We start from the raw sequence: 57,380 nt of genomic DNA, 5'->3' as shown, positions 1-57,380 counted from the left end.
ACCGGCTTACTTGCTTCTATTCCCGGGCGCGCTGTTCCTGGCCGTCTTTATGGTGGTCCCGATCGCTACGATCATCCTATCTACCTTTGCGAACGATGGAAGCGTCAGCCTGGCGGGGTATACCTCGTTCTTCACCGATTCCTACACGCTCGGCATTCTCGGCACGACGCTGAAGATCAGCCTGATCTCGACGCTGATCTGCATTCTGCTCGGCTATCCGACCGCTTACTATATCTCCCGGACGAGCGTAAGCCGCCGCGGCATCTACCTGGCCCTCGCCATCTTCCCGCTGCTGACCAGCGCGATCGTGCGCTCGTTCAGCTGGATGGTGACGCTCGGCAAGACGGGACTGATCAATACGCTGCTTCTGCAGCTGCATGTCATTGACAAGCCGCTGCAGATTCTCTACACCGAAACCTCGATTATCATCGGGATGGTCCACCTGTTCCTGCCGCTGATGATCATCTCCTTAATCGGCGTCATGGAGAATATCGACGGGGACTTGATGCAGGCCGCCGCGAGCCTCGGAGCGTCCCGGTTCAAGGCGTTCGTGAAGGTCGTTCTGCCGCTCAGCATCCCGGGGCTCCTCGTGGGCAGCACGCTTGTGCTGGTAGGCAGTCTGACCGCTTACGCCACGCCGCAGCTGCTCGGGGGCAAAAAGAGAGTGCTCGCCACGCTGCTGTTTCAAAACACGATGACGCTGAACGACTGGAAGGCGGCATCCATTATCGCGACCATCATGATTGCCATCACGTTCCTCTTGATCGGCGTCATGAATGCACTCGCCAAAAAGCTGAACCCGAACGGCTGACAGGAGGGCAGACGATGAAGGAAAAACATACGTTGCTTGGTTGGATTACGTTTTTGGTCTTTCTATTTTTGCTGGGCCCGCTGGTCATTATTATCGGTGCCTCCTTCGGGCCGGATAACTACCTGACCTTTCCGCCCAATGGCTTTTCGCTCAAGTGGTACGAGAATGTCTTCCATGTCGAGATGTTCTGGACCTCGTTCAAGATCAGTATGCTCGTCGCCCTGCTCGGCATCGTGCTGTCGTTCCTGCTCGGGATTCCCGCTGCATATGCGCTTAGCAGGTATCAGTTTAAGGGCAAAGGCTTCTTCACTTCCTTTTTTATCTCGCCGATCATCATTCCCGGCATCGTGTTCGGGTATGGGCTGCTCAAATATCTCGTCATTACGTACCACATCCCGATCTTCCCGGGCGTTCTGATCGGGCACGTCGTGATTATGATTCCGTATGTGATCCGGGTCATCTCCTCAAGCCTGATGAACTTCGACTACTCGGTCGAAGAGGCGGCGATGAGCCTCGGCGCCAGCCGGCTGAAGACGTTCTTCGTTGTCGTGCTGCCGAACATTCGGTCCGGTATTATCGCGGGCATTCTGCTCGCCTTTCTGGAATCCTTCAACAATGTCGACGTGTCCGTCTTCATGACCGGCCCCGGCGTCAGCACGCTGCCGATCAGCATGCTGAATTACGTAGAGTACTATTTTGACCCGACGATTGCGGCCATCTCGGTCCTGTTCATGCTCATGACCGCGGTGCTCATCGCGGCGATCGAACGGACGCTGGGACTGCGGTTTTTCACGAAATAACAAGCGGGAGGCTGGAAGCATGGCACTGATCGAACTGAAAAATATTACGGTCGCGTACGACCAAAAGCACAATATTCTGGAGAATTTCAACCTGTCGGTGGAGGAAGGGGAATTCGTCTCCCTGCTCGGGCCGAGCGGCTGCGGCAAGACGACGACGCTTCGGCTGATCGCAGGCTTCAACGAGGCGAAGGATGGGCAGTTCCTGTTCAAGGGACAGGACTACACCAAAGTACCGGTGCATAAACGGGCATTCGGCTTTGTCTTCCAGAGCCATGCGTTGTTCCCGCATCTGAGCGTGTACGACAACGTCGCCTTCGGCCTCAAGCTGAGGAAGACCGACGCCAAGCAAATCCGTACGAAGGTGATGGACATTCTGGAAGCGGTCAATCTGAAGGGCTTTGAGAACCGGTACCCCTCCCAGCTGTCCGGCGGACAGAGGCAGCGGGTGGCGATTGCGCGCAGCCTAGTCATCCAGCCGGATCTGCTGCTCTTCGACGAGCCGCTCAGCAGCCTGGACGCCAATTTGCGGGTACAGATGCGGATGGAGATCCGCAGAATCCAGCAGGAGCTCAAGGTAACGACCGTCTATGTCTCGCATGATCAGGAGGAATGCTTCTCGATCTCCGACAAGGTGGCCATTATGAACAAGGGCGTCATCGAGCAGCTGGATACGCCGCCGCTCATCTACAAGAAGCCCAAAACCGAGTTCGTCGCCCGCTTCGTCGGGTTCGAGAATATTCTGCCGATGACTGGCTCCGGGGAAGGAGCCGCCCCGCTCAAGGCCAAGGACGGCACCCCGTTCGTCGTGGAGGGAGCCGCCGGGATGAAGGGGACGGTCAAATGTGCCATTCGCCCGGACGACATCCGGATCGCGAAGGACGGTGAGGAACGCGGAGCGGACAATTCGACTGCAGGCCGGATTCAGGTCACGACCTATCTCGGACGCGGCTATCAGTATGTCGTCGAGACGGCGATCGGCGAGTTCCTGGTCAACAGCCACGGCGAAGCTCCGTTCGGGCATGGGGAGACGGTCCGCCTGGACTTCCCACCGGACAAGCTGGTTCCCGTGGACTAACGAGACTATGGCAGGAGGGACGGAACCATGAGGTGCAATGGCAGCTCGGAGGAGCGTCTGCCGGCGATCAAGCTGGTGGCGCTCGGCGGCACGATAGCCGGCAAGGGGGCCGACCCGACGCGGCCCACGCAGTACGAGCCGGGCGTCCTGGGCGTTGACAGCCTGATCGCGGCCGTGCCGGAGATCGGCAAGCTCGCGCGCGTCAGCGGCGTTCAGCTGGCGAACATGCCCAGCTATGCAATGACCGAGGCGGACTGGCTGCGGCTCGCCTCCGTCGTGAACGGCCTGCTGAGCGACAGCGACTGTGACGGCGTGGTCGTGGCTCAAGGGACCGATACCCTTGAGGAGACCGCTTATTTTCTCCATCTGACCGTCAAAAGCGAGAAGCCGGTCGTGCTCGTAGGCGCCATGCGCCCGGCCACGGCGATGAGCGCGGACGGCCCGCTGAACCTGTACAACGCAGTGGCGCTTGCGGCGAGCCGGGCGGCATACGGACAGGGGGTTCTCCTTGTCATGAACGACCGAATCGGGTCCGCGCGGGACACGGTCAAAACCAATACGACGGCGGTCGATGCGTTCCGCGCGCCGGAGCTGGGATGCCTAGGCTATATGACGGACGGTCAGCCGTTCCTCTATTATGCCAGCACAAGGCTTCACACGAGCCGGACGGAATTCGACACGGCGGGGCTGACCGCTCTGCCGCGGGTGGAGATTCTGTATGGCTACGGCGGGAGCGGCAGGGATCTGGCGGACGCGGCCGTGCAGGCCGGCGCCCGGGGAATTGTCCATGCCGGCATGGGGAACGGGGGGATGGCACCCGCCATGCGGGAGGGACTGGCCGACGCCCGGCGGCAGGGGGTGGCTGTCGTCAGCGCCTCGCATGCCGGTAGCGGTCTGGTGACGGCCAAGGAGGCCGACCTCCGGGACGGCTTCGCCGCCTCGGGCAATCTGCCGCCCCGCAAAGCCCGTATTCTGTTGATGCTGGCACTTACCGTCACGAATCGGCCGGAAGAGATTCAAAGGATGTTCGACCTATACTGAGACAGAGTAGGAAGTGGTGGCAAGGATGGAAGCGACAATTACTTTGGAATGGGTCGAGGCGAATCTGGAGGCCCATCTGATTCAAATGTACAAGCATCTGCACCAGCATCCCGAGCTGAGCACGCAGGAAGTGGAGACGCAGGCCTTCATCCTGCGGGAGCTGGACCGGCTGAACATTCCCCGCAAGATCATGGCGACGACAGGCGTATGCGCCGAGATTCGGGGAGGCCGTCCCGGCAAGACCGTGCTGCTGCGCGCCGATATCGACGCGCTGCCCATCGGGGAGCAGACGGGGCTGCCCTACGCCTCCCGGAAAGAAGGCGTCATGCATGCCTGCGGCCATGACGCCCACACGGTCGTCGGCCTTGGCGTAGCGGCCGCGCTTCAGGAACGGGCGGCGGACCTGGCCGGCACGGTCAAGATCATGTTCCAGCCGTCCGAGGAGGTGCATCCGGGCGGGGCGACGAGAATGATCCAGGAAGGGATTCTCGAGAATCCCCGTGTGGACGCGGCGATAGGCATTCATACGAATCCGTATTTGCCCGCCGGCAAGCTCGGCCTGAAGGATGGCTATATTCTGGCTAATTCCGACCGGATTTACATTTCGCTCATCGGAAAAGGGGGCCATGCCTCCGCACCGGACCAGGGGATCGACGCGATCGCGATGGCGGGTCAATTCCTGACCGGGCTGCAGGCCATCGTCAGCCGTCAGCTGTCCCCCTTCGACAATGCCGTTATTACGATCGGAACCATCTCCGGGGGGTATACGGCCAACGCCATCGCCGACCGGGTCGATCTGGCGGGAACCGTCCGGACGCTGACGGCCGAGACGCGGGACCGGGTGCAGGCCAAGCTCGAGTCGCTGCTGCAGGCGGTAGCCGGTTACTGGGGCGGCACCTTCACCCATCGTTACGAGAGAGGGTATCCGGCAACGTGGAACGACAAGGCCATGACGGACACCGTGAGAGCGGCAGCCGCCGCCTGCTTCGGCGAGGACAGCATAATCGAGCTCGAGCACGGCTACATGAGCGGAGACGATTTTGCCTATCTCGCCCAAGCGGTGCCCTCCGTCTTCATCGAATGGGGAACGGGGACGGAAGGAGAAGAGAGCTTCGCCTGGCATCATCCGAAGTTCCGCGTTAACCTGGAGTCCTTGAAATACGGGGTCGCCGTCACGGCCCAAAGCATTGTAGGCTTCCTAGAGGACGGAGTCCGGGAAGGCTAGCGTCCAAACAAAAAAGGAGGAGTACAGATGTCGAAATGGGTTTCCACAACTACCTGGTTAGCCGGCATCCAGTGGCTCTTCTTTCTCTTCGCCAACACAGTGGTCGTTCCGGTTTCCATGGGAACGGCCTTTCATTTGCCTCCGGAAGAGGTGGCGGCGGCTCTCCAGCGGTCGTTTGTCCTCGTAGGGGCGGCCTGCATGCTGCAGGCGGCCGCCGGTCACCGCTATGCGTTAATGGAAGGGCCGTCGGGGATCTGGTGGGGCGTTATCCTCAGCCTCTGTGCTTCGGCGCCGTCGATGGGCATCAGTCTGGCCGAGGTGGGAGGCGGGCTCGCCGCCGGGATTCTGCTGGCCGGCTTGACTACGATCATCCTGGGTGTCTGCGGGTTCGGAGGTCTGCTGAAGAGAGTATTCACGCCGGTGGTCATGAGCGTCTATTTGTTCCTCCTGTCGATTGAGCTTGTCCTGATTTTCTTTCAGGGGATGACTGGCCTGTCGACAGAAGGGCGTCTGGACTTGCCCGTCACTCTGCTGTCCCTGTTCATCGTCGGCTTGGTCATTTGTATCCAGGTAAGGGGGCGGGGAAGACTCAGCAATTTTTCCATCCTGATCGGAATGGTTGCCGGCTGGATGCTGTACCGCCTGTTCTTCCCGGCGGCTCCTCACGTGCAAAGCGCAAGAGCGCCTCTGCTGTCCTTGTTTCCTTGGGGCGCTCCTCATCTGGAATGGGGGATTCTTCTCACCGCTTTTCTCGCGGGCCTGCTCAATATGACCAATACGATTACCGCGCTGGGCTCGGCAGAGAAGCTGTATGGCACGGTGACGACGGACGGGCAGTACAGGCGGTCCTTCGTCTGGACTGGGCTCGCCGGCATCGTCTCGGGGCTTCTGGGCCTGGTTCCGTCCGGGCCCTATACCTCCTCCATCGGATTTTTGCAAAGCACGCGGATTCTGGAGAGATCCGCCCTGATCGCCGGCGGCGGCCTCTTCGTCCTCATGGGACTCGTGCCCGCGCTCGGGGCTTTTTTCTCCACGCTTCCGGTCAGCGTCGGCAATGCGGTGCTGTTCGTCGCTTACCTGCAGCTGTTCGGGACGGCGCTGCGCACGGTGCAGGGGGTCGGCTTCCACTCTAGAACGATCTACCGGGTGGCGGTTCCTCTGCTGACGGGCATCTGTATCCTGTTCCTGCCGCCCGAAGGAGTCGCTTCGCTGCCCGCCTTCATCCGCCCGCTCGCGGGCAACGGCTTATTGATGGGCATGCTGCTGGCCGTCATTGTTGAGCATGGCGTCAAGTGGTCCCGTTACGAGCAGCCGGACCTAACAACAGGAGGGAATCGATGATGAAAACGGATTTGGGTATCCGGAATGTGAACATATTCAACGCTTACATGAAGCAGTTTATCCCGGGCAACGCGGTCGTCGCGGACGGCCGCTTCTACTATATCGGGCAGAGGGACGTGGAAGAATTCGAGCCGCAGGAGGTCGTCGAGGGGAACGGACGCTATATGATCCCCGGACTGATCGACATTCACCTGCATATCGAGAGCACGATGGTGACGCCGGAGACGTTCTCGTACGGCCTGATCAAAAACGGAGTCACCACCGTGGTATCCGAGCCCCACGAGATGGCGAACGTATTCGGCCTCCGCGGCGTCCAGGAGATGATTCGGGCCAGCCGGGACTGTACGGCCGACATCTATTACGCCGTCCCGAGCTCCGTGCCGGCGAGCGGTCTGGAAACGGCGGGAGGGGAGATTGACATCCCCGAGATTGAGGCTCTGCTGCAGGAAGAAAAGGTAATTTGCCTGGGCGAGATTATGAACTACCTCGAGGTGATCCGGGAGCCGGATTCCAAGACGAACCGCATCCTGGCCTATATCCGCCAAGCCCGCCCCGACTTCGTGCTGGAAGGCCATTTTCCCCGGCTGCTCGATCTCGATCTGTGCAAATTCGTCTACGCGGGAGTCGACTCCGATCATACCCAGCAGACGGTGCAGGGGATGGAGGAGCGGATCCGGGCGGGCATGTTCGTCGAGCTTCAGGAGAAGTCCATGACGCCGGAGATTATGGAGTATGTCAGCCGGCGTGACGTAAGCGAGCATTATTGCCTGGTCACCGACGACGTGATGGCCGACTCGCTTGCGGCCAGAGGACATCTGAACCATCTCGTGAAGAAAGCGATGGACATGGGGCTGTCTCCGGAGAAGGCCATCTATGCCGCTTCGTTCACGCCGGCCCGCCGCATGGGGTTGCGGGATCGGGGAAGCATCGCCCCGGGGAAGACGGCTGACTTCCTGCTGGTCTCCGACCTGCGGCAGTTCCGGATCGACGAGGTGTATAAGCGCGGACGCAAGGTTTACGATCGCGGGTGTGAGGTCGCCCAAGCCGAGCAGCCGAGACGGTTTCCCGAGGAGTTCTACCGGAGCGTCAAGCTGGACCCTCTGGAGAACAGGGACTTTGCCGTCCGTGCGCCCATCGGGCAAGGGGAATGCGCCTGCCGCATTCTGACGGTGGCGGACGGGACCACCTTTACGAAGGAGGAACGGGGCACCCTCGAGGTGGAGCACGGCCTGCTGCAATGGGAAGAGAGCCCCTATGCGCTGCTCGCTACGTTCGAGCGGTACGGCAGGAACGGCGGCCGCGCCTACGGGCTGGTGGGAGGCGACACGATCAAGCGGGGGGCCATCGCCACGACCTATTCGCACGACAACCATAACCTGCTCGTCATCGGACACAACGCGGACGATATGAGGATGGCGGCAAACGAGGTTATCCGTCAGCAGGGCGGATACTGCGTCGTGGAGAACGGGAAGGTACTGGCGAATGTGAGCCTGCCCGTCGGCGGCATTCTCTCCGAGGAGCCGCTGGAGCGCCTGGCCGAGGACGTCCGCAAGCTGAGAGAGGCCATGCTCGCCCTCGGGTACCGGCACTACAACCCGATCATGTCGCTCAGCACCCATTCGCTGCCGGTCAGCCCAGCTCTGAAGCTGACCGACCGAGGCCTCATCGATGTCAACCGGGGCACCGTCGTTCCATTGTTCCTGGACTGACCCGGCCGTCTCTGACAGCTGCCGGCTTGCTCCAATCAAAAAAAGCACTGACCGGAGGGTCAGTGCTTTTTTGATCGGAAACGGAAGGGCCGAGACAAGCCGGACACCCGCCGCTCGTGCTTACAGGAACACGATCATCGAGAGGACGAACATGAAGAGCACGCCCGCGATCATAGGCACGGAGGTCCGCTTGATGAGAGCGATCGGATCGGCCTTGATCGTTCCGGCGACAATGAGCGTGACGGCCGCTACCGGCGATACGGCGCGGAAGAGGTTGCCCGAGAGGCCCAGCGGGACCGAGATCGCGATCGGGCTGATGCCCGCGGCGTCCGCCAGCGGCACGATGAGCGGCACCATGGCGAAGATGAGAGCGGTGCCGCTGCCGCTCAGGATGACGATGAGCGCGGTCAGGGCGACCAGGATCAGCGGGAGGAGGAAGTCCAGCCCGTTGCCCTGCACCTGCTGCATGGACGTCTGAAGCTGGTCTACCAAGCCGATTGACTTGAGTCCGGTGACGAAGACGGAGGCGGCGACCAGCAGCGCGACGATCGGAATGGCGCCGCCCATTCCTTTGAAGAAGGCTTCCGTGTTCTCGAGGACGCTCTTGTGGCCCTTGTGCCGGATCAATTCGCAGACAATGGCGAGAATCAGGGAGACGAGCGTCGCCACCTCCACGCTGATCTCGATCGTCCGCCCTGTCGCCAGCTGGACGGCGTAAGCGCCGAGGAGCAGGAGAATCGGGAAGACGGGGAGGATAGCATAGACGGTCTTGAACAGCGGGCCGCCCGCCACTTCCTTGAGGTCATGCGGCTCGTGCGTCTCCTCGGCTTGTCCGGCCTGTCCGTTCGCGACCGCCCTTCGGTCCATTCTCTTCTGCCACAAGTAGTGAACGATAGCGATCAGAAGCAGCGTCGGGATAGAGACGACCGCATGGTAGCGGAAGGCATAGTCGGTGACGGTCAGATTGGCGAACGAGGCATGCTTCGCCAGCTCCTGGGCGATCGCTACGTTGTCGCTGCCGAGCGGTGTCGGGACGATAGTAGCGGATGTCGCGATGACAGCGCCCGCCGTGAGCGCCGACATGCCCGCTTTGCGCAGGATCGGATACAGTGTCGCCAGCAGGATGATGGCCAGGTTCGAAGCGCTCGGAATGACGAGCGACAGGACGTTGCCGAGCAGGAAGACGAGAGGCACCAGAATATAGACCGATTTGATCTTAGAAATCGGTTTCGTCAGTGCGCTGACGGTCACCTCGTTGGCTCCGATGGAGGACATATAAGCTGTGTAGCCGCCAAGTATGAGGACGATGAAGCCCGCGGCTCCGAACGTCTGCTTGAACTGAAGCACGATGACCTGCAGCGGATCGAGCCAAGCGGAGCCCGTGGAGGCGAAGCCTTTGATATCGATCCCTTTGCCCATGGCCATGCTGATAAAGATCAGCACGATGCCCATGAAGAATAGGGTGATCTTGATGTCCATTTTTTTGATGAGCATATAAATGACGATGGAGACGGCAATGATAGCAGAAGCATACATGAGAATGGTAGCGTTCATAAGCTGTGTTCCTCCTGATTATGGATACGTCTAGTTGCACTTCCTCAAGCTGTCCAGGAACCACTGCTTGAATTGTTGCGGGTCGATATCCACACATACTTTGGCGTTGCTCGGCCGTCCCAGGTAGTTCTTCAGATCGACGACCGTGCATCCCGCCGTCAGCGTCCCGGCCACCTCCACATCCACGAAGGTCTCCACCGCCTCGAACATGCCGGGCTGCAGCAGATAGGCGATTGCACAGCTGTCGTACATCTTCAGTCCGGTCTTCAGGCCGCCGCCTCTATATTTTTGAAAGAGCTGATAGAGCATGCGGCCGGTCTCGTTCATGTCCTTCAGCCGCGCGCTGTCCTCCGGATACACGAGCGCCTTCCAGCCGACATCGAGCCCTACCATGACGAGCGGCACGCCGCTGTGGAAGACGATCTTGGCCGCTTCGGGATCGGCATATATGTTGAATTCGGCCATGACCCCCGCATTTCCCCGTGTGGTGGACCCGCCCATCAATACGATCTCGGCAATCTTGTCCTTCACCTCAGGATACAGCTTGACCAGGAGGGCAATGTTGGTCAGCGGACCGATCGGCACGAGCGTAACCGGCTCCTTGCTGTCCATAAGGACGCGGTACATCGCGTTGACGGCATTCTCGCTTAGGACGAGATCCTTGGTCGGCTCCTCGAATTCGTACCCGTCCATCCCGCTCGATCCGTGAATGTCGCTTGCGTCGATCGGTTCCTTGATGAGGGGGCGTGCCGCACCCATCGCCACCGGTACGTCCTTGCCAAAAAACTTCAGCAGCCGCAGGGCGTTCATGGTCACCTTGTCCAAGCTGACGTTGCCGGCGACGGTTGTGATCAGACGAACCTCCAGCTCGTCGCTGAAGAGGGCAATCGCCAAGGCGACAGCGTCATCGATGCCGGGGTCCGTGTCTATAATAATCGGTCTTTTCGTCATATTCGTTCCTCCTGATGTTCAATGTTAAGCATCCGGCCAATCAGGACCGGCTGCGTACAAACTCCTCTACCTCTTCCGCAGTAGGCATGCCGGTCTGGGCGCCAAGCTTGGTAGTGGCCAGTGCGGCTACCGCATTGGCGTAGCGGCATGCCTCGCTGACGTTCGCTCCCTTGCTCAAGGCAACGGCCAATCCGGCGTTAAAGGCGTCTCCCGCTCCGGTCGTGTCGACCACGTCAATCGGATAGGCGGGAAGGGTAAGCTCCTCGCCGCCTTCGAAGAAAGAGGCGCCCTGGCTGCCCTTGGTGACGATCAGCTTGCCATCCAGCTCCTGAGAGGTTCTCTCCTGTTTTAGCAGCAGCTGCTCATGTTCATTGGGGGTCAGGTAGTCGACCGCCCGCACCAGTTCCGTAGAAAGGGATCGGATGGGGGCCGGGTTCAGGATAACGGTCACTCCGTTCTCCTTGGCTATCTCTACCGCCTTCTGCACACCTTCCAGGGGGATCTCCAGCTGAAGGAGGAGAAGATCGCTGTCCGCGATGATCTCCCGCTTGGCTTCTACGAAGGCGGCCGTGACCTCATTATTGGCGGCGGGTACGACGATTATGCGGTTATCCCGCTCCGAGACGAGAATGGTTGCGGTCCCCGTACTACCTGTAACCGGTACCACACCATCCACATCGACACCTTCCTGCTGAAGGTGTTCGAGCAGATCGGCCCCGAACCGGTCGCTCCCTACGCAGCCCACCATGCGGACCTCGGCGCCCAGACGGGCGGCGGCAACCGCCTGGTTGGCTCCTTTGCCTCCCGGATTCATCTGAAACTGATCGCCGAGCAGGGTTTCCCCGACTTGCGGCACTTGCGAGGTAATCGTGACCAAATCCATGTTTATGCTTCCAACGACAGTTATTTTGGGTTTCTGCTCCATTCCCGTAGGCTCCTTATCTGGAATTTCTCTCTACGTCCAGCTGCTAGATCTTATGGCTCTGCTTCTCATCTATAGGAGGGATCTCGCCCGTGCGGCAGCTTCATGAATCTGGCGAAGCCCGTCGGGTCGGGTCCCGAAGGGGAAACCGCCATTGCGGCAACCTGCTCCTGTCAAAAAGATAGGTAACCGGTTACACATATAACTCTACTATCTCGCCGCGGGGAAGTCAACATCCTTCGCTATTGGCTGCCTGTTTTGTATAACAATCCCGTTCGGGCCCGCCGATATATTACCATTGGTGAACCGAGCCAACCCCACACGATAAGACAGAGGAGAAATGAACTTGCTGCCAACCAACTTGGGAACTAAGCTGAATTCGATGAAAGTGAAACAAACCGCCTTCTTCCTGATCGTGGCGATGATCCCGCTAGCGCTCGTGACGTATCTGCTGCTTGGGCAGTTCACGTCGGTCTTGAGCGAGCATACAGACAGGGAACGTGAGAAAGTAACCAACCTGGAGGCAAATTATATAGACGACTGGCTGCGGAATCAGCTTACCTCGGTTGAAGAGCTGATCCAGAAGCATCCCGAGTTTCGGACCGCCAAGACTGCAGACATTGTCCCTATCTTGACCGTACTGGAGCAAGGCAATCCTTATGTCGATGTGGTCTCCTACATAGACAAGAAAGGCCTGTTGACGAATACGCAGGGAAGCCAGCTGGACGGGGCAGGCTTCGCCAACATCCAGGCGGTAAAGGAACGCAAAACCGTGCAGTTCTCCGATATTACGCGGCATGCGGCGAACGACCGGAACACGGTCTTTGTGGACATTCCCATCCTGGATGAACAAAAAGAGTTCGCTGGAGGCATCCAGCTGGAGATCGATGCCGATAAGCTGGTGAGTCTCATTCGGGGAATTAAACTGGGCGAGACCGGCCATGGCTTCCTGCTGTCCAAGGACGGCATTTATTTGGCCCATCCCGACGACTCGAAGGTCGGCAAACGCTATGACGAGCATTCCGACCCCGAGACGATTGAAGCGTTCGAGAAGACGGTCTTTTCCTCGAACAGCGGCAGCGTGACGTACAATTACGAAGGCACGAGGAAGATAGCGTCCTTTCATACCATCGAGACGACCGGATGGAAGCTGCTTGTCGCGGCTCCTCAGGACGAGGTGAACCAGACGGTCGACAAATCGAGACATAATGCGCTGCTCCTTATCGGCGTTTCGCTGCTCGGCGTGGCAGCGCTGGCCGTCTATCTGTCGATGGTCACGGTTCGTCCCATTCTGGAGATCTCCCGCATCATGCAGGCGGTCGCTGGCGGAGATTTGACCAACCGCGTGCAGGAGAAAGGGAAGGACGAGATCGGGCAGCTGAAGCGGAATATTAACGAGATGCTGGATACGCTGTCTGGCATGGTCCGTACCATCTCCGAGACGACCGTCCAGGTGGCCGCCTCTTCCGAGCAGTTGACCGCGATCGCGCAGGATTCTGCGCAGACGTCCAAACGGAACGACCAGACGGTGCAGCAGGTGGTGAAGGGCGCGGACGTCCAAGTCGAGACGCTCGGACAGACCAGCATTGCAATGGAGGAGATGGCGGCAGGCGTGCAGAAGGTAGCCGGTTCGGCATCCGGGATCTCGGAGGCGGCCCAATCGACAGTTGAGCAGGTCGATCAGGGCAACCGGGAGGTCCGGGAGGCCGTCGAACAGATGAACCAAGCGGCGCAGTCGGTGAAGGCGACGTCCCATGCGATTGTGTCGCTCCAAGAGAAGTCCAACGAGATCCGGGATACGATCGGCTTGATCTTCGAGATCGCGAATCAAACCCAGCTGCTGGCGCTGAATGCTTCGATCGAGGCGGCACGGGCCGGGGAGCACGGCCGAGGCTTCGCGGTCGTAGCCGGTGAGGTGAAGAAGCTGGCCGGGCAGACCGGCAAGGCGACGGAAGAAATCGGAAGGGCGATCGGCGAGGTGCTGGAAGCGGTCGAGCGTGCTTCGAAGTCCATGGAGTCGGGCCTGCAGGAGGTTGCCTCCAGCGCTCGGCGGGTGGAGCAGACGGGAGGCACCTTCGACCGGATTACGGCGTCCATCCACGTGGTGAACGACCAGATCCAGGAGATCTCCGCCGCTTCGCAGGAGATGTCGGCTGGAGCCGAAGAGGTGTCCGCCTCGCTGCAGGAAGCGGTCGGGATCGTGAGGGGGTCGTCCACGGAGCTGAATGCCGTGTCCCGCTCCATTACGGACCAGCACCGCTCGATGGAAGAGATTACGGACGCTTCCGAATCGCTCAGCACCATGGCGTCCGAGCTTCAGGAGCTGGTAGGCCGATTCAAGGTCAACTAACGGAAAAAAGGTAAAAAAAGAGCCCGGGAGCGGATGCGAGCCGGCCGGGGGAGCTTGCACCCCCCGACCGGCACGCCCCTCTTCCCGGGCTTTTTTGGTCAGGAATGGATTCGGTAAAGTCTCGCTTCGTACGGCCGGAGAGGAAGCGTTTGCCCGTCCTCGTCCGACTCGCCCTTGTAGTTGGCCAGCATCAGTTCCTTGGTCTGCTCCTGCAGATCCTCAGGCCATGCAAAGCTGGCCTCGTGGCCGGAGAAGTTGAGCAGGACGAGCACCTTCTCCTCCCCCAGCGTCCGGGTGTACACATAGAGCTGCGGATCGAGCGGCAGCAGGAGCTTATAGTCCCCGTAAACTAGCACTTTGTTCTCATTCCGCAGCCGGATCAGGGCGCGGTAGTAGTGCAGGATGGAATTCGGGTCCTGCAAAGCCTGGGTCACGTTGATATCCTCGTGGTTGGGGTGCAGCTTGATCCAAGGGACTCCGGTCGTGAACCCGGCGCTGGCAGACGCGTCCCACTGCATCGGGGTGCGGGCGTTGTCCCGGCTCTTGCGCCAAACAGCCTCCAGAATCTGCTGCTCGGACATGCCTTGAAGCTTGGCCTGCTCGTAATAGTTGAGCGTCTCGATGTCCCGGTAATCGTGGATCGAGGGGAAACGGGCGTTGGTCATGCCGATTTCCTCGCCCTGATAGAGATAGGGGGTTCCCTCGAGCGTGAACAGGAGGGTGGCGAGCAGCTTGGCCGATTCAACGCGATAGACCGTGTCGTTGCCGAACCGGGAGACGGGACGCGGCTGATCGTGGTTTCCGAGATAGTTGGCGTTCCAGCCGCGCCCGTGCAGCGTCGTTTGCCAGCGGCTCAACACCTTCTTGAGCTCCATCACGGTCCACGCCCGGGGCTCCCACTTGCCCGTGCCGGGGCGCGCGGCATCCAGATACATGTGCTCGAACTGGAAAACCATGTTGAGTTCGTGCCGCTCGTCCCCGACGTATTCGAGTGCCTGCTCGGGGCCGAGGCCGGACGTCTCGCCTACGGTCATGATGTCGTATTCTATCAGCACCTCCTCGTTCAGCTTCTTCAGCATGTCGTGAACCTTCTCAAGGTTGGAGAAGAGCTGATAGGCCTGCACGACGGGCAGATGCTCGGGATTGTCCGCGTTCGGCAGCCCGGCCGCCTTGACGATATGGGCGATAGCGTCGAACCGGAAGCCGTCCACGCCCTTGGCGAGCCACCAGCGGATCATCCGGTAGAGCTCGTTTACCATCTCGGCGTTGTTCCAGTTCAGATCGGGCTGGTGGACCGAGTACAGATGCATATAATATTCGTCCGTCTGCTTGTCTAGCTCCCAGACGGAGCCGCTGAAATAGGACTCCCAATTGTTCGGGAACAGGCCGTTCTGACCCGGCCGCCAGTAGTAATAGTCCCGCTTGGGGTTGTCCTTGGAGCTGCGGGATTCCTTGAACCACGGATGCTGGTCCGACGTATGGTTCAGCACGAGATCCATCATGATTTTGAGACCCCGCTTGTGCGCTTCCTCGACCAGCTCGTCAAAATCGGCCATCGTGCCGAATGCGGGATTGATCGCATAGTAATCGCTGATGTCATAGCCGTTATCAGCTTCCGGCGACTCATAGATGGGGCAGAGCCAGAGGACGTCCACGCCGAGCTCCTTCAAATAATCGAGCCGGGACAGGATGCCCCGCAGGTCGCCCTTGCCGTCCCCGTTCGAGTCCTGAAAGCTGGCCGGATAGATCTCGTAGACGACCGCTTCCTTCCACCACTTTTCGTTCACTGCCAAGCCTCCTTTATTCGTTGGTTCTGCCGGTCCGCGCACTTCCGTCAACCCTTGCCGCCCTGGAACGAAGGGTATTGGGTCATGCCGCCATCGGCAAACAGCGTGATACCGGTCACGTAGCTGGATTCGGACGAGGCGAGCCAGGCGGCCGCCGCCGCGATCTCCTCCGGCTGGCCGATGTAGCCGAGCGGGACCATCGCCTCCACGGCGGCACGCGCCTCGGGATCGGCGAACTTCGCGCCGTTGATCGGCGTCTCGATAGCACCGGGCGCGATATTGTTCACCCGGATCCCTTTGGGGGCGAATTCGAGCGCTAGCGTCTCAGTCATCAGCTTGATGCCGCCCTTGCTGGTCGCATAATGGAGAAAATGCGGCCACGGGATCTTCTCGTGGACACTGGATATGTTGATAACCCGGCCCTTGACCCCGCGCTCCAGCATGGAGCGGATCGCCTCCCGGCATCCGAGGAACGCCCCGTTCAAATTCACATCCAGCACCCGCTTCCAATTGTCCAGCGTCAGCTCCTCGGAGGGCACTTCGTTCTCGATGCCGGCATTGTTGATCATCACGTCGAGAGAGCCGAACCGATCCTCCGCGGTCCGGATCAGCTGCTTGACATCCGCTTCGTTCGTTACGTCGCCCTTGACGGCGACGGCCCGGCCGCCGGCCGCCTCAATCTCCCGGATCATCGGCTCCACATTCTGCTCGCCGCCTAGATAGTTAATGACCACATTCGCCTGCTCCCGGCCGAACCGGAGCGCCATCGCCCGGCCGATGCCGGTAGCCGCACCCGTGATGATGACCGTTGCGCCCTGCAAATCGTTGTACATCCTGATCCCTCCGATTCCTAATGAGTTGGAAACAATGATAAGACTAGTATGGCCGCCTGCAGGACAGCCGATAAAAAACTGGAAACTCTTTCTTAACCGTCTTTGCGGGAAGGGAACCGAATGTACGCAGGGTGGAGCATGTGGATAGGCAAGCTGCGACCGGCGGGGAGGGAGAACGAAGTCCGGCTATTCGGCCGGCGAGCCAGAGAATATGCCTTCGGCGCGGGTCAATCCGGTCGACCACGGCAAGGAAACGAATTCGCTCGTCCCCCTCTGGACGAGAACTACGTGCCGATCGTCCGTGCCGTGCCGATCCGCTGACGCACGAAAGCCCGCCGCCCTCTAAGGGGCGGCGGGCTTCCTCTGTTGTGCGGTCCTTCCCACTCAGCGGCAGGCAGCGTCTTCTGCTCCACCTTACTTGATCGACTGGAATCGGTCGTAGGTCCGCTGGTAAATCTGGATGAACTCGTCGAGACCGCTCTTCTTGAGCTGCGCGAGGTAGCCATCCCATTCGGCGTCGATGTTGCCGTCGATGACCCACTGGGACTGCTTCTTCTTCACGTAGCCGGTAATGTCGGTATCGAGGACGCTCAGACGGTCGGAGTCCTCCACGGTGAAGAACATGCCGGCCGGGAGCGTATGCTTCTTCATGAACGGCTGGTAGATCTGCAAGTAGGAGAGCCGGGTCTTGATCTTGTCGGAGAGTTCAATTTTCTTATACGTGTCTTCAAGAATTGCACCGGTACCGCCGAAGCAGGGGGCTTCCGTGCAGCGGAAGTCGTCATAGCTCATGCCGGCCGGCGTCGGCAGGTATTCGTACTTGTCGCCGTTTGTTTCCTTGAAGTTGACCCCAACCGGGCCGAACTGCCACTCGACGGAATGGCGCTCGTCGAACACGGTGTCGATCCAGCGCATCGTCTCCGGCACGTGCTTGTTGCTCGACGTGATGGCGAAGCCCATCTTGGAGACGGCGAGAATCTCGTACATGTTCACGAGCTGGTGGCCCTGCGGCCCTTTGAGCGGCGCAATCGGGACATAGCTCTTGGCGTTCTCCGGGCCGACGACGTTCTCGGCGTTGTAGCCGGTGAACGCGCCGAACACCGGGCCGTCCTTGCCGCGCCCTTTGGAGAAGTAGACGTTGCGGTCCTGGGTGAACGCTTCGGGATCGATCAGGCCCTGCTTGTAGAGTGAATGGAAGTAAGCGGTCGCCTCCTTGAACTCCGGGCGGGTGGCGATATAGGAAACCTTGCCGTCCTTCTGCATGATGTGCGAGGCGTTGTCGGGCAGGCCGAACGCGCCGTACAGCCCGAAGATGCCGTTCAGCTGGTTGCCGTTCACGAAGCTGAACGGAATCTCGTCCTTTTTCCCGTTGCCGTTCAAATCTTTGTCCTTGAATGCCTTGAGCACCTGCTCAAATTCGGCGGTGGTCGTCGGCACGGAGAGGCCGAGCTTATCCAGCCACTGCTTGTTGACGAACAGTACCTCGCCGAGCTCGTTGGCGCCTTCCGTAATGACGGTCGGAATCGAGTAGATATGGCCGTCCGGCGCGGTGATGACTTTTTTTACGTCCGGCTGCTTCTCGAGCATTTTCTTGATGTTGGGGGCATACTGGTCGATCAGCTTCTCGAGCGGAATGAGCATCCCCTGGGTGCCGTATTTGAGAATATCCGAATCGGTCAGGCTGCCGCTTCCGAAGAAGGCGTCGGGCAGGTCACCGCTTGCGAACATCAGGTTCTTCTTTTCCTGATAGCCCTGGTCGGACGCGTCCCAGTTGATATGGATGTTGGTGAGCTGCTCCATATCCTGCACGACCTTTAGCTGGTCCGTGCTCTTCTTCTGCTGCGGCGTCTTGGCGGTGACGAGTTTCAGGTTCAGCTTGGTTTTGACGATCGGGTAGCCGGTTCCGATCGCCTCGCTTTCCGCTTGGGCGGTGGACTTGCCTCCGTTCTCCGGCTCCTTGGAGCAGCCGGCGAGGACCGCCCCCGAAGCGAGAGACAGGAGCAGGACGGGCGGGAGGAGCTTCTTCATGCGCATTTGCATTCCCCTTTCTGGATATGGAAGAAGAGTGGATTATCCCTTTAACGAGCCGATCATGATGCCCTTCACAAAATACCGCTGCAGGAACGGATACAGCACGAGGACGGGAAGGCTTGATACGATGATGACGCCGTACTTCATGATGTCGACTATCCGCAGCATGCCGCCGTCATCCCCGGCACCCGCGACCACGGAGTCGGCCGGAGCCTCGTTGACGATCAGGATCTCCCGGAGGACGAGCTGCAGCGGATACAGCGTCTCGTCCCGCAGATAGATCAGCCCTGGGAAGTAGGCGTTCCAGTGGGCGACGGCATTGAACAGCACCATGACCGCCACGATCGGCAGCGACAAGGGAAGGACGATCTTCAGGAAGAAGCGGGTGATGGAGCAGCCGTCCATCTCGGCCGCTTCCTGCAGCTCCTTCGGAATGGTCGTCTGGAAGAACGTGCGGGCGATAATGATGTTGTAGGCCGTCACCGCTCCCGGCACGATCTGCGACCAGATCGTGTTCGTCATGCCCAGGTTCTTGATGAGCAGGTAGGTGGGAATGAGGCCGCCGCCGAAGAACATGGTGAAGACGATCAGGAACATGAAGAACTGGCGGCCCACCAGATCGGAGCGGGAGAGGGCGTAGGCTCCCGTCAGCGTCAGGACGACGTTCAGGGCGGTGCCGACCGAGGTATAGAGCAGTGTGTTCTTGTAGCCGGTCCAGATCTTATCCTCCAGGAAGATCCGGTGGTACCCCTCGAAGGTGATGCCCTTGGGCAGCAGCCAGACGCCTCCGGTGTTCACGCTGTCCGGATCGCTGATAGACGAGATGACGACGACGTAGAGCGGATACAGCACCGCCAGCATGAGGAGAGTCATGAACGTATAGTTGGCCAGATCGAACAGGCGGTCGAATCGGCTTTTTTGGGAGACACGCAAGGCGGGTTCCTCCTTTCGGGTGCGGGATGGGCGGCGCTTACCACAGGCTGTTCTGCTTCAGCCGCTTGGCAATCGTATTGACGGTGATCAGCAGGATGAAATTGACACCTGCGTTGAACAGGCCGACGGCGGCGCTGTAGCTGTACTGGGCGCTCAAGAGGCCCGACTTGTACACGTAGGTCTGGATCACCTCGGAGGCATCCATGTTGAGCGCGTTCTGCATCAGGTAGACCTTCTCGAAGCCGACGGTCATGAAGCTGCCGACGTTCAGGATAAGCAGGATGGTGACGGTCGGCAGAATCGAAGGCAGGTCGATATGCCAGATGCGCTGGTACTTGTTGGCGCCGTCCATGATGGCAGCTTCGTGCAGATCCGGACTGACGCTTGTAAGCGCTGCCAAATAAATAATCATCGACCAGCCAGCATTTTGCCACAGCCCCGAGAAGACGAAGATCGTCTTGAACCATTCGGGCCGGGCCATGAAGTAGACCGGATCGCCTCCAAAAACCTTGATCACCTCGTTCACGAGTCCGCTTCGCGGGGAGAGGAAGGCGATCAGCATGCCGACGATGACGACGGCGGAAATGAAGTGCGGTGCGTAGGTGACGGTCTGGACCCACTTTTTGAAGCGCATGTGCTGGATCTGGTTGAGCAGGAGTGCCAGGACGATCGGAACGGGGAACGACACCGCCAGCTCGTACAGGTTGAGCAGGATCGTGTTCTTCAGCACAATGGTGAACTGCGGCGAGTTAAAGAACCGTTCAAAATGGGTGAAGCCCGCCCACGGGCTGTCCCAGATGCCCTTGATGGCGATGAAGTTTTTGAAGGCGATCTGGAGTCCATACATCGGACCGTAATGAAAGATAAGGAAGTAGATCAACGTTGGCAGCAGGAACAAATACAATTCGTACGTTCTGCCGATCCGCTTCCAGACGGAGGAACGGGACCGGGCTCGGGTGACGGGCAGCGCCCGCACGGTATTCGGTTGCGCTTGCTTCAAAGACAACCCCCCCTCTGATTGTGTCGGTTCAAGCAACTCCAGAATAGCCGCCGGGCCGGGCGGGCGTAAATATGCGAATCGGTCAGCCGATCGGCGAATCGTCCGGAGGCCGTGAGCCCTTGTGCCGCCTGACTTGGCTGGCTGTGCAAGGGCTCCATCCGAGCCGGAGGAAAGGACCGATGGGCGTCCAGCTGGCCTGCCCGGCCAGCGGTTCGGAAGCGTGCCGCCTCGTCAGTATCATTCGGCGGCGGGCCCTCACAAAGGTTCGGCGGAAGTCTCCCGGGCTGCCTGCAGCCGGCGGAATTCGCCGGGCGTCATCTGCAGCCGCTGTTTGAATTTGCGGATGAAGCTGGACACGTCGTAATAGCCGATCCGCTGCACGACCTCTTTGAGCTGCAGGTCGCTCTCCGCGAGCAGCTCCTTGGCCCGCTCCAGCCGATAGTGATCCATGTAGTCCATGACCGTCTGGCCGGTCTGCTTCTTGAACGAGGCGATCAGGTGCGAGCGGGAGACGGCGAAGTGCTCGGCCATCCGCTGCACGGAGAAGCCGTGGTCCTGGTAGCAGCTCTGGATATAGGCGATCCAGGCGTCCGCTTCGCCGCGCTCCCGCCCCTGTCCGGCTTCCGCGGACTCCTTGATCAGGAGGCAGATGCGGCGGACGAGCGAGACGAGGTCATGCATCGTGTCAAACTTGGCGAGGGCGAAGACGTCGGGATACGACAAGCCGCCCGCGGGCAGCGGCCGCAGCCGGTCGTGTGTCTTGAGCAGGCAGCCGAGGATGTCGTAGCAGATGCAGCGGGCGATGTGCAGCGGCAGCGGCCGCTCCTGCAGCTGGCTCTGCAGCTGCTCCAGGACGCTCTCGACCTTCACTAGATCTCCGCGCTGCATCTGCAGCACGAGCAGCTCCAGCTCTTCCTTCGGATACCAGGAGGCCGAGGAATGCTCCGCCTGAATGTCCCCGTAGGATATGAGCGAGTTGTTGCCGCGGATGAGCTTGTAATCGAGGGCGGTGGCCGCCTCGATATAGGATTTGCCGACCTGGCCGATGTCGCCGCACAGGTCGCCGACGCCTAGCGTCACCTTCATGCCCAGACCGTCCGCCAGCTCCCGGTGCAGCTGCTGGAGGAGCCGGTCCCGGATCGGCAGCTCCTCGGGGGAGACCGCGCACAGGAAGGTCAGTTTGCCGGCGTCCGTCGTGTCTACCCGGTAGCTCTCCAGATAGTGCCGGAATCGGCTCTCGATCCTGCACCGTTCGGGGTCGGCCTCGTCCGGGGAGCCGGATTCGGACCCGCAGTCGACGATCGCGACGAAGAACAGCGGCTTTGTAAAGACGAGGCCGACCTCGGCGCCCTCCGCGAGGAAGCGCTCGCGGTCGGAGACCCGGCCGCGCAGCAGGTTGAGCAGCAGATGCTGGCGTGCCGCCTCCCTGCTGCTGTCGAGCTTGGACCGGAGCAGCCGGTGGTCCTCGGCCAGCCGGCTGATTCTGCCGCTTGCCTCGTGCAGATTGCGTACCGCATCGCCCCAGTGCCTGCCGATGTAGGCGAGAAGCTGATCGACCGGCCGGTAATTCAGGCGCATCAGGATGTAGATGAAAACGCTGCCAATCGCCAGGACGACAAGCACGGAGAGGAAGAATTGAGTCCTCACCTGATTCACTTTGGCCATAAAATCGGCCTCCGGCAGAAGCGTCACATACGTCCAGCCGCTCGCTCCCGGGCTTAGCGCCGAGACGACGTACGACCGGTCCTGAAACGAGGCGACCGTTGTCCCGCTGCGGGCTGCCTGGATCGTTTCCCGGAACGCGGGAGTTTCCAGGTAGGGCTCATGGTGCAGCGCCGCGACGATCCGGCCGTCCGGGCCGACGATCACGGAGTTGCCGTTGCGTTCCTCCAGCGCACCCTCCAGCAGCTTCCGGACCGACTCCTCCTCCACGAAGAAGAGCACCGCGCCGTACGGATTCGGGCTGTTGTAGGGAACCGGCACGAGGTAGGTCAGAGCACGTTCCGAGCTGATTTCCTTGGAGACGAGAGGCTCCGCGGGACGCAGCTGCGGCTTGGTCAGGCTGCGAAGGTCGCGCAGGAATTTCTCGGCGGGCCAGTCGCGGAACCGGTAGATGTCGCTTGCGAACAGCGAGACGGGATATGTCGTATGAGAGGCGTACATGTAGTCGCTGTCCTTGAGATACAGGACAAGCTGGCGGGTGAACGGATTGGCGGCCGTGTAGCGGAGCGTCTGCATCGCGTCGATGGCATAGGACATCGACCGGTTCAGCTTCTCCGGCGTGAGCTCGGGCTTGGACGAGATGTCGATAGCGATCTTGTTCATTTCGTCAATCTGGGCGGCAAAAGCGGTCCTCGCCTGCTCCAGCACGTGGCGGTGCCCGAGCGCGATCTCCTCCTGGAGAATCCCGACGAAGCGCTGGTAGATAAGCAGGCCGATGAGCAGAATCGGAATCAGCAGGAGAATGACGTAGGAGAGCAGATAGTGATAGAACAGCGGCAGTCTAGTTCTTCTCATACGAACCGATCTCCTTTCGAATCAAGTCGGCGGAAAAACGATAACCCGCGAGGAGCGCGGGTTATCGGTCGTCTGGCTATCATCAGGCTTGAACGAGGGCTTCCTTGGACGGCGGGGCGTATTCCTTGGCATGGAAGGGGCCGCCCTCCTTCATGACGGTCCAAAGAGGATCCGTATCCCAGCGCATCGAGGCCATCATGCCGTCGTGCCAGTCCTGGTAGTAATAGACCGCCTCCCGGCAGACATCCGGCCGATCGTCCGCGAGGTTGACCTGTTCGTACGGGTCCTGTTTCAGATCGAAGAGCATCTCCCGCGGGAATCCGTGGTGCCCGTCGTGATAAGTACGGATATAGAGCCAGTCGCCGAACCGGACGCTGCGCTGGCAGACGTGGGCACACTGCGAGAGGACGAGGTAGGGCCGGCCCTGCTCCTCTCTGCCGTCGAGCGCTGCGGCATAGCTGCTCCCGTCCCAGCTGGCCGGAGCGGTCCCGCCGAGCAGCTCGGCGAGCGTGGGGGCGAGATCGAGCTGGTAGTGCAGCCCGTCATCCACGGCGCCGCGCCGCTTGCCCGGCCACCGGATGATCATCGGGATATGGCAGGTGGCCTGGTCGGCCGTCCCGTGCTCGGAGTAAATCCCCAGTTCGCCCATGCTTTCGCCGTGGTCGCTGCTGATGAGGATGACAGTGTCGTCCAGGACGCCCTGCGCCTCGAGGCTCTGCAGCAGCTGCCCGATATGCCCGTCGACGTAGCGGATGGCGGCGTCGTAATTGTCCAGAATGACGCGCAGGTCATCTTGCTTTTGGATCGGCTTGCCGTGCCGGGGATACCGGGAATAGTGCGTCCGGGCGAGGCTGTTCATGTCGCGCAGGCTATGCTGGCCGTCCTTGCGCATATGCTCCTCGAAGACGTCCTCCGACAGCCAGTCCGGCAGCGGTTCGTCCGCGAACGGCTGGCCATGCTCGGCGGGCACCCGGTATGGCGTATGCGGGTCCCAATAATTGACGTGCAAATACCAGTTCTCTCCCGCCGCATTCGCTTCGATCCACTTGAGCACGGAGGGGGTCACTTCCTCGGCGCTCTCGCCGCCCCGTCTGCCGACGTTATGCACCTCGTTGAAGCCGGCATAGAACGTCCAGGCGGAATGCCGTTCCGCGAACGTGCTGATCAGCGCCGTATGCAGACCCTGCTTGCGGAGGAACGCCGGCAGGCTCTCATGTCCCAGTCGGTCGCTGAACGAGCGGTCCGGCCCCTCGTGCCGGTAATCCCCGGCGGTGCCGCCGTGGCCGATCAGCCCGGTATGAATGCCGAAGCGTCCCGACAAGAGGGCAGTTCGGGAGGGGGCGCAGGGGGCATCGGACGTATAGTAGTTTTGGAACCTGACTCCTTCGGCCGCGATGCGGTCGATATTCGGGGAGGTGTTGCGGTGGTAGCCGTAGCAGCCCAGATGATCGGGGCGCAGCGAATCAATGTCCAGATACAGAATTCTCAAGCGGCTTCATCCCTTTCCGGCGTGTTCTAATTTCCTGCTGGATGTTCCCTGTTCTTACTGTAAAATTGGAACCGCTTTCGCTCAATGTACTCCCGCAACTCTTGGTTGTAGAATTGTAACTTTTTGTGCGGCGCCTCAGGAGAATGTCCTCTTGCTGGCCGCCAGCTTCCTGCGGAACAGGCCGGGCGTCATCTTGTAGTCGCGCTGGAACATCCGGTTGAAGTAGGAAGCATCGTAGAAGCCGCATTCCGAGGCGATTCTCTCAATCGTGTAATCAGGGTTGTCCAACAGCTGAAGGGCGCGCTTCATTCGCAGCTTGTGGACCATCGTCATCGGCGGAATGCCGTAAACCTTATGGAACAGCCGGCTGAAATAGACCGGGTTGAGGTGCGCAAGCCGGGCCAGCTCCTCGCGGGTGATCCGCTGCCGCAGATTCGCTTCGATATACGGGATGACCGGGGCGAGGCGGTCGGGAGAGGCCGGCTCTTCGTCCATTCTCTTCTGCTGCCCGATCCGGGCGCTCTCGAGAATCTCGTTCAGCAGCTGGAAGGTGAGCATCGTCGACTGCATGTCCCGCAGGCCGTCCTCCGGCCGGTTCCAAACCGACTTGAGCAGGAGGAAGGTTTGCTCGTACTGCAGCGGATTCAGCAGCGTGACGACGCGCGGCAAGGGATACAGCTGGAAGAAGTCGACCTGGTCCATTACGCTGAGCGTCAGGTTCACGTACATATGGGTGCCGGGCTTGTCGGAGTAGACCGAGAAGGGGATATGCGGCCGATGGACCATGACGTCGCCGGTCCGGGCGGCGTCGCTCTTGCCGTCGGCTATCGTCCGCAGCGAGCCCTCCGCGATGAAGGAGAAGGACACAAAGGGCTGGGCCTCTTGGTAGAGGCGATGGGTGGAATAGCCGAAGTCGTTGACCTGGTAGAGGGAGAACCGGATGTGCTCGTGGATGCTGACCGCCATGGAGGACCGCTCCTTTGCTCATAGATTACTCCCATCATAGTGGATGGAGCGGGGCGGGAGGAAGGACTCGGCGCTCAAAAAGAGGACGATTGGCGCAGCATTGGGGCTCCGCACAGGGATGGGCATAGGAAGGATAAGACGTGGATTCCGGACACACAAAAAGAGCCCGCATGCGCGGCACCGCGCGTACACGGGACGAATAGACGAATAGACGAAAAGACGGAGGACCCGGCGCTTGCCGGACCCGAAAAAGGAGGCCTCCTCGAACGGGCTATATGGCACTCGTCTTGTTGGATGCGGAATCGATCACATCGGGATCGGTGACGTTCGAGATCGGCAGGCTGGTGGGCGACAGATCGCCGTTCAGCTCGCCGAATGCCTGGTTACGCTTGTAAGACACGAACTGGTCGATGTATTGCAGCGAGCCTGCATTCACTACGGAAGAATTGTCTACCGTATTGACCTTGAAGCCGAGAAGATTGATCTGCATGGGGGTGAAGAAAATCATCGGTTCGCCTCCTCGTCGCTCTTCTTGCGTTACAGGATGCTGATCTTCCGGGAGGGGCTGTCGATCCAGTCGGCGTCGGCTACCCAGGAGACCGGCAGCACCATCGGGGAGTCGTCCCCATTCTGTTCGCCGATGCCTTGGTTCCGCTTGTAGGAGACGAAGAGATCGATGTGCTGGCTCGGACCGACGGTCATCGAAGCGGCATTGTCGAGCGAATTGACCTTGAAGCCCAGCAGGTTCACTTCCACGGGCGCGAACAGCATGGATTCCTCACTCCTTGGTTAGCGGTATGGGCAGAGGCCCCGATTCAAACAGGGAGGGGGCGTCGATCTGATCCCGGTCGTCCACGAAGCTCCTCGTGCCGACGAAATTACTGCAGTCCCCCATGTTCTGGCCGAGCCCCATCGTTTTCTTGTCGGAGTTGTGCCAATCCGCCAGCACGTTCTGGCCGACGTTGATCGCCGAGGCGTTCTCGAACGAATTTACTTTGATGATATTGATGTTGATGACAATCTGAGGCGCTGGAAATGCCATGGCCGACCCTTCCCTCTCTTCAAGATTGTGCGGAGCCGGGACGCGGGCTGCGGGAGACGGTTCCTTTGACATATTGGCCCGGCTGGTCCACGAGATCGTCGTCGAGCGTCATGGCGATGGGGAACAGGCGGACGGTCCGGTCGGCCAACTGCTGGCCGAAGCCCTGGCTTTTTTTGGCCGTTACCTTGCGGCTGACGGCCCATACCGATCCCAGGGAGATTGTGCTGTTCTGATCCGCATTACGAATAGTCATGCCTCCGATGTTGATCTGCGTCGGCTGAAACGACGTCATAAGCTTCCTTCCTTTCCCGCTTGGCAATTGTAGGGACGGTGCGTCTGTTCAGCATATTCCCGGCCTGCCCGCATTATGACGGAAGGGGGCCGTAAAGAAGGACAAATAAATGCGGAGAGCGGACATATGTATGTAAAGAGACGAGGAGCGGGGGTGCCGGCGCTCCATCAGCTGGGGAGGGGAGAAGCGGGCGTGAATGCGGACAAGATCAAAAAGCTGCTGGAGCTGTCCAAAAACCTGGCCGGCGGAGACGTCTGGCCGGACATGCTCGAGCATGCGGACGCGCAAGAGGTGCTGAAGCAGCATCCCTTCTTTTCCAAAGAAAAGCCGGATGGTCCGCCCCTCTATCCGGCGGCCGATGTCCTGATCCAGATGGACGAACTGATCGTTCTCGTCGACCTGCCCGGCGTCCGCAAGGAAGACGTGCAGCTGTGCGTCGACGGGGACCAGGTGCTCATTCAGGGGACGGCCAGGCAGCCGTTCCCGCAGGGCAGCGCGTACCTCAGGGAACGGTTCCAGGGGGAGTTCCAGCGCGCCATTCGCCTGCCGCGGAGAGTGGATGCGGATGCCGGGAAGATTCGGGCATCCTTCGGCGAGGGTCTGCTCACGATCCGGATCCCGGGACAGACGGCGGAGCGCCGGCCGATCCGGATTGAATAGAGGCAAAATAAGGAATGCAGGGTGATGCAGTCATGTTGTTCCTGGAATGGTTCCGCAGGGGCCCGAGCGCAGCAGAGGTCCGGCTGCGGGTCCAACTGGCCGAATTGGAAGGGCAGCTGAAGGTGCTGGAGGAGCGGCTCCGCTGCCTTGCAGAGAGCAAGGAGCAGGCGAGCCCTCCAACGGTCATCATTCACCGTGCGGAGAAGCTCGTCATTGAGAAAATAGACCACAGCAACCATTTCGGCACGATCGACATCAAGGAGCTGACGGGGCGGCTGAACATAGGGGCGAACTATTCGGGCTTCCTTCCTCTTCCGGACGCCCCCACCGTTCCGAAGAAGGAGGGGGAGGGGAACGGGAAGGTGTCCGGGACTGAGGGGGTGCCCCGCTGTCATGTCCGCGCGAAGGACGGGCTGTAGGCTTGCTTTGCCTTTGTTTGGGACAGGCTGCACAGCGGGCGGGTTAACGAAACCGCACAACCGGCTGCTCCTTTTGCAGCGCTCGTATCTCCTCCGCGATGCACCGGACACCGGGTTCGATGAGCTCCTCCTCGACCTGGGAGAGACTCAGCCGGATGACCGAATCTTTTTCGTGCCCCGGCAGATACATGCGGCGGGCGTCGTCCACATAGACCTGCCTCGCCTGGAGCCGCTCGATCAGTCGGGCGGCTTTGAGCGGTTTGGGCAGCTCGATCGCCGCATAGAAGCCGGAGAGAGAGCCCGAATAGGCCGAGGAGGGAGGCAGGTGAGTGCGGCAGGCCGCCTGCAGCCGGATCGCCTTGGCCGTATAGATCACCCGCATCCGCTGGATATGCGCCTGGAACATGCCGCTCTTCAGGTAGAGCTCGAGCGCACCCTGCATAAGGACGGGCGTATGCAGGTCGGCGGCGAACTTGGCGTTCACGAACGCCTCCCGTATCGAGGAAGGGATGACCGCCAGGCCGAGCCGCATGCCGGGGAGCATAACCTTTGAGAAGCTCTTGGTGTAGATCACCCGCCCGGACGGATCATAGGCGAACATCGGGTCCAGCTTGGTGTTGGGGTCGAGGTCGCCGAGGTAATCGTCCTCCACGATATAGACGTCGTACCGCTGCGCCAGCTCGACGATTCTTCGCTTCTCCGCATTCGTATAGCTGTATCCGGTCGGGTTATGAAAGCGGGAGACCGTGTAGAAGAACTTGATGTCCCCCTCCCGAAAAAGCCGCTCCAGCCGGTCCATATCCACGCCGTTCGGCGTTACGTCGATCCCGTATGCGACCGCCCCTTGCTGCTTCACCGACTCGACAAAGGCCGCGTGAGTGGGCTGCTCGACGCAAAGATGACGCTTTCCGCTCGGAAAGGGCAGCGACACCAGCAGATGCAGTGCCTGCTGGGAGCCGGTCGTCACGCATACCCGGCCGGGCTCCGTGAACACCTGACTGTCACGCAAATAGCGGACCAGCCCCTCCCGAAGCGACAGGAGGCCCTGTGGATCGGAATAGGCGAACATCTCTTCCTTGTACAGGTCGATGGCCTGGTTGATGCAGTGCTGGTAATCCCGGTACGGCATCGCCGCCGGATCCGGTCCCGCGGACAAAAAGTCGATGCCCAAGCCCTTTGCCGGCGGCGTCCTGGGAGGTCGGGGCCCCTCCACGACATAGTACCCGCTCTTCGCCACGGAGTAGACCGTATGGCTCTTCTCCAGCTGCGAGAACGCCTTGATCACCGTGTTGTTGCTGCAGGAGAACCGCTCGGCGAGTGCCCGGATGGACGGAAGCCTGCTCCCCGCAGGGAAGGAGCCGTCCCCGATCCGCTGTTCGATATACTGCATGACCTCGGAATACTTCATCTCGCCACCGCCTCTCCATCTGTAGGGGTACAACCCCGTATTCTGTTTCTTCCTCTCTCGGACTGCCCTACGTATACTTTACCTTACCAAATGCATTTGGGTAGATGGAGTCTGATTCGGTGGCCACCCGAACTCCTGCCGACTGGCAGAACAGAGGAGGAATGAGAATGAAGAACCGAAAAAGCTGGGTCAGGCTCGCCGCTTCGCTGATGCTGGCCGCCGTCCTGCTAATCGTCGCGGCCGGCGCCGGCGTGAGGCCGAGCCCCGGGGAGGCGGAGCTTGCCCCCTTGTTTGGAGGTGTCAAAGGAACCGCAGTGATCAAAAATATAAAAACCGGCCGCACTTATGTGTACAACCAGGATAGAAGCGAAGAGCGCTTCACGCCGGAGTCCAGCTTCAAGGTGGCGAACGCGCTGATCGGACTGGAGGAACGGGCGGTCGAGGACGAATATGAAGTGAAGCGGTGGGACGGGACCGTCCGGGAGTTCGACGTCTGGAACCGGGACCACACCCTCGCCTCGGCGATGAGGCATTCCGCCATCTGGTATTACCAGGCGATGGCGAAGGACATCGGAGAGGGACGGATGCAGGCGAATCTCGACCGGATCAGCTACGGCAACCGCGATCTATCGGGCGGCATCGACCAGTTCTGGCTGAACAGCAGCCTGAAAATCTCCGCTCGGGAGCAGGCGGCTTTTATTGAGAAGCTGGTGAAGGAAGAGCTTCCTTTCTCTAAGCAGACGATGAAAACCGTCAAGCGCATCCTGATCGACCAGGAGGCGGATACGTACACGGTTCACGGGAAGACGGGCACGAGGCTGTCGGATATGGGCCTCGGCTGGTATGTGGGCTATATCGAGACGGACAAGGCCGACTGGGTGTTCGCCACCAACATCGACGGGAGCGGCTCCCAGGCGAAGCAGATGACGCTGGAAGCGCTGAAGCGTCTGCACATAATGAAGGACGAAGAGAAGTCAGGGCGCCGATGAACGGCGGGCGGGACGGATAAGAAAATAGGCCATACCGAGCAAGCGCGGTCCAGTTTAGGATCGTGCTTGCTTGTTTGTATATCCGAACGTTTGTGTTTTAGGTTATAGGGATAGTTCGTGAAAATAGGGGGGAGTTAGGGAAAAAGCATTGACACCCGGAACGATCTTGCGTATTCTAGACCATGCAGCAACGACTCGTATATCCCCAAAACCATGGCTTGGGGGTTTCTACAAGGAGCCTACGGATCCTAACTACGAGTACGGGAGCGTGTACCTATCGCTACCTGTACTTGGCGTTAGGATTTTTTATTTGGGTTTGATAAACAAGGAGGCGTAAGAAAGATGGACCAATGGTTTCGGTTAAAGGAACGGGGGACGTCCCTGCCGACGGAGGTGCTCGCGGGCGTCACGACGTTTTTGACGATGGTGTATATCGTCATCGTGAATCCGGGCATTTTGAGCAGCGCGGGAATGGACTTTCACGGCGTGTTCGTGGCGACGGTGCTTGCGAGCATCGCCGGCACCCTTATTATGGGGCTCGCCGCGAACTACCCGATCGTCGTCGCCCCGGGGATGGGGCTCAACGCCTACTTTGCGTTCAGCGTGGTGGGCGGAAGTGGCATCTCCTGGCAGACGGCTCTCGGCGCCGTGTTCGTGGCGGGGATCCTGTTCGTGGCGTTGTCCCTCACGTCCTTCCGCTACATGCTGCTCGATGCGATCCCGGCCAGCCTTAAGCATGCAATCACGGCGGGGATCGGGCTGTTCATCACCTTCATCGGCCTGCAAAACGCCAAAATCGTCGTCGACTCGCCGTCCACGCTGCTGACGCTCGGTTCGCTGACGGAGCCGATGACGCTGCTGACGATCATCGGGCTCGTCGTGACGCTGATTCTAATGAGTTATCGGGTGAAAGGGTATTTGTTCCTCGGCATGCTCGTTACGGCCGTGCTGGCCTGGTTCATGGGTCTGCTCGTCCTGCCGGAGCAGGTGGTGGCGCTGCCAACGGGACTTGCGGCCACGGCGTTCCAGATGGATTTGACCGGCGTGTTCGCGAACGGCCTGTACGCCGTCATCTTTACCTTCCTCTTGATCACCCTGTTCGACACGACAGGCACGATGCTGGGCGTGGCGGAGCAGGCGGGACTGCTGAAGGACGGCAAGTTCCCCCGTTCCCGCGGCGCACTGATGGCCGATGCGATCGGCACGACGACGGGAGCGCTGCTCGGCACGAGTCCTACGTCGGCGTACATCGAATCCAGCGCGGGTGTTGCAGTAGGCGGGCGGACCGGCCTGACGGCGGTGACGGTCAGCCTGCTGCTCGGCCTGACGCTGTTCTTCTCGCCGGTGATCGCGGTGCTTGCCTCCATCCCGGCGATTACGGCGCCGTCGCTCATTATCGTCGGCTTCCTGATGATCAGCGTGGTGCAGAAGATGGAGTGGACCGACTTCGAGGTGGCGATCCCCGCCTTCCTGATCATCGTCCTCATGCCGCTTACGTACAGCATCTCGACGGGAATCGGCGTTGGCTTCATCGCCTATCCGGTGCTCAAGGCGGTCCGGGGCAAGTGGCGCGACGTGCACCCGATCTTTTATTTGTTCGCCGTCCTGTTTTTCATTCAGCTTGCTTTCTTCAGTCATTAACGGGACAAACAATCGTCTTAAACCGAACGGCCGGGTGTGGAGAAACAGCGGCTATGGCCCTTCTATCGAGGGCTGTCCCGCTCGCCTTCTACCCATGAATGGAGAACGCGAAAGACCGGAACGTGGTTCCGGTCTTTTTTTTCGTCGATGCGGGAGAAGACCCGCTACCTTGCCATACAGCTGTCACTAGGATTGGGTATGCTGGGATCAGGTGTTCGCTCAGGACCCGCCTTACAACAGATAAAAAGGAAGTGGAATTCGATGAAGCAAACAAAAAGCAAGCTGGGGATTATCATCACCGGGCTGCTGCTCGCGATCCTGATGGCCTCCATGGATAACACGATCGTGGCGACAGCGATGGGAACGATCGTCGGCGAGATCGGCGGCCTCGACCGGTTCGTCTGGGCAACGTCGGCTTATATGGTCGCGGAGATGGCGGGCATGCCGATCTTCGGCAAGCTGTCGGACATGTATGGACGCAAGCGGTTTTTCGTCTTCGGCATTGTGGTCTTCATGCTCGGCTCCGCCCTGTGCGGCACGGCCGGGACAATCGTTCAGCTGAGCCTGTATCGGGCCGTTCAAGGCATCGGCGCGGGCGCGATGGTCTCCATTGCCTTCACCATTATGTTCGACGTCGTACCGCCAGAGAGCCGGGGCAAGATGACGGGGATGTTCGGCGCCCTATTCGGGTTGTCGAGCGTTGCCGCACCGCTGCTCGGCGGGTATATCACCGACCACCTTCACTGGGTGTGGATTTTCTACATCAACCTGCCGCTGGGGCTGATCGCGTTCGTGCTCGTCGCCTTCTTTTATAAAGAGTCGGCCGTTCATACCCGGCAAAAGATCGACTACCTCGGCGCCGTTCTTCTCGTGGCTGCGATTGTCTGCCTCATGCTCGGGATGGAGCTCGGAGGCAAACAGTTCGCGTGGGGATCTCCGCAAATTCTGGGGCTGTTCGTAGGCTTCGCTGGCTTGACCGCCCTGCTCGTATTGGTGGAAAGAAAAGCGGAGGAGCCCATCGTCTCGTTCCGGATGTTCCGCAGCCGGCTCTACACGACCAGCAATCTGGTCGCCATGCTGAGCGGCGCGGCGTTCATGACCGCCTCCATGTTCATCCCTATCTACATGCAGGGCGTGCTGGGCGGCAGCGCGACGAACGCCGGGCTGCTCCTCCTGCCCATGATGGCCGGCTCGGTCGTCACGGCAACGCTGGGCGGCATGCTTATGGCGAAGCTGCCGTACCGGACGATTCTCATCCCGACGCTGCTCCTTCTGATCGCGGGCCTGGCGCTCTTGACCGCGTTGAGGCCGGATTCGCCGCGCAGTCTGATCACCGCCTACATGATCCTGGTCGGTCTCGGGATCGGCTCCTCCTTCTCGGTGCTGAGCAGCGCGGCCATCCACTCCTTCCCTGCTTCGCAGCGGGGGGCGGCGACTTCGACGCTGAACTTCAACCGGTCGCTCGGGATGACGCTCGGCATCACGATATTCGGTATCCTCCAGAGTCACTCCTTGACGGACCGGCTGACCCGCGCATTCGGTGGCGGAGGCGCTGCCGTACCGGACGCAAGCCTTGACCTCGGCGACCCGTATGTCCTGATGAATCCTGCCATCCGGCAGACGATGGATGCCCAGGCGCTCGGGACCATAACAGATGGCTTATCGTCCTCGATCGCGTGGACGTTCGCCTGGAGCCTGGTCCCCGCCGCTCTCGCGCTTGGGTCGGCGCTGCTGATGAGCCGGGAGAAGCTGAATCCGGCCGGGCAGACCGACGGATATGCCGCTTCGCATTGAGAGACGGACGGAGAGCATGAGAAGGGCGAGAAGAACGTGGAAATCCGAAGGCCGGAGGTGAGCTCCGCTGCCGGAGACGGCTGCTAGGCAGGGTTCGTACAGCGGCCGTAACAAGAAAGCGGCAGCCTTTTGGGCTGCCGCTTTCGCATCGCTTTCGCATCGCTTTCGCATCGCTTTCGCATCGCTTTCGCATCGCTTTCGCATCGCTTTCGCATCGCTTTCGCATCGCTTTCGCATCGCTTTCGCTAGGCCTGCAAAAAGTCGAGCACCGCTTCATTGACGAGCTCGGCTTGCTCGATTGTCAAGCCGTGACCGGCACGGGGGATCAGTCCGGTGCGGACGTCGGGCATAAGGCGGCTTGCTCTTTCCAGCATGCGATGCGGATTGTAGATGACCTCCTGATCGCCGACGAGCAGGAGCGTCTTCATCGTGAGCCGCTGCAGGACGTCGTCTTTGAACACAGACGGGGCAAGCCGCATTTGGGGAATGCAGTTAATGCCGGATACCTTGAACTGCCGGATCACGGTATCGGCACGCTCATCCGGCTGGTAGGAGGGACTCAGGAACCACTCGACTTCTCTCTGGATCCGCTTTTCGTTCGGGAAGAGAACCGCCGGATATACCTTGAATAAAAACTTGGGCGTTATCCTCCCGATCCCCGCCGCCGGAGCGAACAGCACCATCCGGCGCACTCGGTCCGGGGCATGCAGCGCCGCATTCATCGCCAGCCACCCGCCCATGGAATGGCCGGCGACGACAGCCGAGGAGAGGCCGAGTCCGTCCATGACGTCGACCAGCCATTCTGCGGCATCCTGCCGCGATTTGATCAGCCGGGTCATCCGGCCTTTGCCCATATCGCCTAGCGTATCCAAGGCATAGACGCGGTAACGGGAAGCGAAGGCTTCGATATTGGGATACCACATCGTGGCGCTGAAGGTCATGCCGTGCAGCAGGACGAGAGGCGGCGCGTCCTCCTGCCCTGCCGTGACCAAGTGTGTTTCCCCGAATCGAGTGGCGACCATCCGTTCCTCGTAGGGGACCGGCCACAGCTTCAGCGTGGTGTCGTATGCGCGAAGAAAGTCCTCCTCCTTTCCGTTTTTTCGCAGAATGCTGATCGTTTCGGCCATAGGCGGCACTATCCTTTCCGTTCTATCTAGAGCTAGGCGGTTTGTACGGGCGGCAATGCCGGCCTCCGGCTGCATCGGCAAGCGGGACGACAAAAAGGGTGCCGGCCTGGCACCCCTTTCGGACTTCGCCGCAAAGCTGCGCCTGCCCGAAGCTGACGGAAGCGGCAGCGGAATAGCCTGCTGCCGTGCAATCCGTCACAAACCGACATTCTGTATCTAAAGTAAGCGACGCGCAGAGTACTGTCAATAAATGTTTGCAATGGAAGCGAACCGCCAGTTTAGGGGCTTCTATATGGACGTCAGGGGGTCACCGTTCCGTCCGAATCGTCCGCGCATCCTTTGCGTACAAAATGCTCGCGCCAGCCCCCGGCCTCGTCGATCTCAAGACCGTTCAAGCGGGAGCCGAAGCAGCAGCCGCCGTCGATGCCGATTTTGTCGCCGCCGTCCCAGACGCCTTCCGTTTCCTGCAGACGAAGAGTCGGGGTATGGCCGAAGATGACCGGCTTGTCCAGACTAGTCGGGTGCTGGAAGAACGCTTCCCGGATCCACAAGAAATCCCGTTCCGGCTGGGTTCTCCAATCCGCTGCGGCGGGATTGATGCCGGCATGCACGTAGAGGAAGTGGTCGTCCTCATGGTAGAGCGGCAGCTCATTCAAAAAGGCGATATGGGAGGCAAATGCTTCGCGGACATTGCGCTTCTGCCTCTCGTAATCTTCCCACGCGAATCCTTCCGTCAGCGGTTCCTCACCGGTGAAGCTGGCCAGCGTCTGGAGCCCTCCGTTGCGGATCCAGCGTTCGTCCTGGCCTTCGAGCAGCAGGGCGTCGAGCATCAGCTGCTCGTGATTGCCCCGCAGGGCGATGACGTTCCCTTGTTCGGACAGGCGCATGATCTCCTCGATGACGCCTCGGCTGTCGGGACCGCGGTCGCAGTAGTCGCCCAGGAGCAGCAGCTGGTCGTCCGCCGGCTCGTAACGGACCAGAGCCAGCAGCTTCTGGAATTCGTCCAGGCAGCCGTGAATATCGCTTATCACTAGTTTGCGCAAGGCGGTTCTTCCTTTCCCTCGGGTCCCCGTTCCTGTGAGGAAGCCCGTCTCTCTCGTTCTGTCTATCATAATCCTTAACCGCATGGCGGAAAAGGGTATGCGTGCGTCGGGCCTTCCAACGGGGGGAAGCAGAAGGCGTAGGCGGCGAATGCCGGGTGAAACGGGTATACTGGAGAAAGATGACCAGAAAGACGAGAGGCATGGCAATAAAACCGAGGCGGAGGGTAAGTGGAGGAAGTACATGACGATCGTTAACAGGCAGACCGCCGGCCGCCGGACGAAGGAGGAAGCTGCTATTGAAAGTTCACGAGGCGAATGATTCGCAGGCAAACGAGCCGGGGGTAACCGTAGAGCGGCTGGAGACGGCGGCGCTGGCGATGGGGTGCTTTTGGAGTCCGGATGCGCTGTTCGGCTCTCTGCCCGGCGTCGTGCGCACCGAGGTTGGATTCGCGGGAGGCACGACGGCCGAGCCGACCTACCGGCAAATAGGCGACCATACGGAGACGGTCCGGCTCTGGTACGACTCGGCCGTCGTGTCGTTCGAGGAGCTGCTGGAGGTGTTTTGGAGCCATCACAATCCGGACAATGTGAACGGGTACAAGGACAGGCAGTACCAGTCGATCGCCTTTTACGGGGACGAGCGGCAGAGGGAGGCGATCGAGCGCGTCTCCAAGAGACGGCAAAGCCGAGAGGGCCGGGAGCCGGCCACTGAGCGGATCCGGGCGGGGGCGTTCTATCCGGCGGAGGAGCGGCATCAGAAGTATTATCTGAAGCGGCACCCGGATGCGCTGGCGAGGCTCGGGGAGCTGTACCCGACTATGGAGGCGCTGACACAGGGTACGCTGGCGGCGCGTCTGAATGGACTGGCGAAAGGCTTTACGAACCGGTCGCGCATTTTGGAGGAGCTCGGACAGTGGGAGATCGCCCGTGAGCAAAGGGAGCTGCTGGAGCAGCTTGTACGGGAGATGCGCTGGTAGCCGCATAGCCAGGAGCGGCTAAAAGCCTCACTAGAACCTCACTGTTGCCATTGCCGGAGGTTTCGTTTCCCTCCCCCATTTCCCGCAACAACACCTGTGCAAAACCTGTTACAATAGACGGATAAGAACGGCGACTACAGACAGAATGGGGAATGCGGGTTGGACAGGAAGCTGGGGCAATGGAGCGATGAAGAGGTGATCCGGGCGTCGAACGATTGGTGCAGGCGCCGGGGGATGCCGCCGGACCGGATCCCCGCCTTCCGGGAGATGCTAACCGGAGAGCGGTTGGCGAGGAGACGCGAAGAATACCGGGATTACATCGAGATCATTCATTACTTCGTCAACAAATACCTATCGACGGTCAGCGGGGACCCGATTCTTATCGCTGTCTCCGATGCGAGAGGATATCTGCTTGAGCTCGAAGGCGACCCGTCGATCCTGGAGACGATCCAGGGGCTCGGCATCCGGGAGGGCGTGCGGTTCAGCGAGGAACTAGGCACCAACGCCATCGACCTGAGCCTGCGGCTCGGCCGGCCCTTCAAGATGACCGGCAGCCAGCATTACCATGACGAGCTGCAGGAAATCGCCTGCTACACGGCTCCTTTTCGCAGCAGCGACGGCACCCGGATGCTCGGCACGCTCTCTCTCATGACCAGGCTGTCCTTCGCGCATCCTCACCTGCTCGCGCTGCTCGGCACGATGGCGGAATCGGTGGAGCGGGAGCTGAAGCTACGCCGGCAGAACGAACAGCTGCAGGTGCTGAATCAAGTGCTGCTCGAGACTCCCTATTACGGCGTTATCGTGACGGACCCGTCGGGTGCCATCATCGAGATGAACGAGCAGGGGGCCGCCATGCTGGGGCTGCGCAAGAGCGACCGGACATCGCGGCTTGGGACAAGCGTATTCCGGCTCGCCTTGATCGGGGAGGCGTTCCGGCAGGTGATCGCGCGGCAGGAGGAATGTCTCGGACGGGAAGTGGCGGCAGAGCAGGACGAGGCCGTCTGCCATTATCTGCTCGACGTGCTGCCCGTTTACGATCTGCACGGCGACCTCATCCGGATCGTCGGCACCCTGCGGGACATCACGGAGAGAAAGGCGACGGAGGAAGTGCTGCGGAATACCGAGAAGCTGGTGTTCGCCGGGCAGCTGGCGGTCAGCATCGCGCATGAGGTACGCAACCCGCTCACGACCGTGAAGGGAATGCTGCAGCTGGCGGAGAAGGAGCAGCGGCTGCGCTACTACGAGCTGATCATGTCCGAGCTGGAGCGGATGAATTTGATCGTCGGCGAGTTTTTGATCCTGTGCAGGCCGCAGGCGGCGCAGCTCAAGGAGGAGTCCAGCCTGACGATTTTGAACGAGGTGCTGGGGCTGTTCGCGATCCAGGCCTCGCTTAACCAGATCGAGATCCGGTGCGATTGCCGGCAGGAGGTGACCGTGCCGTGCGACCGGAACCAGATCAAGCAGGTGTTCCTCAATATTCTGCGGAATGCGATGGAGGCGCTGCCGTTCGGCGGACGGATCACCATTGCGCTGGATGAGGAAAACGGCGGGCAGACGATCCGCTTCACGGATAACGGCGTCGGCATGCCGGCCGACATCCTGCAGCGGATCGGCGAGCCGTTCCATACGACCAAGCCGGAGGGAAACGGGCTCGGCATGATGATTGTGAAGCGAATTATCGAGTCGCATGGCGGGCGGTTGAGGGTCGACAGCGAAGTCGATAACGGTACGACGGTGGAGGTTTTCCTACCGGGATGCGTCGGAAGAGCCGAGGAGTATGCCGACGAGTAGAACAAGGGGCAGAAGGATGCGGCCGGAACCGGCCGGCCCGGCTGTTCAAACGGGAACGTAAGAAGAGACTAATGAAAGAAGGCCATCCCTGACGGAGGGATGGCCTTCCTTTGTCGTTCATCTTGCTCGACAGGCCGACGGGGGCTTCTAGTCGGGCCGTCCGAGCAGCGGGCTCCAGAGCCTTGGCAGAACGGCTGATTCGTCTCTGCGTCTTCTACCGCGCCCGACCTTAAGGGAGCGGGACGTCCGGAGGCATTATGGGATCTTCTGTAACCGCCTCGATGCCGTAGCCGAGCATATAGCCGAGGGTGATGAAGAGCACGCACCAGAACAGTGCGCCCATGCCGGCGAAGAGTAGGTATTTGCGCGCCCTCATGCCGATCGTGCCGGACAGGTAGCAGGTCAGGTGGCGGATGCCCGGGATGAAATAGCCGAAGCTGACCGTCCAGGGCCCGTACCGGTTGAACCAGGTCTCGACCCGGTCCAGCTTGTCCGGCGTCAGCTTGATCCATTTGCCGTATCTCCACAGCAGCGGTTTGCCGACCTTGCGGCCGAGCAGGTAGCTGACGATCATCCCCGACATGGCGCCGAGGAAGCTGACGACGACGGACAGATAATAGTTGAGCGTGCCGATCGAGGTCAGGTAGCCGACGAACGTCATCAGCAGCTCGTCGGGCACCGGCAGGCCGACGATGCCGACGGCCAGCAGGAAAAAAAGGGCGATGTACCCGTATTGTCCGATCAGGTCTTCAAGCATAGCCATTGAAGAATGTCCAACCTCCCGAATCCGTGGTAAAGCCAGTATCCGCATGAAGTCCCGGTATGGGGCATGCGGTCCAGTGCAGAGTCTGGCGCCATAGAACTAGTCCGGCCGCCCGATTGTTAGACGGACGTCTCTTCGGAGGCGGGCAGCGGCTCGCGGCCCTGTGGCTGTCCAAGCTTCTGCACATCGAGGATATCCAGCAGGAAGACGAAGGTGGGAATGCCCACGATCAGTCCCCAGATGCCGAAGAAATGCTCGGAGAAGAGGAGGACGATGAAGGTGTAAAAGATAGGCAGATGCGTCTTGGCCGCCATCAGCCGGGGATTGAGCACGTAGGCTTCCACCGCATGAATGACGGTTATGGTGATCAGCAAATAAATGATATAGGGAAGGCCGCCGATGCTGAATGCGATCACGCTGAGCGGAATGAGTGAGATGAAGACGCCGGCGACAGGAATCAGTCCCAGGATGAAGACGAGGAGGGACAGGCCGATCAAATTCGGAAAGCCCATGAGCCACAGCGAGAAGATGGTCAGCACCGTGTTGATCAGCGCGATGATCAATTGCGTCTCGATCACCTTACCGAACGTATGCACGAATTTGGTGCTGAAGTATTCCAGCTCGGTGAACAGCCACGCAAGCTTGCTTTGGCGGAACTGGGCGGTGAAGCGAACCACATTGGCCTTGCCGAGCAGGAAGAACAGGCTGAGCAGCAGCGCCAGGAACAGATTCAGCCCGAGGTTGCTCAGCTTCATCAAAAAGTCGAGCCCAAGGTTCACGACCCCCTGAATATCGAGCTTGTTCAGAAAGGTAAGCAGGTAGGCGACGAGTTCATTGTCTTTGGGGACATTGTACGAATATTCGACGAGCTTGATCAGCTGCCGAATCTGGTAGATGAGAGCGGGCACCATCTTGACGCCTCCCACGATGAGCAGAGCGGTCAGCAGAAGGTACAGCAGCGAAAGGACGATCTTGGGACCGATTGGGAAAACCCGGTTGAGAGCCCGGGTCGTAAAGCCATGGGCCCGGTCCATGAGGAAGGTGAACAGGAAGGTCAGCAGGATAATGTTAAGCATGCTTCGCATATAAAACAGCAGGAGGCAGAACACCGCCAGCACGGCAAAGCGTCTTACGTCTTTCTTCTGGAAAACCTCATAAATCTTCATGCAAACGTCCTTTCCACCTCATGGCAAGTATGCCGCCGGCCAATCCGAAAGGCTCTTTCAAAACTGACCGTTCGGTCTAAGAATAATAGAAGAATTGCCGGATTGCAAGCCCTAGGCAGGGGGAAGCCGGAGGAGAATTTGCCGTCTCATAAGAGGAACGTTTAGTCGACCGCCTGCATCGGAAAAACAAGCGAGATTGCCGTCCTCCTGCACGGTATCGTGAGGGGCGCAGATGCCCGGTAGCCGGAGAAAGACAGCAAAAAAGAGGCCGTACACACGGTACGGCCTCTTTTTCGTGTTTCTCAGGAAGTTAGCCTTCTGCGGACGACTTTCTTTCGGCGTGGACCTGCACAACCTTTTGGCCCATCGCTTTGCTCGAACGGAGCGGAATCTCCTTCAGGAAGAAGGCGATCAGCACTGCGGCGCTCGCGATGATCGCGCCGGCGAGGAAGGTAGTCGAGATCGCGTAGCTCATCGCTTCCCGGATTGTATTCAGCATGCTCTCGAACACCGGCTGGAGTTCAGCCGGCAGTCCCTTCAGCGCGGCCTCGATCTTGGGCTGGTCCAGCAGGTTCTGCGGGTTGCTGAACAGCGCCATGCTCTCGGCCAGAGCCGGGTCGGAGGGAACGGCCGGTTTGGCCGCGCCGGCTGCGGCGGACATCTCGGTCATTTTGCGGCCGATGGCTGCGCTCATCAGGCTGCCCATCACCGAAATGCCGATCGTGGCTCCGAGGTTACGGAACAGCTGCGAGGTCGCGGTGGCGACGCCCAGCTGCTGCGGCTTGACGGCATTTTGGACGGTCAGCGAGAAGACCGGCATAGCGGCGCCGATACCGAGGCCGAGCAGGAGCATATACAAAATGAGCTGATAGAGCGGCGTAGAAGGGACCATGAAGTACATCAGCACCATGGCTCCCGTCATGAGGGCAAGGCCAACAATGGCGATTTTCTTGTACTTGCCGGTCCGGCTCATGAACGACCCGACGAACGCTGAGGTCAGCAGCATCGCAATCGACATAGGCATGGTCACATAGCCGGCCATCGTCGGCGAGATGCCTTTGACCCCCTGCACATAGAACGGGACGTAGATGATGGCACCCATCATGCCTGCGTTCAGGAAGAACCCGACGAGGTTGGAAACCGTGAAGACGCTGTTCTTGAACAGGCCAAGCGGCAGCATCGGGCTCTTCACCTTAGTCTGCACGAGCAGGAATAGGGCAAGCGCGACGACAGCTCCTGCGAAGAGGCTGAGGATTTGCAAGGAGCCCCAGGCGTATTTGTTCGGACCGTCGCCGGCCCACGAGAAAGCGAGCAGCAGCGGCACGATGGTCAGCGTCATGAACAGGGAGCCGAGGTAATCGACCGATTCGCCTTGGCGCTTGCCGACCTTCGGGAAGTTGATCAGGATCAGCACGAACGCCAGAATGCCGAGCGGCAGGAAAATCCAGAACACCCAGCGCCAGTCCAGATGATCGACGATATAACCTCCGAGGAGAGGCCCGGCGACGCTAGACAGCCCGAAGACGGCGCTCATGACGCCCGTCCACTTGGCCCGTTCCCGAGGTTCGTACAAGTCTCCGATCGCCGTAAAGACGGTCGACATGATGATCCCCGCTCCGGCCCCTTGAATGGCCCGGAACGTAATCAGATGCAGAATGTCACCGGACAGTCCGGACAGGAAGGCCCCGAGCATGAACAGCCCGATCCCCGTCAGAATGAACGGCTTCCTTCCATAGATGTCGGACAGCTTGCCGATCAGCACGGATGCGACCGTGGAGGTGAGCAGATAGATGGTGATCGCCCAGGAGTAATATTCCATGCCCCCCAGCTTGGCGATGATCCGCGGCATCGCGATGCCGATGATCGTCTGGTTGATGGCCGCGAAGAACATGGATGCGATAATGGCGATCATGATGGTCATTTTGCGTTTTTCGGTTAAGTGCTCCATACCTCTACTCCTTTGGCTTTTCTAGATTGGACAGAATGTGCCGGAAGATGCGGGCGAGATGCTCCGTCTCCTCCTCCGGCAATCCCGCAAAAGCTTCTTCCACGACCCGCTTCACTTCGTCCCGATATTGACGCAGCACCTCGCGGCCCCGGTCGGTGATCTCGAGATACACCACCCGGCGGTCGTCGTCGTCCCGCGTACGGAACGCGTAACCGCCGGCGATCAGCTTGTCGCATAGGCTCGTTACTGCCCCGGGCGTAACACTCAGCCGGTCGGCCAGCGCCGAGATCCGCTGGGGTCCCGCTGCGTCCAGCTTGGATAGAATAGCGGCCTGCGACCCGGACAGGAGCCGGTCCAGCTGCCGGCTCCATTCCGCCGAGATCTTTCTCTGAAGCTCCACATATAATCGCTCGACCTCGCTTAGGCGGCTTCCACCGGGCATCGGCCCACCCTCCTGCTTGCATAATTTAATAATCACATGTATAAAAAGTTTACCCACTAAAACAATGGTTAGTATATATTGGCACCGCCTAGGAAGTCAATGGGGTAGGAGGGTTATTTTAAGTTTCCCGCCAAGCGTTTGGAATGAACACGGACTGATTGCCGGAGAATCGCGATTTCCTCCGTTTGATGGAGCGGAATCCTGTACCAGCCAATGGATGTAAAGAATTGTGTGGTTAACAGATACCGGTTCAGAAGGTATAGTAAGAAGAGGGAAACTCCATGACCTTGCTTACGGACGCATTCTGCTGCCTTGCCCCGGGTCCTTTTCTTCTCCTAGAATGCCTTGATAGTCTGGTTCCCCGTCTTAGGATGCAGGAAGCCGCCCCCTCTGAAATAAGCGCCTTTCCTAAAAACGCCTGGTACTGATGAAACATGGAAACAAGCTTGTCTTACTTGTCCGCACCCTCTCTGAAGAGGATGCGGCGTTTACGGATTGATCTTCGCACCATCCTCTCCCCCCGAATTACCTAACCACTAATAGGTTTCTATTTCGACAGCTCTTATAGATTAGATTCTTCTATTTGAATATTGTTATTTTCATCGTTTCATTCAGTCGGCTTTAAAAAGTCTGAATATTTGATCATTTCTTGTTTCCATTGCAATCCTGCACACCGGATTTGATGACCGGGCTATGATTTCGTTTCTCAAGTGTCATTGAAGGTTTCTCCTATTGCCCTAAGGGATTCGGGTCTCTCAAGGTCGTTCTTGGTTTGCCTGAAAAGGTATATTTTTTATGCTAGCTGGAACAATAAAACTAATTGCCAGCCGCCGCAGAAGGAATCTAGCGGGGCTCGGTCGGAAGCCGGTGAATTTAGTAGAGAAGAGGCAGATTAGATGAATAGTAGAAGTATGAAAGAAACTAGAAAGGGTGTAGGCCTAGGAGCGACTTCAGCTATTGCTTGGGGAATTGATACGGTGATCATTGGCGTTATTATAGCTAGTACCCCTTTTCAACAGGCTGTTGTACTGGCCCCCATTATAGCCGCCTTTCTGCACGACTTTTTCTCTGCACTATGGATCTCCTTCTTCATGATGGCAAAAGGGGAATTTATTCATGTATTAAAGCTGCTGAAAACAAAGAGCGGTGCGATTTTGATTGTTGGGGCATTGTCCGGCGGTCCTTTGGCAATGACCTTTTATTTTCTTGGTATTCAATATGTAGGGGCGACTTATGCGGCCAGTATTGCTTCTATTTTTCCTGGGATCGGTGCTTTGCTCGCCTTTACATTCTTGAAGGAAAAAATGAACGGAAGAACATGGGCCGGCATTGTGATCAGTATTATCGGAGTGATTGTCTTAGCATATGTGCCGTCGAAGTTTAACGTGGAGAGCGATTTCTTTATCGGAATCTTTTTTTCCTTAGGGGCCGCTGTCTTTTGGGGACTTGAGGGAGTGATCGGTGCTTGGGGAATGAAAGGAAAAAAAGTCCTTCCTCTATATGCAATCAATATCCGACAGATGACCTCCGCCCTATGTTATGGGTTATTAATTGTGCCGGTTATTCAGGGGTACCCTTTAGCATTCCAAGCAGCGGCGTCAAACATAGTATGGCTAATTGTGCTAGCAGGTTTATTGGGTGCGGCCAATTATTCGTTATACTACATGTCGATCAATCTCATCGGTGCGGCTAGAGGGCAATCGCTTAACAATACTTATGTTTTTTGGGCAATAGCAACGGAAATTATCTTTATAGGGATCCCTGTCAGCCTCCAATTTGTCATTGGTACGGTGATAGTCCTCTTAGGTTCTATCCTCGTTTCAGGAAATCTAAAAGGGGCGAAGGGCTGATTAACGGTCGTCCTGCCGGGCGGGAATGCAAAACATTGGTAGCGGGTGAAGGAACTGGCGCTTAGGAGATCGAATCCATTCCCATAACCTGTGAAAGGGGTGCAAAATGAGCACCAGTCCAATTAAAAACCAAATCGGCGGGACGTTCATGCCAGTTAGGGATATCGAGAGGGCACGTGATTGGTATTGCAAAATGCTCGGCATTTCGGAAACACCTAAAATTATGGGTGGGCATCTGTGCCCACTGCCCATGCAAGGGGCAGGACTTATTTTGGACCTGATGCCGATGTGGGGAGGCAAGGAACCTGGGGGACCCCCTACCTATCAGACGCCTGCTTTTATGTTCACTACCGATGACATTGAAGGCTCCTACCAATTCATGAAGGACAACGAGGTAGAATTGGTTACCGAGATCGAAAATGAACACTGGTTTGCGTTTCGTGACCCAGACGGCAACTTATTGATGGTTTGTAAATAATAAGGAAACGGATTACGCAGTAGAAGGATAGAACCTCCAGCTTTGCCGCGAGCGGCAATGGGCGGTGGCTAAAGGAACACGAAGAGACGGCAGCCGATGCAGGGCTGCCGTTTTCTCCGCTTAGGGCAGTTGATGGAAGGAAGGAGACCTAGTGAATTACCCTAATGTCTATGTTTCAGCCGAAGATATCCTTATGAAAGTTAGTATGTTAAATAAAATGCTCAATTAATACAACACTACGGCTATATAGGGATTAGCGTTGTTAATGACATACATGCTAAAAATCCAACTGATTTATATTAGGAGGACACGGAGAAAAGTGGATTTTCCCTAATGATTAGTAACAAATGTGCCATAAGTGACTAACCATCACTTGTGGTTTTTTTTTCTATGTCCTGCCACAACAAAACAAAAATCTACATACGAGCACTAGACAAATAAGCCTTAGTCCGGGTGGAGTACCGAACTAAGGCCGCTTAGCATGGCATATATACCGGCCGCTTAAAGGAGGCCATTTCATTCCAGTCCTAGGCTTACCCTACTCCTTCACGGCTCCGATGGAGATGCCGCGGGTGAAGTATTTCTGGAAGAGAAGGAAAATGAGAAGCATCGGGATGGCCGCAACCGTCGCGCCCGCCATCTTGTAGGCGAAGTTCGGGTTGAGGTCCTGCATCAGCGTCGCAATGCCGACCATCAGCGTCTTCATTTCCTTGTCCTGCCCGATAACGAGCTGCCACAGATAGTCGTTCCACACCTGCACGAAGTTCAGGATGAACAGGGCGCCGATGCCGGGTTTGACGATCGGCAGCATGATCTGCAGGAAGGTGCGGACTTCGCCGGCGCCGTCGATCCGGGAGGCTTCCCGGAGGGCGTCGGGCGCGGAGTCGAAGAAGCCCTTGAGCAGGAACACACCGAAGGCCGTCGCCACGTTCGGCCAGATCATGCCGAACAGGTTGTTCACGAGGCCCAGGTCCTGCGAGATGCGGAACAGAGGGACGATCATGACTTCCTTCGGCACCATCATACTGGAGATGAAGATGATGAACAGGACGTTCTTGCCGGTAAACCTCAGCTTGGAGAACGCATAGGCGGCCATCGCGCTCACGGCAACGACGAGTACCGTGGAGACGCCTGCCACGAACAAGCTGTTGAACGTCCAGCGCAGAGCCGGCTGGCTTTGGAACACCTCGACGTAGTTGGAGAAGGTGATGGTGGCCGGCCACCAGTCCGGCGGCATCTTGATGACGTCGGAGCTATTTTTGAGTGAACTAGTGAATAACCAATAAAGAGGGAACAGGTTGAGGACCGCAAAGAAAATGACGATCGCGTTCGCAACCACATCGACCTTTTCCCGCTTCTTCCTGGTTTTCGTCAGCTGCATGGTTGATCCCTCACTTATCCTTGAACATCGCTCTCAACTGAGGAACGGACAGCATCAAGGTGATGATGAACATAATGACCCCTACGGCCGACGCAATACCGATCTGGTTGTACTTGAACGCGTTATTGTAGAGGTAGTACATCATGGTGACCGAAGCGTTGTTCGGCCCCCCGCCGGTCAGCAGTTGAATGACGACGAATATTTTCAGTACCGCGATAATGTTGATGATCAGAATGTAAATGGTCGTCGGCTTGACGAGCGGAATCAGGATCTTGAAGATCAAGTCCTTTCGGCTGGCGCCGTCCACTTCGGCCGCTTCGAACAGGTCCTTCGGCACGCCGATCATCGCCGCAATGTAGAGAATGATCGCCTGGCCGACGTTGGTGGCGAAGGTAACGAAGATGATGACCGGCATGACGGTCGTCTTGTTCCCCAGCAGATTGACCGTGCTGAAGTCCATTTCCCTGGCAAAGTAGGAGATGAGGCCGTTCGCCGGGTTCAGGAGGAAGCTCCACACCATACTCATGACCACCATGGATACCATAACGGGGATGTAATAGCTGCCCCGGATAAACGAGACGTACTTCGCATTCTTATCAAAGACGGCCGACGCCACGAACAGGGCGAAGCCGACGGTCAGGATGACGATGAAGACGACGAAAATGACGGTGTTGACGATCGATTTGAAGAAAACGGGATCCTGAAATAACGTGATATAGTTATCCAGACCGACAAAGGTTTCGTTCTGATAGTCGACCCGGTACAGGCTCAGCCGGATCCCTTCCAGAATCGGGTACACTATAAATAGTAGAAAGAGAAGAAACTGAGGCAGAATAAACAGGTAGCCCGTCAGGTTTTCTCTTCGCTGCTGTTGGCGTAATTTCATGGATACCTTACCCTTTCCTATTCGGTCTCCCGGGACCGCTGGCGGCCCCGGGCACCGAATCAATTTGTCGGCATAAGGCGAACGTTATTTCTTGTAGACGGTGGAGCTTTCCTTCGCCTTCTGAATGACGCCGTTGCCTTTGCTTTGGTAGTCCTTCACAGCCTGAGCCGGTGTCTTCTCGCCGATGTAGATCGCCTGGAGCTCCGGATAGAGCAGCTGGCGCAGCTGGCTGTAGCCCGGCACGTTGCCCGTTAAGTTGAACAGGTACTTGGAGTTGGCATCATAAGCGGCAAACAGTGGGTACTGGTCCTTCAGCTCCGAAGCGACCGAGCTTCTGACCGGAACGCTGTTCTTGGAGGCCTTAACCAGCTCGGGATCGGTCGAGTAGAATTTGACGAAGTCTTTGGCGACTTCCATCTTCTTCTCGTTGCCCGAGTTGAACACGTTGGAGCCGACAACATAGGTGAAGGACAGCGGGTCTCCGCTCGCCGAAGGCACGTTCGCGAGTCGCAGATCGAACTTAGGCGCTTTGCCGCTGTTCATGTCGGCCTTGGCGTTGTTGAACAGGACGGCATTGGTGAAGGAGATCGCCAGCTTCTGGTTCTGGAACATAGCGTTCGCATCGTTGGAGGAGACGGACTCCGCTCCCGGGTTCGTGTACCCGTTCTTGTAAATCTTTTGCAGCCATTCCGCCGCCTTGACACCGTTTGCATCGTCCAGAACGATATTGCCCTTGTCGTCGAAGAACTTGTTGCCGAACATCCGCAGGTAAGCAAGGTTCCAGGTGTCGCCCTGGTTGTTCAGCCCGTACAGCGCCATCGGCTTGGCGTTCGGATACTTGTCCTTCGGCAGCTTGGTCTTGAGCGCTTCGAGGATTTGCTCGTATTCGCTCATCGTCCAAGTCTTGATCTCGTTCTCGCCGCCGATTAAGCTGTCTAGGCCAGCGGCCCGGAACATGTCGGCGTTGTAAGCGAGCGTGCCCGGGTTGTGGGCGAACGGATAGAAGTAGATGTTGTCGCCGAACGTAACGCTATCCCAGTAGTTTGCCGGGATGTCCTTCTTGGCCGCATCGTCGACGATGTCGTTCAGCGGAACCAGCGCGCCTCGGTGGGCGTAGTCGCCCATGGCGAAGACGCTCTCGAAGAAGATGTCGGGCGGCGTGCCGCCGTTCAGGTTGACGTTCAGCAGCTCGTCGCGCTGGTCGCCGGCGACGACCTGAACCTTGACCTTGGCGTTGTACTTGTCGTATTGCTGCGCGAATTTCTCGGCCGCCTTCTTGAAGAAGCTGTCGTAATCCGCGTTCGGCTCGGAAGCGTCGAAGACGCCCTTCCATTGCGGAGTGAGCCACAGGGAGATTTCCACGTTTTCCTTGCCGTTGGCTCCCGTTCCCGTACTGCCGCCCGAAGCGGAGTCTTTGCTGCCGCAGGCGGCCAATACGGAGAGTGCCATAACCGATGCCAACATCAGAGCGGGCACACGTTTTTTAACCATAGGTTGAATCCTCCTAAGAAGAGTGAAAGTCTGCTGCAGTCTGTGCAGCGGGTATCCGGTCGATCTAGAACAAGCGGGTATGCAGCTTCATGACGACCTTGCGTACCGGAGCGGGACGGTCGGCGAGCAGAGGGCGGTGGATGTCCTCCGGAAAAAGCACCACGTACGTGCCGGGGGTGAGCCGCACCGGCAGCTCTCCCGGAATGTCGCCGTACAGCGCCGTATCGTCCCCCGTCTCGTACGGACGGGTCGGGATCAGGTCCTCCCGTCCGGCGGCCCAGCCGATCGTCTCGTCACCCTCGAGCAGATAATGGATGTCGAGGAACTGCTCGTGCTTCTCGGCCGGCTGCTCCGCGCCCGGGCGGGTCGAACGCTCCATCACGATGGCAACCATGTCGTCGTCTTGGAGCGGATACGCTCCCGCCTCGAGCTTGCCGAAATCGGTCGTGGTCAAATAATCAATCGCCTGCTGCAGGACAGGATGGGCGAACGCCCGATCTTTTGCCCAGTTGCTGCGGTGTCCAATAATCATGGCTCTTATCCTTCCCTCGGTGCTGCCTCGTTATTTGGTCACGGCTCCCAAAGTTGAAGAGCCGCTCCGATCATGCCGCTCCAGTTGCCTTGGTACGCCGGGACGATCCGCACGCCGTCGAGGAACGAGGCCATACAGCGTCTCGTCGTCTCCTCCCGGACCCGGTCGAAGAAGGGAGCCCCGGCCTCGGCTACTCCGCCTCCGATGACGATGACCTCGGGGTTCATCGTATGGATCAGCGAGGCGAGTGCCGAGCCGAGCGCGGCGAATGTCTCGTCCATGACGGCGGCCGCGTGGGCGTCGCCTGCCTGCCAGCGGGCGATCACGTCCCGGGCATCGACCGGAGCGGCCGATTCGATGCCATGGGCCTGCAGCCGCGCCCGCATCCTCTTGGCGATGCCGGTGCCGGACGCGTACTGCTCCAGGCAGCCGACGCCGCCGCAGACGCAGGGCAGGCCGCGATAATCGACGGACAGATGGCCGAGCTCGCCGGCGCCGCCCCAGGCGCCGTGCACGAGCTTGCCGTCCGCGAGCAGCGCTCCGCCGACGCCGGTACCGAGCGCCAGGCAGAGCATCTGGCTCGCGCCTTGTCCGGCACCGAGCGTCTTCTCGGTGTACACGAGCACGTTCACGTCGTTGTCGACGCGGACGGGGAGGCCGAAGCGCTCCTCGACCAGCCGCTTCAGCGGCGTGCCCGTGTAGCCGGGAAGCAGCTCGGAGGCGAAGCGGATGCTGCCGTCCTCCCGGTTCACCTGGCCGGCGGTGCCGATGCCGATGCCCGCGAGCGGGTACCGGCCGCCGTCAGCGCCCAGCTCCGCCTGGAGCGTCTCGACCGCCGTCACGATGCGGGCATAGACCTCCCGCTCGCCGGCCATCGTGGGGAGGCCGACGGTGCGGAGCACCTCGCCCTGGCTGCTCACGAGACCGGCGTGGATCTTGGTGCCGCCCACATCCACGCCGATCGCGTAGCCCGGTGCCGGTTGGCGAATAGCGGTCATCGGGCTACCCGACGACCTTCCGGACCGCTTCGGCATAGCGGGCCGTGATGAGCTGCGGCCGGGTGATCGCGCTGCCGACGACCACGTACGTGGCGCCGGCCTGCAGGGCGGCTGCCGCTTCCGCCGGCGTCCAGATGCGGCCCTCCGCGACGACCGGGGTGCGGACCGCTTCGCTGAGGCGCGCGACCAGGCCGAGGTCGGGGCCTTCCAGCTTGGGGCTGTACGGCGTGTAGCCGGAGAGGGTGGTGCCGATGAAGTCGGCGCCGAGCCGCGCTGCCGCGAGACCTTCCTCGAAGGTCGAGATGTCCGCCATCACGGCGGCGCCTGCTTCATGCGCACAGGCGATGAGCTCGGCGGCCCGTTCCAGCCGGTCTTCCCGGTCCGTTACGTCGAGCGCCACGATGTCGGCGCCCGCCTCGACGATGGCACGGACCTCCTCCAGCGTCGGCGTGATGAAGACGTCGGAGCCGGGGATGGTGCGCTTGATGAGCCCGATGACCGGCAGCTCGACCTCTTCCTTGATCGCCCGGATATCCGCCACGCCGTTCGTGCGGATGCCGATGGCGCCGGAATGCGCCGCAGCCCTCGCCATCTTGGCCATCGTGTCGCCGCCGTGCAGCGGCTCGTCCTCGAGCGCCTGGCAGGAAACGATGAGCCCCCGACGGGCGAAGATACGTGCTGCGTCTACGTTAGCCATGGGAATCGCCTCCTTATGCCTGCGCCTGCCGAATGTAGGCGGTCAGCTTGTCGTGCAGCGCCTGAACGGCTTCCTGGTCCTGCTCGGTTGCCGGAAGCAGCGGCAGCCGCGGCTGGCCGATGTCGATGCCGCGCAGCCTCAGGAGAGCCTTGCAGCCGCCGTACAGCGACGGGAACTTCAGCAGGTCGGTAATGATTTCGTTGATCTTGAACTGCCAGTCCCGGGCTTCGTCCCAAGCACCTGCGCGAATACAGGACTCGAGCTTCAGGAACAGCTCCGGCATGACGCCGTAGGTGCCGCCGATCCCGCCGTCGGCGCCCACGCTCCGGCCGGCGAGATACTGCTCGTCCGGTCCGTTCAGCACGAGGAACTCAGGGCCCCCGGCTGCCTTGAACTGCTGCAGCTCATAAGTGCTCTCGGAGGAGATCTTCACGCCGATGACCTTGTCGAGCGCGGCGAGCTTCGTCAGCATGGCGGTCGACAGGTGGAAGCCGGTCAGCTGGGGAATGTGATAGATGATGAAGGGCAGCGAGGTGCTGTCGATCATCGCTCTCCAGTGGGCTTCGACGCTCGCCGGCGACAGCCGGTAATAGATCGAAGGAACGGCCGACACGGCGTCCGCCTTTACGGATTCCGCATGCTTCGCCAGCTCCACGCTTTCGCGGGTCGACGGGGCCCCGACATGGGCGATCACCGCCAGCTCTCCGCCTACTTCCTCCATAACGGCCTCCAGCACCAGCTTGCGCTCCGCGGCCGATTGCAGCATGCCTTCGCCGCTGCTGCCTCCGACATACAGGCCCTTCACTCCGGCGTCCTTATACAACCGTGCCAGCTTCCGAACCGCTTCGGTGCTGATTTCTCCTTGTTCGTCATAGCAAGCATAGAAGGCTACGATGACGCCTTTGAATTTGTCCAAATCGAATTGGCTTCCCATCCTATGCGCTCCCCCTTTTTTTGTCAGCTCTATCCATGGGATGAAAGCAGGGCCGGGCGGCCGGTGGACCGTGCGCTCCCCCGTTTGAAAGTGCTTTCAATCAAAAATTATAGACCTTGCGGGCCCGGGCCGACAGGAACGGATTTTCGGATTTTCTTCACTTCGTTTGGATTTGGAGCAAATGTTCACTTTGTTACGGACGAATGTTCACTCTCTTTAGAAAAACGCGCATGCAAAAAGCCGGCTTCGGAAAGCCGGCGGGGCTGCTGCCTGGATCATTTGAACTGGTTTCTGTATTTTTGCGGAGACATTCCCTTTATTTTCTTGAACAGGCGCCCAAAGTAATTGATATTCTCGTAGCCGACCTGGAGGGAGATTTCGTAGATCGGCATCGCGGTATGCGTCAGCAGATAGGCCGCCTTGTCCACGCGTAACGTGTTCAGACAGTCGGTGAACCCGGTTCCCGTCTCTTTCTTGAAGAGGAAGCTCAAGTAGCTCTCGCTCATGTTGATCATCTCGGCCGCCTGCTTGAGAGACAGCTCCTCTGTAAAATGATCCTGCATGTAAGCGAGCAGCCGCTTGATGTCGTCGCGGCTCGTTTCCTTTACCCGCTGATGGGCGAGCGCTTCGCGCGCCTCGGCGAACGCCCGGCCGAGCTCCCGCCATTCCCGGAGCGGACCGCTGGCGCCGTAGCTGAGCTCAATACCGAGCAGCCGGTTCGAGGAGCGGAGGAGCTGGTCGGCGAGCGCGTCGGCATTGGGCGGAGTGAGGGGATCCGAGAGCAGCAGGACGATCTCCCGCTGGTCGGTCTCAAGCGGCCGGCAGGCGAGGGCGCCGCCCAGCTCGGACTGGAACAGATGGACCAGCATCTGGAGGGCGGACGCCTTCGATACACCTTCGCGCAGCTGGTGTGGCGCCAGGAGGAGCAGGCAGCTGTTCGGCGGGAGCGCGGCCGGCTCCTCTAGGGACCCGCCTTCCGCTTCGCCCGGAACCGGAGGCCCCTCTAGGGGGGCGCCGCTCCGCAGCCACTTGCCGATGGCGGTGGCGAGCCGTTCGCCGGGAGACGCGGCCGCCTCCACCGGGTGGGCCTCGGAGGGGTCTGGCTTCCGCCGCTGTGCGATTTTGCCAGATGCCTCGACCAGGAGCCCGAGCAGCTCGTCCGGCTTGAGCGACGTCTTCAGGATATAATCCTCTACGCCCAGCTTCATCGCCTTGCGGACATAATCGAACTCGTTATGGCTGCTGAGCACAATGATGAGCGTATCCGGATAGCGCCGGCGGACCTCCTCGATCAGCTCGAGTCCTCCCATGCGGGGCATGACGATATCCGTCAGGAGAATATCCGGCGCCTCCTGCTCCATCAGCTCCAGTGCCTTGGCGCCGTCGGCCGCGTCCCCCAGGAAGGCGAATCCGTGCCGCTCCCAGTCGATCAGCGCCCGGATCCCGAGGCGCACGAGCAGCTCGTCATCTACCAGCATCACTTTTAACGTCATCGGCGCCCATCCCTTCCTGCATCTTCTTAATGGGCAGCGTGATCCGGACCGTCGTTCCTTCGTTCACGCCGCTGTAGATCGCAAGGCCGTATTCGTCCCCGTACTGCAGCCGGATGCGGTCGTGGACGTTCTGAATCCCGATGCGCTCCAGCGGCTCGTTCGAGCGGGCCGCCAGCCGGCCGCGCAGCTCCTCCAGCTTGTCCGGCGGGATGCCTACCCCGTTGTCCTGAACGGTCAGCACGAATCGCCCTTCCTTGTGCTCCGCGGTGACGACGATCCGGCCGGGCCCGCTCGACGGCTCGATCCCGTGCATCAGGCTGTTCTCGATAATCGGCTGCAGCATGATCTTGATGACCTCCTGGTCCCGGTATTCCTCCGGGATGTCAATCTCCAGGGTGAGCCGTTCGTTGAACTTCATCTTCATCAGCGCCGCATAATTCTCGATATATTCGATCTCCCGGCGCAGCGGCAGGAGCGTGCCGCCTCGTCCGATGCTCTGCTCGAGGATGCCGCCGAGATTGGACAGCATGTCGCCGACCTCCCGGTCGCTGCGGATATAGGCCATCCATTTGATATTGTTCAGCGTGTTGAGGATGAAATGGGGGTCGATCTGCGCCTGCAGGGCGCGGAACCGCATATCCTCCTTCTGCTGGTATTCCTCCTTGAGCCTCTGCAGCAGCTGACGGATCTGCTTGACCATCCGATTGTACGTCACGATGAGGGAGGAGATTTCCTCGGGTCCGGTCACGGGCAGCTCGGCGTGGAAGTCCTTGCGCTCGAGCACCTGCATCCGTTTGCGCAGCAGCTTGAGCGGCCGGCTCATTCCGTAGGAGATCGACAGGGTGATGATTGTGAAGACGATGAAAATGAAAACAACGATCACGGCCTTCGTTTTGTTCAGGTCGAAGATTTCTTTGAAGATGGTATCGTAAGGCACCTTCTGCACAAGCTTCCAGCCGTTCGCGTCGACCGTGTCGAAATTGACGATGGATTTGTGGCCGTCTTGATCCAGAATGACCTGCCCGCTGTGCTGGGTCCAGAGCTTCGGCATGTAGCTCTCCTTCGCGATGCTGGTCCCGATGAGACTTGCATTCGGACTGGAGACGATCGTGCCGTCCTTGTCCACGAGATACAGCTCGCCCTCGAGACCGGTCAAATATTTGCGGAGATCGCTCTCCGCCACGCTGAATACGATCAGGCCGATGTTTTCGTTGGTGGGCAAATCCGTAATGGACTTGACCAGCGTCAACACCGTTTTGCGGTCGGTATACAGAAATGGTTTGTCGTTGAACATCCATTTATTCTGGAAGGGAGTCTGCAGCATGGATACGTACCAGGGCGAGGAAATGTACTGCCGGTACAGATTCTCCTCGAGATAGCGTGTGCTTTGCCAATTGCCCTCGCGGTCGAACAGCGTCACGTACGTATTGGAGAAGTAGGGGCTGAACGAACGGTTCAGGTACTGGTCGTTGAGCCGGAGCTTCTCATAATGGGTCAGCGCCTCCGGCGTCCGCAGCAGCTTCTTCATGTCGGGGTTTATCGAGATGTTGACCGCCGAGTTAAGCATATCCTCGAAGAACAGCTGGACGTTGAAGGTCATCATCACGAGCGCGTCCTGGGCGGAGCTGCCGATCCTGCGTTCAATGGCGCTCTCCATCGGCTTGTCCAGAAAATGGTTGGCGAGCAAAAAAGGGATGACCAGGAAAAGCAGAATGGAAACAAAAATCCGGTTGCGGATGGAATTCAAATAGCCGGCTAGTCGTCTCATGTTGGCCCGATCCGCCCCCTTTCTTCCTCCGTTAGGGAGGGAATCCTCTACAAGTCTAGACCCGCGTAAACCGATTGTAAAGGCTTCCCCAAAGCCCGGAATCCTTAACGTTCCTATTGTTTCCAGAAAGAAAGACATTGCAGACAAAGGGGGCGGAAAACCACCTGGTTTCTTCCGGAAGAAACAGGATATGGGAAGGAACCGGAGAGAGTTTGTTAAACTTTCTTAACATCGGCTGTTATGGGGAAAAAGCGCTTGCATTTCCGAGAGGAACAGAAGATAATGATGGAGAGCCTGCCTGCAATCGGTTTCATGCAGGTCAGAACAGAATACTCATGGGTGGAGACATTGAGAAAACCCGGGTACAATTGCTCCTTGCCGGATCGCGCATTCGCGCCGGTCTGTTCGGCAAAGGGAAAATGCCTGAGGTTTTTTTTGTGTCTCTATTTTTGTATGCCTTGCCCGCGCCAGTCCGCAGGAGAGGAAACCAAAAGGAGGAAGAGAATGAAACGCAAATGGAAAAAGGCAGTCGCGCAATCGGTCATGCTGTCGCTTGTCGCCACATCGGCGGCGGCCGGCCTGCCGGCGGGTTCCGCTTCGGCAGCGAACGTACCGCCCATCTTCATTACGGAGCTCGTTCCCGATTCGGCGAATGTGGCGTCGAACGACGGCTATGAATATGTAGAGCTGTACAACGCCACCGATGCACCGATCAACCTGACCGGCTACAAGCTCAAGGGTGTTGTGCCGGACTCGACCAGCAAGTGGGAAGGGACTATTCCCGCCGGCGTCCTCATCCCTCCGAGAGAGACCGTTCTGATCTGGACGCAGAACAAGACGATTACCGACCAGAACCTGACGAAGGACCAGTTCCGCCAAAACTACGGTCTGACCGCAGCCGAGCTTCCGGACGACCAGCTTCATATCATGCCGAACGTGTCCGGCCTGTACAACGGCAGCGCTACCCAAAAGAACATCGCCATCAGCCTGGTCGATCCGGCCGGAGCCGAGCTTGTGGTGGCCACCTACTTTGTGAACGGAGTCGACGATACGTTCGAGAACAAGGGCATCTCGTTCAGTCAGCCGATCTCCGGCATCGCGATGCTCCATAACGGCGGCAACAAAACGGCGACGCCGGGACGGCTCGCAGCGGACGAAGTGCCGGGCGGCGCACCGAACGGAGCGATTGCCGTCGGCGGGGATCGCAGCCTCACCTTGACCTGGTCGCCGGTCGGCGGCGAGTCCGGCTACAAGCTCTACTCCCGCGACGGGCTGGCCCCCGCTACGGTTACCGGTACGACGTATACGTACACCGGCCTGACCAACGGCGCGGACTACACGTTCACCATCTCCTCAGTCTATCCGGACGGCAGCGTGTCTCCGGCGTCCGCCCCGATCCGGGGGAAGGCGGGAGTGGCGACGGCGCCTGCAGCGCCGACCGGCCTGCAGGCGCTGCCGCGCGACGGAGCGATCCGGGTCAGCTGGAATCCATCTCCGGAGGGCGATGTAATCGGCTATCGCCTCGTCCAGAACGGCGTGCAGCTGCCGAACCTCGTGACGGGCACCTCCTATGAAGCGACCGGTCTGACGAACGGCCAGCCGGTGACCTTCGAGGTTTATGCGGTCAACCAGGCGGGACTCGTGTCGTCCCAGCCGGCAGTGACGGTGCAGAAGTCGCAAGCTGCGCCGGCTATCCTCGTGACGGAGATGGCGCCGGATACGAAGAACGTAGATTTCAAAACCGGCGGCACGGATGCGTTCGAGTTCATCGAGCTGCACAATACCACCTCGACGCCTCTCAATATCAAAGGCTACACGCTGAATTACATAGCGGGTACCAAGGTTTACCCTTATCCGATTACAGAGGACAAGATCATACAGCCCCAAGGGACGTTCATCATCTGGTTCAAAAATACGAACGTGCAGCAAGTAACGCTTGAGCAATTCAACACAGCGCACAACAGCTCGGTAACCGAGGACCAGGTTTTCGTCGTCGTGAACGGCGGCATGTCGAACAGCGCCGCCCGCGGCGTCG

51 protein-coding genes and 1 riboswitch (2 of these 52 cut by a window edge) are annotated in these 57,380 nt (G+C 59.4%); of the genes, 20 read left to right on the top strand and 31 right to left on the bottom strand.

Going from position 1 to position 57,380, the window contains the following annotated elements; genetic code table 11:
* The 7 genes in view from KJS47_RS16980 to KJS47_RS16950 are tightly spaced (at most 27 nt apart) and all read left to right on the top strand, a layout consistent with a single transcriptional unit that may run on beyond the window.
* Nucleotides 1–811 carry the 3' portion of an ABC transporter permease gene (locus tag KJS47_RS16980; RefSeq protein ID WP_213526246.1) on the top strand. Its footprint begins 8 nt before the window's first position, so only the last 811 of its 819 coding nucleotides appear in the window; the start codon falls outside the window, past its left edge; its stop codon occupies nt 809–811.
* Nucleotides 812–825: 14 nt separating this feature from the next.
* Nucleotides 826–1,611 (top strand): ABC transporter permease, encoded by a 786-nt coding sequence (locus KJS47_RS16975; protein ID WP_213526245.1) that lies wholly within the window; start codon nt 826–828, stop codon nt 1,609–1,611.
* A 19-nt stretch (nt 1,612–1,630) separates the two neighbouring features.
* Nucleotides 1,631–2,686 carry an ABC transporter ATP-binding protein gene (locus KJS47_RS16970; protein WP_213526244.1) on the top strand — a complete coding sequence of 352 codons (1,056 nt, stop codon included), beginning with the start codon at nt 1,631–1,633 and terminating at the stop codon, nt 2,684–2,686.
* A gap of 27 nt (nt 2,687–2,713) precedes the next feature.
* A complete protein-coding gene (locus tag KJS47_RS16965) occupies nt 2,714–3,727 on the top strand; it encodes an asparaginase (protein ID WP_213526243.1) in 1,014 nt (337 codons plus the stop codon).
* 25 nt (nt 3,728–3,752) lie between these two features.
* Nucleotides 3,753–4,952: a M20 metallopeptidase family protein gene (locus tag KJS47_RS16960; protein WP_213526242.1), complete on the top strand. Its 1,200-nt coding sequence runs from the start codon at nt 3,753–3,755 to the stop codon at nt 4,950–4,952.
* A 27-nt stretch (nt 4,953–4,979) separates the two neighbouring features.
* Nucleotides 4,980–6,293 carry a uracil/xanthine transporter gene (locus KJS47_RS16955; protein ID WP_213526241.1) on the top strand — a complete coding sequence of 438 codons (1,314 nt, stop codon included), beginning with the start codon at nt 4,980–4,982 and terminating at the stop codon, nt 6,291–6,293.
* The gene (locus KJS47_RS16950; RefSeq protein WP_213526351.1) at nt 6,293–8,002 is read left to right on the top strand and encodes an adenine deaminase; all 1,710 of its coding nucleotides are present in this window, start codon (nt 6,293–6,295) and stop codon (nt 8,000–8,002) included. Before KJS47_RS16955 ends, KJS47_RS16950 begins: the two co-directional genes overlap by 1 nt.
* Nucleotides 8,003–8,122: 120 nt before the next feature.
* Here KJS47_RS16950 and dcuC read toward each other — a convergent pair whose 3' ends face one another.
* Genes dcuC through rbsK form a run of 3 tightly spaced genes read right to left on the bottom strand, consistent with a single transcriptional unit; the run spans nt 8,123 to nt 11,432 of the window.
* Complete coding sequence (gene dcuC / locus KJS47_RS16945) at nt 8,123–9,556, bottom strand: C4-dicarboxylate transporter DcuC (protein WP_213526240.1); 1,434 nt, start codon at nt 9,554–9,556, stop codon at nt 8,123–8,125.
* 30 nt (nt 9,557–9,586) lie between these two features.
* Complete coding sequence (rihC, locus tag KJS47_RS16940; RefSeq protein WP_213526239.1) at nt 9,587–10,507, bottom strand: ribonucleoside hydrolase RihC; 921 nt, start codon at nt 10,505–10,507, stop codon at nt 9,587–9,589.
* Between the two features lie 40 nt (nt 10,508–10,547).
* A complete protein-coding gene (gene rbsK, locus KJS47_RS16935; RefSeq protein WP_213526238.1) occupies nt 10,548–11,432 on the bottom strand; it encodes a ribokinase in 885 nt (294 codons plus the stop codon).
* A gap of 343 nt (nt 11,433–11,775) precedes the next feature.
* On the opposite strand from rbsK, the gene KJS47_RS16930 reads away from it, so the two are divergent.
* The gene (locus KJS47_RS16930) at nt 11,776–13,779 is read left to right on the top strand and encodes a methyl-accepting chemotaxis protein (protein ID WP_213526237.1); all 2,004 of its coding nucleotides are present in this window, start codon (nt 11,776–11,778) and stop codon (nt 13,777–13,779) included.
* Between the two features lie 98 nt (nt 13,780–13,877).
* Here KJS47_RS16930 and KJS47_RS16925 read toward each other — a convergent pair whose 3' ends face one another.
* Nucleotides 13,878–15,566 (bottom strand): glycoside hydrolase family 13 protein, encoded by a 1,689-nt coding sequence (locus KJS47_RS16925; RefSeq protein ID WP_213526236.1) that lies wholly within the window; start codon nt 15,564–15,566, stop codon nt 13,878–13,880.
* Between the two features lie 47 nt (nt 15,567–15,613).
* Entirely contained in the window at nt 15,614–16,399 is a 786-nt protein-coding gene (locus tag KJS47_RS16920) for a glucose-1-dehydrogenase (RefSeq protein ID WP_213526235.1), read from the bottom strand.
* Between the two features lie 120 nt (nt 16,400–16,519).
* On the opposite strand from KJS47_RS16920, the gene KJS47_RS16915 reads away from it, so the two are divergent.
* On the top strand, nt 16,520–16,720 hold the full coding sequence (locus KJS47_RS16915; protein ID WP_213526234.1) for a hypothetical protein: 201 nt from the start codon (nt 16,520–16,522) through the stop codon (nt 16,718–16,720).
* 93 nt (nt 16,721–16,813) lie between these two features.
* Here the strand turns inward: KJS47_RS16915 and KJS47_RS16910 are convergent, their stop codons facing one another.
* The 10 genes from KJS47_RS16910 to KJS47_RS16865 all read right to left on the bottom strand — a co-directional run bounded on the left by KJS47_RS16910 (nt 16,814) and on the right by KJS47_RS16865 (nt 26,669).
* The gene (locus tag KJS47_RS16910) at nt 16,814–18,433 is read right to left on the bottom strand and encodes an extracellular solute-binding protein (protein WP_213526233.1); all 1,620 of its coding nucleotides are present in this window, start codon (nt 18,431–18,433) and stop codon (nt 16,814–16,816) included.
* Between the two features lie 36 nt (nt 18,434–18,469).
* Entirely contained in the window at nt 18,470–19,363 is an 894-nt protein-coding gene (locus KJS47_RS16905) for a carbohydrate ABC transporter permease (protein ID WP_374707040.1), read from the bottom strand.
* Nucleotides 19,364–19,400: 37 nt separating this feature from the next.
* Nucleotides 19,401–20,363: an ABC transporter permease gene (locus KJS47_RS16900; RefSeq protein ID WP_213526232.1), complete on the bottom strand. Its 963-nt coding sequence runs from the start codon at nt 20,361–20,363 to the stop codon at nt 19,401–19,403.
* A 255-nt stretch (nt 20,364–20,618) separates the two neighbouring features.
* Nucleotides 20,619–22,880 carry a helix-turn-helix domain-containing protein gene (locus KJS47_RS16895; protein ID WP_213526231.1) on the bottom strand — a complete coding sequence of 754 codons (2,262 nt, stop codon included), beginning with the start codon at nt 22,878–22,880 and terminating at the stop codon, nt 20,619–20,621.
* A gap of 82 nt (nt 22,881–22,962) precedes the next feature.
* Nucleotides 22,963–24,369 carry a sulfatase family protein gene (locus tag KJS47_RS16890; RefSeq protein WP_213526230.1) on the bottom strand — a complete coding sequence of 469 codons (1,407 nt, stop codon included), beginning with the start codon at nt 24,367–24,369 and terminating at the stop codon, nt 22,963–22,965.
* A gap of 135 nt (nt 24,370–24,504) precedes the next feature.
* Entirely contained in the window at nt 24,505–25,335 is an 831-nt protein-coding gene (locus KJS47_RS16885) for a helix-turn-helix transcriptional regulator (RefSeq protein WP_213526229.1), read from the bottom strand.
* Between the two features lie 271 nt (nt 25,336–25,606).
* Nucleotides 25,607–25,843, bottom strand: coding sequence for a hypothetical protein (locus KJS47_RS16880; RefSeq protein WP_374707039.1), 237 nt, complete (start codon nt 25,841–25,843; stop codon nt 25,607–25,609).
* 29 nt (nt 25,844–25,872) lie between these two features.
* Entirely contained in the window at nt 25,873–26,106 is a 234-nt protein-coding gene (locus KJS47_RS16875) for a hypothetical protein (RefSeq protein ID WP_213526228.1), read from the bottom strand.
* A 7-nt stretch (nt 26,107–26,113) separates the two neighbouring features.
* The gene (locus KJS47_RS16870) at nt 26,114–26,377 is read right to left on the bottom strand and encodes a hypothetical protein (RefSeq protein ID WP_213526227.1); all 264 of its coding nucleotides are present in this window, start codon (nt 26,375–26,377) and stop codon (nt 26,114–26,116) included.
* 19 nt (nt 26,378–26,396) lie between these two features.
* The gene (locus KJS47_RS16865) at nt 26,397–26,669 is read right to left on the bottom strand and encodes a hypothetical protein (protein WP_213526226.1); all 273 of its coding nucleotides are present in this window, start codon (nt 26,667–26,669) and stop codon (nt 26,397–26,399) included.
* Between the two features lie 126 nt (nt 26,670–26,795).
* On the opposite strand from KJS47_RS16865, the gene KJS47_RS16860 reads away from it, so the two are divergent.
* Both KJS47_RS16860 and KJS47_RS16855 read left to right on the top strand, forming a co-directional pair.
* Entirely contained in the window at nt 26,796–27,329 is a 534-nt protein-coding gene (locus KJS47_RS16860; protein ID WP_213526225.1) for an Hsp20/alpha crystallin family protein, read from the top strand.
* A 14-nt stretch (nt 27,330–27,343) separates the two neighbouring features.
* Nucleotides 27,344–27,748: a spore germination protein GerPC gene (locus tag KJS47_RS16855; protein WP_213526224.1), complete on the top strand. Its 405-nt coding sequence runs from the start codon at nt 27,344–27,346 to the stop codon at nt 27,746–27,748.
* Between the two features lie 43 nt (nt 27,749–27,791).
* Here the strand turns inward: KJS47_RS16855 and KJS47_RS16850 are convergent, their stop codons facing one another.
* On the bottom strand, nt 27,792–29,156 hold the full coding sequence (locus KJS47_RS16850; RefSeq protein WP_213526223.1) for an aminotransferase-like domain-containing protein: 1,365 nt from the start codon (nt 29,154–29,156) through the stop codon (nt 27,792–27,794).
* A 161-nt stretch (nt 29,157–29,317) separates the two neighbouring features.
* On the opposite strand from KJS47_RS16850, the gene blaOXA reads away from it, so the two are divergent.
* From blaOXA to KJS47_RS16835, 3 genes are all read left to right on the top strand, one after another.
* A complete protein-coding gene (gene blaOXA, locus KJS47_RS16845) occupies nt 29,318–30,145 on the top strand; it encodes a class D beta-lactamase (protein ID WP_374707038.1) in 828 nt (275 codons plus the stop codon).
* Between the two features lie 175 nt (nt 30,146–30,320).
* A riboswitch (purine riboswitch) is annotated at nt 30,321–30,420 on the top strand.
* Between the two features lie 67 nt (nt 30,421–30,487).
* Entirely contained in the window at nt 30,488–31,786 is a 1,299-nt protein-coding gene (locus tag KJS47_RS16840) for an NCS2 family permease (protein ID WP_213526221.1), read from the top strand.
* Between the two features lie 261 nt (nt 31,787–32,047).
* Nucleotides 32,048–33,580 (top strand): MDR family MFS transporter, encoded by a 1,533-nt coding sequence (locus tag KJS47_RS16835; protein WP_213526220.1) that lies wholly within the window; start codon nt 32,048–32,050, stop codon nt 33,578–33,580.
* A gap of 245 nt (nt 33,581–33,825) precedes the next feature.
* Here the strand turns inward: KJS47_RS16835 and KJS47_RS16830 are convergent, their stop codons facing one another.
* Nucleotides 33,826–34,707 (bottom strand): alpha/beta fold hydrolase, encoded by an 882-nt coding sequence (locus KJS47_RS16830; RefSeq protein WP_213526219.1) that lies wholly within the window; start codon nt 34,705–34,707, stop codon nt 33,826–33,828.
* Between the two features lie 299 nt (nt 34,708–35,006).
* Complete coding sequence (locus KJS47_RS16825) at nt 35,007–35,750, bottom strand: metallophosphoesterase family protein (RefSeq protein WP_249716468.1); 744 nt, start codon at nt 35,748–35,750, stop codon at nt 35,007–35,009.
* 148 nt (nt 35,751–35,898) lie between these two features.
* Here KJS47_RS16825 and KJS47_RS16820 point away from each other — a divergent pair, with 148 nt between their 5' ends.
* The 3 genes from KJS47_RS16820 (at nt 35,899) to KJS47_RS16810 (ending at nt 38,518) form a co-directional block, all read left to right on the top strand.
* Entirely contained in the window at nt 35,899–36,069 is a 171-nt protein-coding gene (locus tag KJS47_RS16820; RefSeq protein ID WP_213526217.1) for a hypothetical protein, read from the top strand.
* Entirely contained in the window at nt 36,047–36,727 is a 681-nt protein-coding gene (locus KJS47_RS16815; protein WP_249716467.1) for a peptide-methionine (S)-S-oxide reductase MsrA, read from the top strand. Before KJS47_RS16820 ends, KJS47_RS16815 begins: the two co-directional genes overlap by 23 nt.
* Before the next feature lie 159 nt (nt 36,728–36,886).
* Nucleotides 36,887–38,518 (top strand): ATP-binding protein, encoded by a 1,632-nt coding sequence (locus KJS47_RS16810; RefSeq protein ID WP_249716465.1) that lies wholly within the window; start codon nt 36,887–36,889, stop codon nt 38,516–38,518.
* A gap of 229 nt (nt 38,519–38,747) precedes the next feature.
* On the opposite strand, the gene KJS47_RS16805 is transcribed toward KJS47_RS16810, so the two are convergent.
* From KJS47_RS16805 to KJS47_RS16790, 4 genes are all read right to left on the bottom strand, one after another.
* Nucleotides 38,748–39,281 (bottom strand): DedA family protein, encoded by a 534-nt coding sequence (locus tag KJS47_RS16805; protein ID WP_213526216.1) that lies wholly within the window; start codon nt 39,279–39,281, stop codon nt 38,748–38,750.
* A gap of 119 nt (nt 39,282–39,400) precedes the next feature.
* Nucleotides 39,401–40,447: an AI-2E family transporter gene (locus KJS47_RS16800; RefSeq protein WP_213526215.1), complete on the bottom strand. Its 1,047-nt coding sequence runs from the start codon at nt 40,445–40,447 to the stop codon at nt 39,401–39,403.
* Nucleotides 40,448–40,757: 310 nt separating this feature from the next.
* Nucleotides 40,758–42,395, bottom strand: coding sequence for an MDR family MFS transporter (locus KJS47_RS16795; RefSeq protein ID WP_213526214.1), 1,638 nt, complete (start codon nt 42,393–42,395; stop codon nt 40,758–40,760).
* A gap of 4 nt (nt 42,396–42,399) precedes the next feature.
* A complete protein-coding gene (locus KJS47_RS16790) occupies nt 42,400–42,837 on the bottom strand; it encodes a MarR family winged helix-turn-helix transcriptional regulator (RefSeq protein WP_213526213.1) in 438 nt (145 codons plus the stop codon).
* Nucleotides 42,838–43,733: 896 nt separating this feature from the next.
* Here KJS47_RS16790 and KJS47_RS16785 point away from each other — a divergent pair.
* Nucleotides 43,734–44,687 carry a DMT family transporter gene (locus KJS47_RS16785; protein ID WP_213526212.1) on the top strand — a complete coding sequence of 318 codons (954 nt, stop codon included), beginning with the start codon at nt 43,734–43,736 and terminating at the stop codon, nt 44,685–44,687.
* Nucleotides 44,688–44,793: 106 nt separating this feature from the next.
* The gene (locus KJS47_RS16780; protein WP_213526211.1) at nt 44,794–45,165 is read left to right on the top strand and encodes a VOC family protein; all 372 of its coding nucleotides are present in this window, start codon (nt 44,794–44,796) and stop codon (nt 45,163–45,165) included.
* 538 nt (nt 45,166–45,703) lie between these two features.
* Here the strand turns inward: KJS47_RS16780 and KJS47_RS16775 are convergent.
* From KJS47_RS16775 to KJS47_RS16735, 9 genes are all read right to left on the bottom strand, one after another.
* Nucleotides 45,704–46,546 (bottom strand): carbohydrate ABC transporter permease, encoded by an 843-nt coding sequence (locus KJS47_RS16775; RefSeq protein WP_213526210.1) that lies wholly within the window; start codon nt 46,544–46,546, stop codon nt 45,704–45,706.
* Between the two features lie 10 nt (nt 46,547–46,556).
* Complete coding sequence (locus KJS47_RS16770) at nt 46,557–47,432, bottom strand: carbohydrate ABC transporter permease (RefSeq protein ID WP_213526209.1); 876 nt, start codon at nt 47,430–47,432, stop codon at nt 46,557–46,559.
* 84 nt (nt 47,433–47,516) lie between these two features.
* Nucleotides 47,517–48,923: an ABC transporter substrate-binding protein gene (locus tag KJS47_RS16765; protein ID WP_213526208.1), complete on the bottom strand. Its 1,407-nt coding sequence runs from the start codon at nt 48,921–48,923 to the stop codon at nt 47,517–47,519.
* Between the two features lie 64 nt (nt 48,924–48,987).
* A complete protein-coding gene (locus tag KJS47_RS16760) occupies nt 48,988–49,455 on the bottom strand; it encodes a NanQ anomerase/TabA/YiaL family protein (protein ID WP_213526207.1) in 468 nt (155 codons plus the stop codon).
* Between the two features lie 38 nt (nt 49,456–49,493).
* Nucleotides 49,494–50,453 carry an ROK family protein gene (locus tag KJS47_RS16755; protein WP_213526206.1) on the bottom strand — a complete coding sequence of 320 codons (960 nt, stop codon included), beginning with the start codon at nt 50,451–50,453 and terminating at the stop codon, nt 49,494–49,496.
* Nucleotides 50,454–50,457: 4 nt separating this feature from the next.
* Complete coding sequence (locus tag KJS47_RS16750) at nt 50,458–51,150, bottom strand: N-acetylmannosamine-6-phosphate 2-epimerase (protein ID WP_213526205.1); 693 nt, start codon at nt 51,148–51,150, stop codon at nt 50,458–50,460.
* A gap of 13 nt (nt 51,151–51,163) precedes the next feature.
* Nucleotides 51,164–52,084: a dihydrodipicolinate synthase family protein gene (locus KJS47_RS16745; RefSeq protein ID WP_213526204.1), complete on the bottom strand. Its 921-nt coding sequence runs from the start codon at nt 52,082–52,084 to the stop codon at nt 51,164–51,166.
* Nucleotides 52,085–52,359: 275 nt separating this feature from the next.
* Nucleotides 52,360–53,577, bottom strand: a complete 1,218-nt coding sequence (locus tag KJS47_RS16740) for a response regulator (protein WP_213526203.1) — start codon at nt 53,575–53,577, stop codon at nt 52,360–52,362.
* Nucleotides 53,549–55,345, bottom strand: coding sequence for a sensor histidine kinase (locus tag KJS47_RS16735; protein ID WP_249716463.1), 1,797 nt, complete (start codon nt 55,343–55,345; stop codon nt 53,549–53,551). The genes KJS47_RS16740 and KJS47_RS16735 overlap by 29 nt, the downstream gene beginning before the upstream one ends.
* 504 nt (nt 55,346–55,849) lie before the next feature.
* Here KJS47_RS16735 and KJS47_RS16730 point away from each other — a divergent pair.
* Nucleotides 55,850–57,380, top strand: the 5' portion of a protein-coding gene (locus KJS47_RS16730; protein ID WP_213526202.1) for a lamin tail domain-containing protein. The gene runs 2,858 nt beyond the window's last position; the window shows 1,531 of its 4,389 coding nt (coding positions 1–1,531); its start codon is at nt 55,850–55,852; its stop codon lies beyond the right edge, outside the window.

The organism is Paenibacillus sp. J31TS4 (assembly GCF_018403265.1).
Taxonomy (GTDB): domain Bacteria; phylum Bacillota; class Bacilli; order Paenibacillales; family NBRC-103111; genus J31TS4.
Note: the sequence above shows the minus strand (reverse complement) of the source record. Positions and strands in the feature narration are given on the sequence as shown.

Excerpts from the sequence above, each read along its gene's own strand:
- KJS47_RS16735 (WP_249716463.1), bottom strand. The coding sequence starts at position 55,345 with ATGAGACGACTAGCCGGCTATTTGAATTCCATCCGCAACCGGATTTTT.
- KJS47_RS16975 (WP_213526245.1), top strand. The coding sequence starts at position 826 with ATGAAGGAAAAACATACGTTGCTTGGTTGGATTACGTTTTTGGTCTTT.
- KJS47_RS16795 (WP_213526214.1), bottom strand. The coding sequence starts at position 42,395 with ATGGAGCACTTAACCGAAAAACGCAAAATGACCATCATGATCGCCATT.
- KJS47_RS16800 (WP_213526215.1), bottom strand. The coding sequence starts at position 40,447 with ATGAAGATTTATGAGGTTTTCCAGAAGAAAGACGTAAGACGCTTTGCC.
- KJS47_RS16745 (WP_213526204.1), bottom strand. The coding sequence starts at position 52,084 with ATGGGAAGCCAATTCGATTTGGACAAATTCAAAGGCGTCATCGTAGCC.
- KJS47_RS16775 (WP_213526210.1), bottom strand. The coding sequence starts at position 46,546 with ATGCAGCTGACGAAAACCAGGAAGAAGCGGGAAAAGGTCGATGTGGTT.
- KJS47_RS16895 (WP_213526231.1), bottom strand. The coding sequence starts at position 22,880 with ATGAGAAGAACTAGACTGCCGCTGTTCTATCACTATCTGCTCTCCTAC.
- KJS47_RS16835 (WP_213526220.1), top strand. The coding sequence starts at position 32,048 with ATGAAGCAAACAAAAAGCAAGCTGGGGATTATCATCACCGGGCTGCTG.
- KJS47_RS16960 (WP_213526242.1), top strand. The coding sequence starts at position 3,753 with ATGGAAGCGACAATTACTTTGGAATGGGTCGAGGCGAATCTGGAGGCC.
- dcuC (WP_213526240.1), bottom strand. The coding sequence starts at position 9,556 with ATGAACGCTACCATTCTCATGTATGCTTCTGCTATCATTGCCGTCTCC.
- KJS47_RS16855 (WP_213526224.1), top strand. The coding sequence starts at position 27,344 with ATGCAGGGTGATGCAGTCATGTTGTTCCTGGAATGGTTCCGCAGGGGC.
- KJS47_RS16770 (WP_213526209.1), bottom strand. The coding sequence starts at position 47,432 with ATGAAATTACGCCAACAGCAGCGAAGAGAAAACCTGACGGGCTACCTG.
- KJS47_RS16760 (WP_213526207.1), bottom strand. The coding sequence starts at position 49,455 with ATGATTATTGGACACCGCAGCAACTGGGCAAAAGATCGGGCGTTCGCC.
- KJS47_RS16875 (WP_213526228.1), bottom strand. The coding sequence starts at position 26,106 with ATGCTGTTCGCGCCCGTGGAAGTGAACCTGCTGGGCTTCAAGGTCAAT.
- KJS47_RS16740 (WP_213526203.1), bottom strand. The coding sequence starts at position 53,577 with ATGACGTTAAAAGTGATGCTGGTAGATGACGAGCTGCTCGTGCGCCTC.
- KJS47_RS16910 (WP_213526233.1), bottom strand. The coding sequence starts at position 18,433 with ATGCGCATGAAGAAGCTCCTCCCGCCCGTCCTGCTCCTGTCTCTCGCT.
- rbsK (WP_213526238.1), bottom strand. The coding sequence starts at position 11,432 with ATGGAGCAGAAACCCAAAATAACTGTCGTTGGAAGCATAAACATGGAT.
- KJS47_RS16830 (WP_213526219.1), bottom strand. The coding sequence starts at position 34,707 with ATGGCCGAAACGATCAGCATTCTGCGAAAAAACGGAAAGGAGGAGGAC.
- KJS47_RS16750 (WP_213526205.1), bottom strand. The coding sequence starts at position 51,150 with ATGGCTAACGTAGACGCAGCACGTATCTTCGCCCGTCGGGGGCTCATC.
- rihC (WP_213526239.1), bottom strand. The coding sequence starts at position 10,507 with ATGACGAAAAGACCGATTATTATAGACACGGACCCCGGCATCGATGAC.
- KJS47_RS16850 (WP_213526223.1), bottom strand. The coding sequence starts at position 29,156 with ATGAAGTATTCCGAGGTCATGCAGTATATCGAACAGCGGATCGGGGAC.
- blaOXA (WP_374707038.1), top strand. The coding sequence starts at position 29,318 with ATGAGAATGAAGAACCGAAAAAGCTGGGTCAGGCTCGCCGCTTCGCTG.
- KJS47_RS16865 (WP_213526226.1), bottom strand. The coding sequence starts at position 26,669 with ATGACGTCGTTTCAGCCGACGCAGATCAACATCGGAGGCATGACTATT.
- KJS47_RS16820 (WP_213526217.1), top strand. The coding sequence starts at position 35,899 with ATGCCGGGTGAAACGGGTATACTGGAGAAAGATGACCAGAAAGACGAG.
- KJS47_RS16950 (WP_213526351.1), top strand. The coding sequence starts at position 6,293 with ATGAAAACGGATTTGGGTATCCGGAATGTGAACATATTCAACGCTTAC.
- KJS47_RS16965 (WP_213526243.1), top strand. The coding sequence starts at position 2,714 with ATGAGGTGCAATGGCAGCTCGGAGGAGCGTCTGCCGGCGATCAAGCTG.
- KJS47_RS16955 (WP_213526241.1), top strand. The coding sequence starts at position 4,980 with ATGTCGAAATGGGTTTCCACAACTACCTGGTTAGCCGGCATCCAGTGG.
- KJS47_RS16765 (WP_213526208.1), bottom strand. The coding sequence starts at position 48,923 with ATGGTTAAAAAACGTGTGCCCGCTCTGATGTTGGCATCGGTTATGGCA.
- KJS47_RS16885 (WP_213526229.1), bottom strand. The coding sequence starts at position 25,335 with ATGGCGGTCAGCATCCACGAGCACATCCGGTTCTCCCTCTACCAGGTC.
- KJS47_RS16920 (WP_213526235.1), bottom strand. The coding sequence starts at position 16,399 with ATGTACAACGATTTGCAGGGCGCAACGGTCATCATCACGGGTGCGGCT.
- KJS47_RS16805 (WP_213526216.1), bottom strand. The coding sequence starts at position 39,281 with ATGGCTATGCTTGAAGACCTGATCGGACAATACGGGTACATCGCCCTT.
- KJS47_RS16755 (WP_213526206.1), bottom strand. The coding sequence starts at position 50,453 with ATGACCGCTATTCGCCAACCGGCACCGGGCTACGCGATCGGCGTGGAT.
- KJS47_RS16780 (WP_213526211.1), top strand. The coding sequence starts at position 44,794 with ATGAGCACCAGTCCAATTAAAAACCAAATCGGCGGGACGTTCATGCCA.
- KJS47_RS16880 (WP_374707039.1), bottom strand. The coding sequence starts at position 25,843 with ATGATTTTCTTCACCCCCATGCAGATCAATCTTCTCGGCTTCAAGGTC.
- KJS47_RS16790 (WP_213526213.1), bottom strand. The coding sequence starts at position 42,837 with ATGCCCGGTGGAAGCCGCCTAAGCGAGGTCGAGCGATTATATGTGGAG.
- KJS47_RS16915 (WP_213526234.1), top strand. The coding sequence starts at position 16,520 with ATGTACGCAGGGTGGAGCATGTGGATAGGCAAGCTGCGACCGGCGGGG.
- KJS47_RS16840 (WP_213526221.1), top strand. The coding sequence starts at position 30,488 with ATGGACCAATGGTTTCGGTTAAAGGAACGGGGGACGTCCCTGCCGACG.
- KJS47_RS16870 (WP_213526227.1), bottom strand. The coding sequence starts at position 26,377 with ATGGCATTTCCAGCGCCTCAGATTGTCATCAACATCAATATCATCAAA.
- KJS47_RS16860 (WP_213526225.1), top strand. The coding sequence starts at position 26,796 with ATGTATGTAAAGAGACGAGGAGCGGGGGTGCCGGCGCTCCATCAGCTG.
- KJS47_RS16785 (WP_213526212.1), top strand. The coding sequence starts at position 43,734 with ATGAATAGTAGAAGTATGAAAGAAACTAGAAAGGGTGTAGGCCTAGGA.
- KJS47_RS16970 (WP_213526244.1), top strand. The coding sequence starts at position 1,631 with ATGGCACTGATCGAACTGAAAAATATTACGGTCGCGTACGACCAAAAG.